This window comes from Fonticella tunisiensis (assembly GCF_004364155.1).
GTDB classification, from domain to species: domain Bacteria; phylum Bacillota; class Clostridia; order Clostridiales; family Caloramatoraceae; genus Fonticella; species Fonticella tunisiensis.
In genome coordinates this window covers 1-57,055 of sequence record NZ_SOAZ01000014.1, presented here as the reverse complement: position 1 = coordinate 57,055, position 57,055 = coordinate 1, and the positions used below count along the sequence as shown (strand labels likewise).

Here is a 57,055-nt window from a genome sequence, read left to right as displayed (position 1 = left end):
TCTTCTATTCCTTTTCTTCCAGAATCAATATGTGTATTAGCCTCATATATAATTTTGATGTCCTGCTTTTCAAGGGCTGTTACTATAAGTTTAAACCCCTCACAGGCTTCAACAGCCTCTGTTTCAATTTATATAACCATAGAAAGCTCTATGTTTACATAATTCAACAGATCCTCCTTCACCTTATCCTTACCACACCCCAACAGAAAAAAGACTAATACCGCTAATAACGTTAAAAATTTAATCTTCAATACATCAATCTACTTTACTATATAATATTTAGAATATTTAAAAATGACCTTTAGAACTAAATCATATTTTAAATAATTTTTCTTTACACACCTTTCCATCATATACTAAGCCTGCTTTTCAAATACTAATAAAAAGGAGGGATAGCATGGCTAAAAATAGGGCAAAGGAAAAACATATGGCTCTTCCCATAGAAAGGCATACAACTGCAGCATGGGCCAACACAAAAAAGATGAAACCAGTTTCGCAGGTAACAATTCCTGACGAAGTAGACGTAATGAATGCCAAGGAGTACGTTGACACAAATCAAAAATAGGAAATCCCCGGCCGGGGATTTCCTATTTTTAATAGTTCATTTCAGCTAATCTTCTATAAGTATCATATCTTTCTCTAGCATGCTTTTCAGCAGCCTCAAATAGCTCTTCTGCCGCATCCGGGAAGACCTTGGCAAGTGAAGTATACCTTATTTCGCTTTCAATAAATTCTCTGAATGGTTTTGTTGGCGGCTTGGAATCAAGGATAAAGGGATTCTTCCCCTGTTCCTTAAGAAGCGGGTTATACCTGTAAAGATGCCAGTATCCACATTCTACAGCCTTCTTTTCTTGTGCTACACTTGTTCCCATGCCTGTCTTTATTCCATGACTTATACATGGTGCATATGCTATTATAAGGGATGGTCCAGGATAGCTCTCTGCCTCAACTATAGTTTTTATGGTGTGATTCATATTGGCTCCTAATGATATCTGAGCGACATAAACATATCCATAACTCATAGCCATAAGGCCCAGATCCTTCTTTCTCACCCTTTTGCCAGCTGCAGCAAACTTCGCAACAGCAGCGGTTGGCGTTGATTTCGAAGATTGGCCTCCGGTATTTGAATAGACCTCTGTATCCATTACAAACAGGTTTACGTCCTCTCCTGTTGCAAGAACATGGTCAACACCGCCATATCCTATATCGTAGGCCCATCCATCTCCTCCTATTATCCAATGGGACCTCTTAACAAGGAAGTCCTTCTTTTCCATGATCTCTTCAAGGACCCTATTTCCCTTGTAGTTTTCATTTTTCATTATTTCTATTATTTTATCTGAAATAGCCCTTGAAGCTTCTCCATCATTCATCTTGTTTATCCATTCGTTAAATGCATCCTTAAGGGCATCGCTAATTGGCAAATGTATGGCTTCCTTCATCAGCTCCAAAAGCCTTGCCCTTATCTGCTTTACTGCAAGATGCATTCCAAAGCCAAACTCTGCATTATCTTCAAAGAGGGAATTAGCCCATGCAGGCCCCCTTCCAAATCTATCTGTTGTATAGGCAGTCGACGGTGCACTTGCTCCCCATATGGATGAACATCCGGTTGCATTTGCAATCATCATTCTATCACCAAAAAGCTGAGTTAAAAGCCTTATATACGCCGTCTCTCCGCATCCCGGACATGCACCATGGAACTCAAGGAGGGGCTGCTTAAACTGGCTGCCTTTAAGTGTCTTTGGATCCATAAGGTTATCCCTTATTGGAAGGGTCATTGCATATTCCCAATTTTCTGCCTGTTCCCCTATTTGTTCATCGGCTGGCTTCATAATAAGCGCCTTGCCAGGTGCAGGGCAGACATCTGCACAGTTTCCGCATCCCGTACAATCCAGGGGGCTTATTTGAATTCTAAATAAGTAATCCTCAAGCCCCTTTCCCATGGCTTTCTTACCTACAAAGGTTTTAGAAGGTGCATTTTCAACCTCTTCAGGTTTTAAAAACATTGCCCTTATAACTGCATGGGGACATACATATGCACACTGGTTGCACTGAATGCACTTATCAACCTGCCATTCAGGAACTGTAACGGCTATGCCTCTCTTTTCATATTTAGTCGTTCCTGCTGGATATGTTCCATCTTCCATGCCGTTAAAGGCACTAACCGGAAGTTCATCTCCTTCATGCCTTGCCATTGGTCTTTGAATTTTCTTAACAAATTCAGGTTCATCCTTAACAGGCATATTTTCAAGGTTATCTTCGGCATTCATCCAGGATGTTGGAACGTTTACCCTTTTGATGGATTCAATTCCTCTGTCCACAGCCTCCTTATTCATTTGAACTATCTTGTCGCCCTTCCTGCCGTATGTCTTTTCAATTGATTCTTTAAGGTATTTTACTGCATCTTCAACAGGAATAACATTAGCAAGCTTGAAGAAAGCTGCCTGCATTATCATATTTATTCTTCCACCAAGGCCTATTTCCCGGGCAATAGAAATGGCATCGATAATATAAAAATTAATATTATTTTGAGCGATATATCTCTTTAAGGAAGCCGGCAGCTTGGTATCGAGCTCTTCTTCACTCCAAGGGCAGTTAAGAACAAATGTACCATTTTTCTTAAGGCCTTTCAAAAGGTCAAAATGGTATACATATGATGGATTATGGCAGGCAATATAATCTGCGCTGAATACAAGGTATGGCGATTTAATTGGCTTTTTGCCGAACCTGAGGTGCGACACCGTTGACCCTCCTGACTTCTTGCTGTCGTATGAGAAATACGCCTGGGCATAAAGATCGGTATTATCTCCAATTATTTTAATGGCGCTTTTATTGGCTCCAACTGTACCGTCGGAACCCAGCCCCCAGAATTTACAGCTTATAGTACCCTCAGGTGTGGTTTCAATTATTTCCTCCTCAGGCAGCGATGTGTTTGTTACATCATCCACTATTCCTATTGTAAATCTATCCTTTGGTTTATCCTGCTTTAAATTCTTAAATACGGCAAGTATCTGTGATGGAGTTGTATCCTTTGAACCAAGTCCATACCTTCCACCAACTATAAGTGGTTTGTTCTCTTTGTTATAGAAAAGTTTTACGATATCCTGATAGAGAGGTTCTCCAAGTGAACCCGGTTCCTTGGTTCTATCAAGGACTGCTATTTTTTTAACTGAATCTGGAAATACATTAAAGAAGTATTTTTCACAAAATGGCCTGTAAAGGTGTACCTTTATTCTTCCAACCCTTTCTCCCTTTGCAGCTAAGTAATCAATAACCTCATCTATGGTATCACACACAGAGCCCATTGCTATGATTATGTATTCTGCATTCTCATCACCGTAGTAGTCAAAGGGGTGATACTCACGACCTGTTAGCTTTTTAATTTCCGCCATATAACTTTCAACTATATCTGGAATTTTATCATAGAATTTGTTCGCTGCTTCTCTTCCCTGGAAGTAAACATCGGGATTTTGTGACGTTCCCCTTATAACAGGATGTTCAGGATTTAGGGCTCTTTCTCTAAACTCCTTAATTGCATTATAATCAACTATCTTTGCAATATCATCATAGTCTATGGTTTCTATCTTCTGATATTCATGGGAAGTCCTGAAACCATCAAAGAAATGAAGAAATGGAACCCTTCCTTTTATTGCACTGAGGTGAGCAACAAAGGCTAAATCCATAACCTCCTGAACGCTTGAAGACGCTAGAATTGCAAAACCAGTCTGCCTTGTCGCCATAACGTCCTGATGATCACCGAAAATTGAAAGTGCATGGGTTGCAATCGACCTGGCACTCACGTGAAATACCGCAGGTAAAAGCTCCCCGGCCATTTTGTACATGTTGGGTATCATTAGCAAAAGTCCCTGCGAAGCAGTATAAGTTGTGGTGAGTGCACCTGCCTGAAGTGATCCGTGCACCGCACCGGCAGCTCCTGCCTCAGACTGCATCTCAACAACCCTTACAGGCTGTCCGAATATGTTTGTCTTTCCATGGGCAGCCCACTCATCAACTCCCTCAGCCATTGGCGTTGATGGAGTTATAGGATATATTGCCGCAACCTCTGTAAGTGCATAGGATGCATATGCAGCGGCCTGGTTACCGTCCATAGTTTTCATAGCTTTAGCCATAATAAACCCTCCTGATCTTATATTCTAACTCTTATTTATTATTTGCCATTACTTCATTATCATGCATTGGAGGGCTTTAAAATGAAAAACTTCGGGAAATTCCCGAAGTCTTATTTACCACAGCATTTTTTGTACTTTTTCCCGCTTCCACAGGGACACGGGTCGTTTCTTCCTATTTTATTTTCATTAACAACTATTTTTGATCTATTGAATTCCTTCTTTATCTCTTTCCTTCTCTCTTCAGTTAATATATTGTCCCACTGAGGAAGGTTAAAAAGCCAGCTTGCCTTAGCTTCAAGCATATTGTAATATAATTTTTCAAAATCTATCTCCATATTTAAATCCGAATTCTCATCAAGGCTTTCAAGATCAATCGCAGATACAAGGCTTGTGTTTATACCATAAACAAATCCAGTAAAGTTAACCACGTCCATGCCAAACTTTTCTGCAAGTTCCTTAACAGTTCCATTTAGAATGTTAACCCTGTTTTCAAGTATGTACTCATAGATGTTCTGCTCTTTAGTTAAATAATCCTTCCAGAACCTATCATATTCATCCTTTGTTCTTTCCTTAGATGCTAGTTCTTCCCATTCTTTAAGTAAGCTCATATCCATTTCTCCTTTATTTTTTATGTACACCATGGAATTATATCATATTTTTCTTTGTGTTACATCCTAAATTTTTAAATTATAAGCAAAGCTGGCAGTGACTCTATAAGGAAAATAACACCAAAGAAGAATTATATTGTAAAATATTTTCTCATAAAAACTCTTGCATTTCCCCCCTTTTTTTAACTATACTTTAAAAGTAACACCAAAATACAAAGGAGAGTTTTTATGTTCTACAGGGAGGCACTAAGGGGAATAAATAAAGGAGGATTTTGGAATATGCTAGTAATAGACGGAGTTGTAGGAGTTGGTAAAACAACATTGATGAAAATCATGGAGGAGCGCGGTTACATACCCTTTGAAGAGCCTGTATATAACAATCCAATACTTGAAAAATTCTATTATGATAGAGTAAGATACAGCTTCCCTCTTCAAATATTTTTTCTAAATAAAAGGTTTAAACATATAAAAGAAGCTTCTCTAGTACATAACGCAGTAATGGACAGAAGTATATATGGAGACGTAATATTTGCTAAGATGCTTCAGCAGTCAGGAGAAATGAGTAGGGAAGAGTTTGATTTATATCTTGAGCTTTTTGAAAATATGATAGAACACTGCAAGCCTCCAAAGCTTATGGTATACCTTGAAATATCTGTAGATGAGGCTATGAAAAGAATTCAAAAAAGAGGCAGGGAATATGAAAAGGTAGTTGAAAGAGAATACTGGGAGCGATTAAACGCAAACTACAGAGAATATTTTGATCAGTATTCAATATCTCCTATTCTTAAAATCAATGTTGATAACATAGATTTTGAAAACAACCATGATGACAGGGAGTACGTTATAGGCCTCATAGAAAACAAATTGAGAGAACTCGAGGATGCTGTTTAAATTATAATAGGCAAGAACCCCACGGGCTTTAATGGAAAACCCGTGGGATTTTTTTCTTAGCTCATAACATCATCCAGTGCATCATGCAGCTCATCCTTAACCTCAACCATACTGCCAAGATCAAGGGATGGATTTTTAAAATGCCCGCCCATGCTGCTTATAATATCCCTGACCCTTTTCTCTTCATTTGAGTCGGTTTCAACTACAACCTTACAGTTTATGTCCGTTATTTCTTCAAAGCCCCCCATACCGCTTACCATGGGGCTTGCTGCTGCAATGGGCGAAACATCCTCTTCCGAAACTCCCCCAGACCTTAAAACGAGGTTAGAAAGGCTTGGTGAATTAGTGCTGCCGGGCAAATTAGTTTGAAGGTTTCTTTCATTTATATTGTCATCATTAAGATCAACATATGCATTTTTAAATCCCTCACTATTTAATTTTTTAACCGCTTCATTTGCGTTCTTTATGTTTCTGAAAAATCCTTCGACTTTCATATTATTCCTCCAGATAAAGATAACTTTCTATTTGAAATATAGTCCTGCACTTTTGTATTATTCAGTATTGTTTTTAGCCCATTCGTATTATTTATTCGAATAAGATAACACCATCCAAGCTGTAAAAATCTATTTATTTCCAGTCAAATAATAATCTACCAGATTATATATTTTCTCATTCAAATTTTCTAACATATCTTCACCGAGGGATTCGTTAAATCCCTGTCTATAACCAAGGACATAGGCATCGCTGTCATCTAAATCCAAAACTTCTCTGCTATTATTTTTTAAATATTCATCTGCATAGTCTAAAATACTCGATGATGTTGTTGGCGATTCCTTTTGGGGCATTACACCTTTCTTTATAAGCCCTTCTACCCTTTCTTCCGCTGCATCATATATATTATATCCACAATTAAATCCATGCAGATATCCTGTTTTGAAGAGTTCAATTGTTTCCATATTTGCAAATTCTTCATTATATTTATCAAAATTTTCTCTTGCAGCACTTTCCACTTTATTTAATATCCTTTCTCGCATTTCATGTTGTCCCATTCAAATCTTCCTTTCCGGTTACTTCGTAATCTATTTTAAACATTCAATATTATATTTATGAATTATATCGATTATAATATAAAGCATGGTTTATCGGCTTTTATCATTTAAGTTCCCTTTCAATGTTATTTTTAATGTCCATCATAAATATCTTGCCATAGTAGGGCTCATCGTCAGTTTGGGATTTAACTCCATAAAATAGAAATCCATTCTGGCCTTCAAGCATATAGGTAAAGTAATTGGAAGTAAGTTCTCCTTTGTCTGTGCCATCTTTTTTCATATTGTATAGCTTTCCAAACTCAATCCCATCAATATAATACAGTTTATCTCCATATAGCTTAAAGTCCTTTACATCCTTTGCAAGAACGGTCCTTTTTCCACTTTCAATATGAAGGCTGTAAAGTTCACCGGTACCACTTTCATTGTATTTTATATAGTAAAGCAATCCATCACTTATAACCATATTTCCAGTGTCGTAATCTGGTCCTTCGCATATGAGCTCATCGTCTATAAGCCTTACTTTGTCTTTTCCATCAGAGGTAATGCTGTAAAGGTTGTGATTTTTATAATTGATGTAATAGATTCTATCTCTATAGAGCTGAAATGAATAAACAGGATCATCTATGAGCTTTATTTCTTTTCCATATTCAAGGTCAACCTTGGCTATTCCATCGGGTCCCCATTTATAAAGGATATTACCATATATCTTAGATGAATATGAAAAGTTTAATACTGTATTTCTCTCTCCAGCACCAAGCTCAACTTCCTTTCCCGTTTCGTCTATTTTGTGAATGCCCATATATTCATCATAATAATAAAGGCTGCCCTTCCATTTAAAAAAGCCTTCAAAGCTCGTTCTCATTTTATCTTCACTTACTTTAATCATATCCTTCCCGTCGGTTCTAACCCTATAGAGTTTCTCACCCTTTGATGAATTTATAAAATAAATCCACCCACCATGAAGCAGTATTCCGTTATAATCAGCTTTATCCTCTGAAAGCTTTATCCTTTTCCCGTTCCCTGAGATTTTATAGATTTTAAAATCATAGGGGCTTACATAATATACATAATTACCTTCTACCTGATAAAGCCCTGGATAGGAAAGGCTTTTATCCAGCCCGAAGGCTTCATCCTTTGTATTTTCATCTTCTTTTTCATCCCACGTTTCTAAAGAATTATTTTCATCCGTATATCTGTATATTTCATCGTTTGTTAAGCTGTTTAAATATGGGCTCAAAGCTATTTTATTCCCCTTAGCTGAACTTTCAGCTGATTGGGCTGCAGCTTTGCTTATAAAATTCCTTTGAAATATAAGTACGCCGCATGAAATCCCTATTAGAAAAACAACAAATGCTGCAATTATTCCAGCCCTTATTTCCGGTAATTTTGATAAGCCTTTTTTTCTTCTCATTATTTTCATTTTATCCCCCCACGTTTATTCTTTATTAATATTATGGACAAGTATTTTATCAATTATTCATATCGTTTATATTTTCTTTGCAGAAATTACATAAAACTATCGAATACATTGCACAGCGGGAGAATATTTTGTTATTTATATCACAGCATAGACAGAGTTTTTATATTATACTAATAGTAAATGTACCTATTAGCAAACCTACAAAGGAGATTTTTATGAACATCAGTAAAAAAATTCTTAAACTTATACTCTTCCTATTTATATTGATTTTTTCAGGCTGCAGCGGGAGTTCAGCAAAACTGAACCGAGCCTCTAAAATTCCATCTGGTAAGGAAATAACATTTTTTGTTGCAACGGATATTCACTATTTGTCCAAAAGTTTGACCGATGATGGAGAGGCCTTTCAAAAATATATTTCCAGCGGCGATGGCAAACAGCTTGATTATATCGATGAGATAATGAGTGCCTTCGCAAATGATATTAAAAAAAAACCTGATATTCTGATAATTAGTGGTGATTTAACGAACAATGGGGAGAGAAAAAATCATCTTGAGCTTGCTGAAAAGCTAAAAAATATTGAGAAATCTGGAATTTCTGTTTTTGTAATTCCTGGAAATCACGATATACTAAACCCCTGGGGGAGAAGCTTTAAGGGCAGTAATCAGTATAAGGAAGATTATATTAACGATAAGGATTTTTCCAAAATTTATGGTGCTTTTGGTTATAATGAAGCACTATCGAGGGATATGAACAGTTTAAGCTATCTGGCGGACCCCTCAAAGGACATATGGTTATTGATGCTTGATACCTGCAAATATGAAAATAATGAAATTCTAGGCTTTCCACAGCCAGATGGAGAATTAAAACCAGGAACACTGGAATGGATAAAAAATGTACAAGCTTAGCACGTAAAAATAATGCACAAATTATAACAGTTATGCATCACAATTTAATTGCTCACAGCAATATGCAACAAGCCTGACGAAGAACAATTCTGAAAACACAAAGCTGCATATTCCAATTCAGAAAATGGTAACCAATAAGTAAAACCTCTGCCATCATGCAATAAACTGGCTGGCACAGAAGCCAGCCCCCTACAAATCTTGTGTGCATAAATAATAAGTTATTTCATGTACTCAGGCTTTCTTTCTTTAAAGTACACAGGTTTTAGATTGCACCTTTCAGCCATTTCAAATGCATCCTTAATATTTCTTCCAACATAGCTTTTTATGTGGGCATCGGAGCCTGTGGTTACTGTTCTTCCTCCAAGTTCATAAAATCTTTTATATATTGTTTCAAGATTTTTTACTGCCTTTTCATTTTCGAACCTTCTTGTGTTAATCTCAAGTGAAATTCCTCTATGAGCCGCAAGTCTGAGGACTTCATCGATGTAATCCGCAAATTCCTTGTAGTACATTTCTGTATCCCCATACCTTGCATATCTGGTTATATAATCGATATGCCCGAGGCTGTCTATGAAATCGTGCTCTTTTAGACATTCAAGCATATACTCAAGATAACGGGTATAGGCCTCATGCTTAGTCTTTCCCTTATAAAATTCATCCCCAAATAAATCCATATTATCAACGAGGTGGACTGAACCTAATACAAAGTCAAAGGGATACTTTTCTGTAAGGGCTCTGTTTTCCTCAACACAATTAGTTTTAAGTCCTAATTCTACACCAAGCAGAAGTTTATCATTTCTATACTTTGAGTATTCATTAAAATACGCATACTTATCAAATATAAACTTTTCCGGAACAGGATAATCTATATCCATATGCTCAGTTATTACAAGTCCAATATTAAGTTCCTCAGCTTTTTTCAAAGCCTCTGTTATTACCATCATTGAATCCGTAGAAAATCTTGTATGCAAATGGCTGTCAAACATATATTTTTCCTCCTCTCAATTATTTTTATACTCAAGTCTTCCACCTGCAAAGATCATTTCAACCTCAACATCCTTTATTCTATCAGGCTCTGTTTGGAATATGTCCTCAGGAAAGAACAATAAAATCCATAAAATCGCCCCTTTCGATTTATGGATATTATAATCTACATTGAAAAATTTCACAAGCAATTGTTATGTAAGTATTTCCCATCAATAAAAAATATGGTAAAATAAAAAAAATATATAATGGAGGGATAGCATGAATTTAAACATAAGACCGATTATGATGCAAGATGCTTCATTTATAAATGAAATTAGAAGAATGGATGGAGTAAGGGAAAACATGCTTGGGATTATAAGCGAGAGAATAACAAGAACAGAAGCTTTTATAAACGGGCTTACAGATAACGATCACGTTTTAGTTGCAGAGATTGAAGAGGAAGGTCAAAAGAAGGTTGTAGGGATAATCGGGCTTCACATAAATAAAAATTTAAGAACGAGGCATTCAGCATCGCTAGGAATTGCAGTACACAGGGATTATCAGGGAAAGGGCATAGGAAAAGCACTATTTCAAAAAATATTGGACCTTGCAGACAATTGGCTAATGCTTGTTAGAGTTGAACTTGGTGTATTCGTAGACAATGAAAGGGCAATAAACCTTTATAAATCAATGGGCTTTGAAATTGAAGGGAGAAAGAAGTATGCAGCAATAAGAAATGGAGAATATGTAGATGAATATATAATGGCAAGATATAGGTTAAAATACTGGAGATAATAATTTAAAGTTTCGTGAACTCCCTCTTCCTCTGTTCTTGAACTAGCTCTGCATGAAACAAAATTTACCACAAGATTATGAAAAAAGTTTCAATAATAATCTAAACTTAAGCTAACTTGTTGTGCTACTCTGAAAAGTTCATTGGAATAAAAGTAGAAAGCATGTACAGACCGGCGCTGCGATAAAAAATATATTTCATTCACCAGTACGCTTGCGCACAGAGATTCTAAAGCTCAGGACAGCTGACAAGCCAAGTAAGCTTTTAAAACTCGCTTAGCTCAAACACCACGAACTCTACTAAGGCTTCTCAGCTGCCCACTCGCTAAGAACCTCTAGTTGCTCGCTAAAATAGTTCGTTTTATATATTTTTTTATCACAGCGTCGGTCTGTATATATTTTCTGGTTTTATTCCAATGAACTTTTCAGAGTAGCACAACGCGTTAATTTATCTCTCATTTAATAATTATACAAGATTTCAAATATCATTATATTCCATGAGGATTTTATGCTCCCTCATTTAAGAATTTATACTGGGACATATAGAGGTTATAATACGCTCCCCTCAAATTTATAAGCTCCTCATGAGTTCCTTCTTCAACTATTCTCCCACCGTCTATGACCATAATTCTATCCGCATCCCTTATAGTTGACAATCTATGGGCGATTACAAAGGAGGTTCTTCCAAACAAAAGCTTTTTTATTCCCTTTTGTACAAGCCTTTCCGTAAAGGTATCTATATTTGAAGTTGCCTCATCAAGTATTAATATTCTTGGATTTGCAAGGAGTGCCCTTGCAAAGGATATTAGCTGCCTCTGGCCAACGGAAAGCCTTGACCCCCTCTCGTTGACTACCGTATTATATCCATTTTCAAGCTTCATTATAAACTCATGGGCATTAACCGCCTTTGCCGCTGCAATAACCTCCTCGTCTGTGGCATCCAGCTTTCCATATCTTATATTTTCCATTATGGTTGTTGAAAACAGAAAGGTATCCTGCAGCATTATTCCCATTTGAGACCTTAAAGACTCGATTTCAACGTCCTTAACGTTCTTTCCATCTATCAAAACTTCTCCCTTCTGGGCGTCGTAGAATCTGCTTATTAAATTTACAATGGTTGTTTTTCCTGCCCCTGTAGGTCCAACAAGGGCAATGGTTTCACCTGGCTTCACCTTAAAATTTACGTTATCAAGTACAACTGTGCCATCCTCATATCCAAAGGTTACATTCTTGAATTCTACGCTGCCTTTTATTCTGGGCATTTTAACAGCGTCATGGATACTTACAATATCCGGTGGAATGTCAAGTATTTCAAATATTCTTTCCGCTGCTGCAAAGTTTGTTATAAGGGTATTGTAGAAATTGCTTATATTAAATATTGGCCTCCAGAACATTCCTATATATCCGATGAAAGCCACTATAGTTCCTACCGTCACCCTTCCTGCACCGTACAGCTTAACGCTATACCAAAAAACTATTATCGTTCCTATTCCAGAGGATATTTCAACAATTGGCCAGAAAAGATCATTTAGCCTTACCGCACTTACAAAGGCATCCATCATTTCCTTCACAAGTTTTAAGAAGGATTTTGAAGTCCTTTTTTCAGCTGTAAAGGACTGTATTACCTTTATTCCTGAAAAGTCCTCATGGGTATAGGCGTTGGTGTTTGACCTTTTCTGCCTGTAAGCTTGCCATCTCCTTCTGCTTACAACCTCTATTGTAAACATGCTTGCTGCGAGAAGGGGCAGTATGCTTATTGCTGCAATTGCAAGCTTAAAATTCATTGAAAACATAACAACTGCAACGCAAATTAGCGTTAAAAGCTCCGGAATAAAGCTTGTTACGCTGTTTGTGAAAAGGTCCTGCAGGGAATTTACATCTCCTATAACCCTGGCCAGAATCTTTCCTGCAGGCCTGCTGTCAAAGAAGGAGAAGGAAAGCTTTTGAATATGAGAGTAAAGCTCCTGCCTGATTTTTAAAAGAATATTGTTTGTAACCGACGACATAAGTCTTATCCTCTTCCTTGAGGCAAACATTGCGAGTAAATTAAGCAGAGTCATAAACACTCCTATCTTCATAAGCCCGTTTATATTTTTGGCGCCTATATAATCGTCAATGGCAATCTTTAAGAGGTAAGGATTTAAAATATTGCAGGCCATAACATATATCATTAGAAGTATTACAACTAAAACCTTCATTTTATATTCCTTAAGATAGGTTAATAGCCTCTTAATTATCTCAAAGTTTGACCTCCTTTTTAAATCCTCGTCCTGCTTTACTGTATTTCGAGCCATTATATCACCTCCTGCTGAATATTCTCAAAATCTTTGAATTGTTCACAGTAAACCTCGTAATATCTTCCTCTCAAGTTTAAAAGCTCCTGATGGGTTCCCCTCTCAACGATCTCTCCATTTTCAAGAAAAATGATTTCGTCGGCATTTTTAACTGCCGATATTCTGTGTGCAATTATGAAAGTTGTTGCCTTTCTTTGCCTGTTATTTAAATTTTTTAATAACTGATATTCTGTCTCCATATCCAGGGCGGAGGTCGCATCATCAAGTATGAGTATACTTGCATCCTTTATAAGTGCCCTTGCAATTGATATCCTCTGCTTTTGTCCTCCTGAAAGCCCGATTCCCCTTTCTCCGATTACTGTATCATAACCATCTTCAAGCTCTTCTATAAATTCATGGGCACATGCCTCCCTGCATGCCTCCTTTATTTCCTCAAAGGTTGCGTTTTCCTTTCCAAGTCTTACGTTTTCGGCAATGCTCTCAGAAAAAAGAAATACATCCTGGGAAACTAATGATATTGAATTCCTCAGGGTTTCAAGATGGATATCCCTAACGTCGCAACCATCAACTAAAACCCTTCCTTCGCATACGTCATAGTACCTTCCAATGAGATTTATTAAAGAAGTTTTACCTGAACCTGTTGTACCCATAATGGCAATTGTATTACCAGCTTTTGCACTCAGGTTTATATTCTTTAATACATATTCCTCTCCGTATTTGAATGAAACGTTTTCGAAAACCACATTCCCCTGTATCTTTTCAGGTACTACAGGGTTATCGCTGTCTTTAATTTCAGGGACGATGCTCATTATATTTTCAATTTTCTTCGCTGATGCACTGGCCTGTGCAATAAGATTTGTAAGCCATCCTATCATTCTCATGGGCCATATTAGCATCCATATATATCCGTTAAATGAGACAAGCTCACCTATCGACATACTTCCTCCGGCTACAAAAAGGCCCCCAGCCGATATGACCATTACAACGCACAGGTTGCTTATAAACTCTATTGCTGGAAAAAACTTTCCCCATACGTTGGCCTGCTTCATGTTTAAATTGTAATTGGTCTTATTAAGCTCTAAAAATTTGAGTATCTCATGCTTTTCCCTTGCAAAGGCTTTGACAAGCCTTACTCCGGCAATATTCTCCTGGGCCGTGGTGTTTAAGACGGCAACATGATCGCTTATATCCTCATATGCCTTTCCAATTTTCTTTTCAAGCCTCATGGCTAGAATTGCAAGAAACGGCATTGTAATTAAACTTACAAGTGCAAGTTTCCAGTTCATAGAGAAAAGTATTGCAAATGCTGTTATAAAATATATGGTGTTTTCGATTGCAAGCCCTATTCCAAATCCAACTGCCCTCCATACGTTATCAACATCCTCGCCTATCCTTGACATGAGCTCTCCCGTGTTCATTCTGTCAAAATAGCTAAAGGGCAAGCTTTGAATGTGATTAAATATATCCCTCTTAAGCTCTATACTTACCCTTGTAGATAAATAATCAAAGGTAAACTCTCTGATATATCCTAAAATAGTTCTTGAAAAGGTAATGATCCCTATTCCTAAAAGCACTTTTCCCAAAAGCTCAAATTCCTCTTTCTTTAATACCCTGTCTATCATGATCCCAATAAGGTAAGGGTTAAACATATCCAGTGCAATGCTAATAATCATTGAAGCAAATGGTATAACAACAAAAATTCTGTACTTTTTAACATACCTTAGCACATTTTTCATATTAGGTCCCCCTTTAATTGAAAATAAAAAACCATGGTTTCCCATGGCCGCACAAACGAAAATGATTATACATATAGAATCATAATAGGGAATATAAAAAGGCCATGGGACGACAGCCCATGACCATGATTTCAAAATCATTTCATACTAAATATATTATTTGAGGTAGGGCTATCGTAAATAAAGCTTGAAACAGCTGTATTAATTTTTAACATAAAAGTATCGCTAAAATTAGGCATAAAGGTTCCAATTAAAATTGCGTCAACAGCTGAAACTCTTAACTTAATCATTTTTCCTACCTCCTTTTAAAAAATTTATTGACATTACTATTTAATATTACTCCTTTTTTTCCCATATGTCAATGTTTTTTACTATTTTTTATTTTTGTACCAATAATTTCAATAGTGACATTTTGTTTGTAAAATTATAGTCTTTACAACTACATTTCATCAATCTGCCTTGTTGACAAAAATATATGAGTATAATTAAAAGTCCATAGTAAAAAATATAATTGTAAATTAATTTAGGAGGTGCCGTATATGACTGAAATCAATCAAAGCATAGGCTGTAACGTTACAGAATGCAAATACCATGCAAAGAGTGATGAATACTGTTCACTTCCACATATAAAGGTGGTTCATCATCATCATCCTGCAAAGACAGTTGAATGTACTGACTGTGGAAGCTTTGAACCAGACCCAAATTATGTAAAATAAAACACCCGAGCTTCAGATTATTCGTCTGAAGCTTTGTTATCTTTCTTTCTATATAAAAAGAACAATAGCTATTCCTTTTGCTTAGCACCCCTTATTTTTTCCAATCTTTCAGCGAGCCTTCTCTCTCTTTTTCTTACCTCTTCAATATAATCATCAATATCTCCATTGAAGGTGAGAGTCTCCCCAAAGTATATCCTTTCAAGTGCTTCCCTGGATTTATTTATAATGCAGCTTTTGTTGTGTTTTTCTCCGCAGTTTAAACACCCCTCCACTGCAGCTATTATTGCAGCTCTTATTTTATCTCTGTTAAAATTTTTTATTCTGTGTTCAGGCAGCAGGAGCTTATCCTGAGGCACTCTGTAATCGCCGGTCTTCTCTGCGTTTTCAAGCAAATCTTTTGTATATCCTATCAAACATTTATTTCTGTCACAGTCGCCACAAACTTCCTTTCCGGGACAAACATCATTTATACAGGCTTTAAGCCTGTGTGTATTTATATAAAGTGATGATGCAACCTGCTTTAATGGTGTGGTTTTTCTTTCCTTTATGCTTTGAACAATTGGCTTTGCAAAAAGATATGAAGTAATGGCTAAAATTATAAAGAAAATAGCTATATTTAAAGGCGTTAAATAACTTGATGGAAGGTTTTCAAACAGCTTTAAAATACCGAAGAACATAAAAACTGCTGCCGATAAAAATTTAATTGCATATTCAGGTATCCTCTCCCCAAGTTTACTTCCAAGGAATATTCCTATTTCGCTGGTTGCAAGCATACCTGAAACGGTACCCATAAGTATGAAAAGTGGATAGGCTGCATCGGTTGAAAGAGTTATAGCAGTCAGTTGCGTTTTATCTCCCAGTTCTCCTATGAAAAAAGATGTTGCTACAGTAAGTATTGGTCCAAGGTTCTTTTTCGATTCTTCTTCCTCCTCTTCATCACTTTTGAGTGTCCACAGTCCAAATAGTATAAAAGATACCGCTGCAATGAGTTGTATTGTATTTACTGGTATAATGTTTGATAAATACACACCAAGTGCAATGGCCAGACCATGGTTTAAAGCTGAACCGATAAGTACTCCAATCAGCACCTCTGAAACCCTGTACCTTGTTGCAAATGTCATTGCAAGTATTTGGGTTTTATCCCCCATTTCGGCCATGAAAATAAAGAAAAAAGCCTTGAATAATTCCTTAAACATTACCTTTCCTCTCCTTATACCATTTAACAATATTAAAAGGAGCAAAGCTTCCAGCTTAACAAAGCCAAAGAAGGCCATGTCAAGCTAAAAGTCTCGCTCCTTAAAACTCTTAAGTGAATAGGACCAGGTTTTAACCAGTGTGTTGATCCTATACATGGACAATGTCCATAGCTACTCCCTTTTAACTTACCAGTAAGTTTATTATACTAAAAAAAACAGGCAAATAACAAGTATAATTCCTTATTGCTAGAAAATTATAATTCCCTCGGCCTGTATTTTAATGTTCTAAAAAGCTCGTCCAGTTCCTTCTTTGTGAGATTTCTCCATCTGCCCATTTTGAGATCTCCAAGTTTTATATTCATAATGCGTATGCGCTGAAGCCTTCTGACCTTGTACCCGAAAGATTTACACATTTTTCTTATCTGGCGGTTTTTGCCCTCGGTTAGGATTATCCTGAATACATGGGAACCCACAGGACTTACCTTACATTTTTTAGTTACATAGTCATCAATTTTAACACCGTTTGCCATTCCCTTTAAGAACTCTTTAGTAATTGGTTTATCGACGGTTACAATGTATTCCTTCTCGTGGTTGTATTCTGATCTTAATATTCTGTTCACTATATCACCATCGTTTGTAAGGAGTATAAGTCCATCGGAGTCCTTGTCAAGACGTCCTATGGGGAATATCCTTTCTGGATGACCTACAAAATCTATAATGTTACCTTCAACATGACGTTCTGTGGTACATGTAATTCCAACTGGTTTATTTAGTGCAATATATATATGCTTTTTCTTCCTGTTTAAGGGCATGCCGTTTACCAGAACTTCATCCCCTCCCTTAACGTCATCTCCAAGCACAGCAACTCTTCCGTTTATAGTGACCTTTCCATCTTCAATGAGTTTATCTGCTTCCCTTCTTGAACAAAATCCCGTTTCGCTTATGTACTTATTTATTCTCATAATATCACCCCCTCAGTCATACTCGCTATCCATATTTTAACCTTATTATACCTTTTTAGCCTGCTTACTTATTTTTATGTAGTAAAATAGAGATATCGAATACAGCCGGTATCTCCTGATAATTATACCAGAGCGATTTCCCTTTAACAAAGATTTGGTTTCAAATTTCCTTTAAATATACAGGCGATGGATTAGGCGACAGAACTACAAAACAGGACATGTCCCTTTGCCCTGTATTTGTAATGCTGAAAACCTCGTTTCCAGTACAATAAATAACATCTCCCTCGGAAACCTTGTGGACCGCGCCGTCAACGGTCATTTCGCCCTCTCCGGTAATGACAAGCACAATAAGATCGCTGTCCTCATGATTATGAGGAGGGACTCCCTGTCCCGGCCTGAAATTTAAAACAAAGTTAAGTATCCTTTTCTCATTGTATAAAATTCTTTTTGTCAGCGTATTGTCCATATAAACCATTTTATCAGACAATTTTTCTATCCTCATACGTTTCCTCCTTAAATTCAACTTTTCCATCAATTAGTTTTACTCTAAAATCAACTTTTAATTATATAATTCTGTATAAACGTTTCAATTTATTTTTTCATTGTACAGGTGGTCCTATATCCATTATTACTGCTAATATAATTTGATTTCAATCAAATTATAAATTGACCTCAATCATCGTTTTAATACATCGTTCAATTTATAATTTAATCATGAAATAAAACGAAGGGGAGATGTAAAATGGCTAATAAAATAATGATCGCAGAAAATTCTTACTGGGTGGGAAAAGTTGATGATAGAAAGGTTCCATTCCACAGGCTTATTCTTGAGAAGGGAACAACATATAATTCATACCTTCTCTACACCGAAAAGCCAACTGTTATAGATACAGTTGACATCATGTATGGTGCTGAGTTTGTTAAAAACCTTCAGGAAATAATCGAACTGGATAAAATTCAATATATAGTTATTAATCACGTTGAACCTGATCATGCAGGCGGACTTCCTGCACTTGTCAATAAAGCAAAGAATGCAACAATCGTAACAACTGAAAAGGGAAAAGAGCTTTTAATTGGAATGTTCAAGCTTCAGGACAAAAAATTCCTTGTTATAAAAGATGGTGACACCCTGGACATTGGCGGAAAGACACTCAAGTTCTTTGAAACACCATACCTCCATACTGAAGAGACAATGATAACCTACTGCATTGAAGATAAGATACTTTATCCATGTGACCTTTTCAGTACACACGTAGCAACCTATGAGCTTTTTGACGACCTTGCCAGTGAGGATATAACAGAAGACTTTGCAGGATACTACAAGCTTATTATGCACCCGCACAGGCCCTATGTAAGGGATATGATAGAAAAGATAAAGGATATTGAAATAAATATGATTGCACCATCCCACGGCTATGTTTTAAGATCCAATGCCAAGAAGTATATTGCCCTCTATGATGAAATGAGCCAGAAGGTAAGTACAGACAAAAAAGCTCTAATACTATTCAGTTCCATGACAGGAAACACAGCAAAAATTGCACAGTATATTTCACAGGGACTAAATGATATGGGAGTTGAAACCAACGTTATTAATACCAAAAATGCAGACCTTGAATCCATATTATCCCTTGCTGAGAAATCAGACGCCATAATCGTTGGAAGCTCTACAAAGTATGCTGACATGATCGGCAACATCGAAGATACGTTAAAAGAAATATTAAAGCTTGACCTTAGAGGCAAAATTGGTGCAGCCTTTGGTTCCTTTGGCTGGAGCGGCGAAGCAGTCGAAATTCTCAACGACTATATAAGAAACAGCAGCATGACACTTTTAGACACATCATTCCTCGTTAAAACAACTGGAGATGAAAGCATTAAACTTCCTTTAAGAATTAGATTCAGCCCTGATGAAAATACAAAGAATATATGCATAAGGGCTGGAAGAGTAATTGGAGAAGTATTAATCAAACAATAATTTTAATCTCCCATTGTGTTCCCTACGGAGCCAATGGTTTACATATTTTTATAAGAAGCCGGCACAATAGACTGGCAAATATATGTTATTTAGGAGGTTATAGTATGGACAAGATACAGAAATTGATATCCGTTCTTGAAAGGTTAAACAACGGTGAACCTAGTGAAGCAGTAAGGAAGGAAGCCATGGAGCTTGTACAGAGTGTAAATCCCCTTGAGCTGTCCCTTGCGGAGCAAAAGCTTATAGAAAATGGACTTCACCCTGAGGACTTAAGAAATCTATGTAACGTTCATATGGAGGTTCTTAAGGATGAGCTTTCAGGCTTAAAGTCACAGGTTGAAAAAGGACATGTTCTTGATACATTTATATTAGAACATGATGAAATTTTAAAACTTTTAACAAAGATCGATGAAATAAATAGCAGAATCCAAAAATTGGAAAAATTTGACGAAAATAACTCCGATTTTAAAGCACTTCTTGAAACCGCTGAACTTATTATCGCTGCAGAAAACCATCACCAGAGGGAGGAACGCGTTCTCTTCCCCGAAATGGAAAAGAGAAACGTTACAGGCCCAACACGAATTATGAGAATGGAACACGAAGATTTAAGGGCTAAAAAGCGTAAAATCAGGGATCTTGCCCTCAAAGTTTCTGAAATGGACTTTGCGGAATTTAAAAAGGAAGTTGATTCCTCCGTCAAATACGTTGTATTTAATTTAAGGGATCACATTTTTAAGGAAAACCACATACTCTATCCAACTGCTATAAATATAATAAAGGATAATAATGTATGGGACAAGATGAAGGAAGAATGCGATAAAATTGGATACTGTCCCTTCACGCCAGGGGTATAAATAAGGAGGGCTTAAATCTGACCCTCCTACAACATTTCTTCAAGCCTTTCCACGTCTTTTATAACAATTTTTTTATTGCCAACAAGCTCAATTATTCCAGCATCCTGCATACTTGTCAGCTTTCTACTTATAGTTTCCCTTGTGATACCTATATAATTTGCCATTTCTTCTCTGCTTAATGGAGTGTTAATTTCAATGCCTTCACTGGTCTTCCTGCCAAAATCCTTTGCAAAATTAATCAAAAGCCCGGCAAGCCTTGCCTCAACATCCTTGGTACTCAAGGTTTGAACGAGTTTTTCAAGTCCCACAACTCTATCATGAATATGTTCAAGCATCTTAATTGGAATTTCAGGATTGACCCTTATAATCCTGTCAAAATTATCCTTAGTAAGTATACATACATCTACATCCTGCAATGCCTCGGCATTGAACTCATACTTCCCTCTCTTGAGAAGGCTTAAGTCACCGATAAAATCTCCTTCAGAGAGTATATACAGTATCTGCTCCTTTCCTTCCTTTGTGTATTTATATATTTTAATCTTTCCCTTATTTATTATAAAAAGCTTATCCGACACATCTCCTTCAAAAAATAGAATCTGACCTTTTTTATATTTTCTCCTTTTAATCATGCTTATAACTTCTTTTATGTGTTTATCATCAAGCATAGAGAATATAGAAACCTTTCTTGCACAGTATTTTCCTGTGCATCCTTCACAGGTATATGTCTCACATCCATTTGTGCAGCTCATGATGTCCCTCCCTCCCAATCGCAAGGATACTTTTAAAAATGTTCAGCTCTATGATAAAACCTTTACGTATTAAAATATCATAATTTCATTATTAAATGAATGATTTCAGTCACAAATTTGTCAAAATGCCTGTAGATACAGACTATATTAGCGTTTCTATATGATCAAGATGCCTCTTTACATTATCAAAGGTATCCAGCTTTTTTGCCTCTTCTATTGAAAACCATCCAATTTGATGATTTTCCAAATTTATAATCTCATCACATTTTGCCCGTGCAAGATAAACAAAATCCTCATGATAATGATCACCAAGATCTTCAAGTTGCACAAGTATGGGATGGGGAAGAATCCTTGCCTTCTCATCATTTTTGTCATTGATATCCTTTGTGTTATAGATAAACTCAATCTCAAGCCCTGTCTCTTCCTCAACTTCCCTTATTGCAGCTTCATGAATAAGCTCATTGTCTTCAACATGCCCTCCTGGAGGAAGCCATGAGCAAAGCTTTTTATGAAGCAGCAGCAAAACTTTATTATCCTTGTTTAGTATGTATACAGCCACAGCCCTGTCAAATTTCATATATTTCTTCCTTCCCTTTCACTAAACTCTCATTTCATATATGGCATCAGCGTTTTAACCTATATAACTTTTCATTAATATTGTTAGTATAACAAAATATACTATAACAATTGAAGCTTTAATAATGGATTTTTTCATTGTTGTACCTCCATATATAAAATCATCCTTTATTATAGACGTTATACTACTCTGAAAAGTTTCATAAAAAATCCACCTGAGGTGGATTTCGAAGGTAGATTTTTTTTTACATAATAGTAACCGGAGTACCCACAGGCACTAGATTAAAAAGTTCGATTACATCCCTGTTATACATTCTTATGCATCCATGTGAAACAAACTTGCCAATGGATGATGGATCATTGGTACCGTGTATTCCAAAACCCCTTTTACTAAGCCCCATCCACCTGGCTCCAAAGGGTCCCCCCGGATTTACCTGCTTATTTATTATCCTAAAGGTACCCATGGGGCTTGGTGTCAGCATTTTCCCAACTGCAATGGGGTATGTTTTATAAACCCTGCCGTTTTTGTAGAGGGTAAGCCTCCTGGTCTTTGTGTTAACAAAAATTTTCCACACCGGCCTTGCAAACCTGCACATATTCCCATAAGGACATATAAACATTATGATCCCCCTAAAAATATTTTCATAGTATAATATTTTATAATACTATGAATGGTTACAGAGGAAAACGTGCTTAATAATTAATGGATGCGTAATATCCTGCTACATATCCCGACGACCATGCCCACTGCAGGTTATATCCTCCGCAGTCTCCATCTATATCGAGTATCTCCCCTGCAAGGTAAAATCCCGGGACCAGCTTCGACTCCATTGTTACCGGGTTTACATCCTCAACGTCTATTCCACCCGCTGTGACTTGAGCTTCTGTCCATGACTGGGTACCTGTAATCTTGAATCTCCATCGCTTTAAGATGTTCACAATGCTTTTTATCTCCTTAGGCATAACCTCTCTGCAGGGTTTGTGCATATCTGCAATATCAGCTTCCTTAATAACAGCCGGAATAAGCCTTTTATTTAAAAGGCCTACAAAGCTAAAATCAAGGGGCTTATTTGGCCTGTAGTCCAGCCTTCTTCTTATCAAGTCAAATACTTCCTTATCACCGGCATCAGGAAATATATCAACCTCAATCCAGGGGCTGTTGCCTTCTGAAAGCTGCTCTGAAGCTTTCCTGCTAAGTTGAAATATCGGAGGTCCTGAAATTCCATATGCAGTAAACAATATTTCTCCCATTTCCTCCCTTAAAACCTTATCTCTGACTCCCAGGGCAGCTTTTCCTTGAAATTTTACACCGTTTATTCCCTTAAGATGTGGAGAATCAAGCCTGAGCTGTACAAGTGCCGGGAAGGTTTCTACCATTCTGTGGCCTAAATCCAGTGCAAGCTTATAGCCGCTCCCGTTTGATCCGAGGTTTGGTGCAGCCCTTCCACCCGCTGTCAAAATTACCTTATCCCCTTTAATTATTTCATTGTTTTTAGTATGGACATTAAATCCCTTTTTAGTGGGCTGTATTCTAACAACCTCAGCGTCACATATCTCCTCTACCCCGAGTTCCTCAAGCTCATACCTTAAAACATCAAGGACACTTGATGCCTGATCTGAATAAGGGTATACCTTCCCATCCCTTTCTTCTTTACATGCTACCCCAAGCTCTTCAAAGAAATCTATTGTCTGTTCGACTGAAAACTGTTCAAGGGCATCCTTTATAAACCAAGGATTTTTTCCATGATACCTATCTACGTTTGCATAAACATTTGTCAGGTTGCATCTTCCATTTCCCGTCGCAAGTATTTTCTTTCCTACACGATTCATACGCTCGATTATCTTAACCTCCGAACCGTTCCTCGCAGCCGCAATGGCCGCAACAAGCCCTGCAGCTCCTCCGCCAATTACAAGAATTTGATTTCTATCCATATCAAAACTCCTTTACAAAGTTTGACTTCCAGCATTTTTATTATTATACCAAACCTCTAATATAGTATAAAGACGATCAATAAAACTGCTCAAAAAACCCTGTAATCGAAAATTCGATTACAGGGTTTTTTTATTTTTTCCTGAACTCCTTATAAGTGAAGTCAGTGCTGCAAAACATGCTATAAGCGAACCTATTATATAGGTTAAATGCATCGCTCCTGTAAAGGACTGCACCCTTAATGCTTCACCTGTTACTCCCAATCTTCCAAGCTCTACGTTTAAAGCGTTTAAACGGTTTGTGAAAACTGCACCTGATACTGCAACACCAAGCACCATTCCCATGTTCCTCATGGTTGCGAGCATTCCCGAAGCAATTCCTCTCCAGTTACCCGGAACGCTTCCCATTATTACGCTGTTATTTGGTGTCTGGAATAGCCCTACTCCTATACCTGTAGTTATAAGAGCCAGGGATATCTGAAGCCTTGGTGAGTTTATACCAAGCTTGCTAAGCTGCCATATTCCAAAGGCCGCAATGCCCATACCAACTGCGCTTAATATCCTGCTATCCGTTCTGTCTGATAAAATTCCGCTTATTGGCGCAAGAATCATTGTTGTAATAGGCATGGGTATCATAAAAAGCCCTGCCTCAGACGCAGGCAGCCCCCTAAGCTGCTGAAGATAAAAGGGCATTAAAAACACTACGGTATACTGCGCCATATAGTTTAACATGGCTGAAATGTTGCTCATGGAAAACTGACGGTTTCTAAAGAGCTTAAGGTTTATCATAGGATATTCTGTTGTTTTTTCTATAAAGATGAAAAGTATAAGGAAAATAAACCCTGCTGCAAGAAGGGTAGGTATATACCATACCCCCCATCCAATTCTCTCAACAAGGCTTAGGGGCAACAATATGCATATCAGCGCAATGAAAATTACAAATGCTCCCATTATATCAAATGGCTGCCTTATAATATCCTTTCTTCCGGGTATAACTTTAATCCCCCAGAGTATTCCTATGATACCGACTGGAAGGTTTATATAAAATATACTTGACCAGTCGAAGTTTGAAACCAAAAAACCTCCAAGTACAGGCCCTGCAGTAAGGGCAACGGATACTGCAACCGCATTGACTCCAAGTGCTTTGCCTCTATCCTTGGGATGAGATATGTCTGTGATTATTGCCGGTCCCATAGACATAAGCATTCCAGCTCCAAGGGCCTGAACTGCCCTTGCTACTATCAAAAATCCAATGGTTGGCGATAGTCCACAAAGTACTGAACCTATGGTAAATATTATAAATCCTGATATGTATATTCTTTTGTGACCGTACATATCCCCCATTCTGCCGTATGTAAGCAGAAGGCTGCTTATTATCAATAGATAGGACATAACCACCCATTGAACGGCAGCCAAAGGCGCGTTAAAATATTTAGTTATATTTGGAAGGGCTATGTTTACAACGCTTGAATCCAGCGCTCCCATGAAAGTACCTATGGCAACGGCTATAAGTATCTGTATTCTTCTACCTCTGGTGATGGTCTCGTATAGTGGAACCCTATTATTCATATCCTTGTTTTCTTCCATTTTTACCTCCTAAAACTTTATCATTAGAATTATACACAGTATATGGTTGAAGAAACTAGATATCCTGAACCACGTTTTTAACCCACTTTTTAGATATAATTCAGTGTATTGGTTCCAAGTGAAATTGCACTTACAATCATAGGAACAAATGCCTGCCTTACACTTCTTGAGGCAAAGCTGAAGGAGAAGCTAATTGCTGTAATTGTATAGCTTAAGGATACAATCCTTAGGTATTTGACTCCAGTATCTATAACTTCCGGGTCAGCCGAGAAAATCCCCATTATAAACTCAGGAAGGAAAAACCCTCCTATTGTAAACAGTATACTAATAATTCCACCTGAAATGATCGATATTCCAAGAACCCTTCTGATATTTTTAATGTCTTCCTTCCCCCAGAACTGGGATATAAAAATGGAAAGTCCGCTGTTTGTTCCGAACAATAAAAGCGTAAATAAAAAGAAATACTGGTTTGCAAGGCCAACCGCTGCAATCTCCGTCTTTCCAAGCTGCCCAATCATTATCGTATCCACCATATTTAATGATGAGGATATGAGGTTCTGCAGGGCAATTGGAAGAGCAATGGACAGCATTGCTGTATAAAAGCTTCTATTCTTAAATAGTTTATGCCTCATCAATTCTCTCCTTTTGTGGTTTTATTAAAGCCTATGCCTGGTAACAGCATCAGCTAAAAAACTTTAACATTTTCTAATATATTATAACATTTTGGAAGGCATATAACAAATTAACATATATTTTGGTTTCATAAATCTATAATAGTATACTCATTATCAAGTAAATTAACATAGAGAAGCTTGTTCCTCAGAATTGTCCCTCTGCCAGTTAATAACTTTACAACTTCGCTTACTTCGATGGATGCAGCCAAAGCAGGAGTGAAGGATGGGTTTCCCAGGGTATTAACCTTTGATGTTGCTTTCCCGTATATCCTCTGGAAAGTTCTATCCCCGGGAAATATGGTTGAAACCTGTGCATACCATCCTTCGATGGCACCGTGGACAAGCGGGATTGATAGTTTTTCACATGCATCCGCCAGCAATTTCCTCCCTTCCAAGTTGTCAAGGGCATCCACCACCACATCATTTCCATTTATAATTTTTTCAGCATTTTCCTTTGTAAGTTTCTCTTCTATGGCTTTAACTGTAACAAAGGGATTTACAAGCATCATCCTTTTTTTAGCCTTTTGTGCCTTACTCTTCCCGATGGATTCATCGTCGGAAAGTATCTGCCTGTTAAGATTGGTTTTGTCAAAAACGTCACCATCAACGGCGGTTATGTAACCTATCCCAAGCCTTCCAAGCATCTCTATTACATATCCACCAATCCCCCCGCAGCCGACAACGCACACCCTGCAATTTTTTATCCTTTCATTTTCTTCCACAGTTAAAGTTCCTATGTTTCTTTGATATCTTTCCATGATTCATCTCTACCTCTCCCTAACAACCTCAATTTTATCTCCAGGTTTTATCCACCCTGCCTCAAGTACCCTTGTGAATATCCCTTCCCTTGGCATTATACAGTCGCCAACCAGAGTCCTGATTTGACATCCCACATGGCATTCCTTGCCTATCTGGGTAACCTCCATAAGGGTTTCGCCTATTTTAAGCTTTGTTCCAACAGGAAGTTTAAAAAGATCTATTCCCTCTGTTGTTATGTTCTCTGCAAACTTTCCTGTGCAAAAGCCATCGATTCCAAGGGACTTCATCTTATCAATACTCTCCTTGCCAAGAAGGCTTACCTGCCTGTGCCATTTTCCTGCATGGGCATCACCAACAAGCCCATGCTCAACTTCGAAATACCCCTTTTCAATTGGATGCTTTATAACACCCTTCTTTTCACTTATATTAACAGATAATACCCTTGCCATATTAACCCTTCCTTTCAAAAACACCTGATTTGCCTCCCCTTTTTCTAAGGAGCATTACATCGGATATAATCATTTCCCTGTCAACGGCCTTGCACATATCATAGACAGTCAAGGCCGCAACCGATACCGCAGTCATAGCTTCCATTTCAACGCCCGTCTGCCCCGTATTTTTAACTGTAGCCGTTATATCAATGCAGCACATCTCAAAATTCATTTTAAAGATTAAATCGCACCCTGATATAAAAATGGGATGGCACATGGGAATTATATGGGATGTGTTTTTAGCCCCCATAATTCCTGCTACCTGGGCAACGGATAAAACATCCCCCTTTTTTATTGTTCCCTCCCTTATCCTTTCAAGGGTTTCTCTTTTCATATAAACCCTTGAAAATGCAACAGCTTCCCTTAGCGTTTCCTCCTTTGTGCTTACGTCTACCATTCTAGCCCTTCCCTCTTCATTTATGTGAGTTAATTCCATATTATCCCCCTATCTGATACATATCCTTTAGGCTCCTGCTAATTCCTTCCCTCTCGAGATGGTGTTCTCCTGGTTTATTAAATATGGATTTTTTAATATTGGCCAAAAGGCCGATCTCATTATGAATATGGTTTTTAATATTTATTTCATCCATCGAATGTAAGCAGGGCTTTATAGTGCCCGAGGCCGTTAGCCTTATTCTGTTACAGGTGTTGCAGAACTTACAGCTAAGCGGGCTTATAAACCCAACTGTTCCCTTTGAATTTTTAAGCTTATAAAGTGAGGCTGTTCCTCTAATATCTGCCTGAAGCGGTATTAGTTCAGGAAAGCATTTTAATATTTCTTCCGACGGAATATGGCCTTCTTTAAAATATCTTCTTCCTTCGCCAATAGGCATAAGTTCAATAAACCTCACCTCCACAGGTATTTCCTTTGTAAGATTAATAAAGTCCTCTATTTCATCATCGTTTATTCCTTTTATAACAACGGTATTTAGCTTTACGGGGCTTAGCCCGATGCGAATACAGCTTTCAATTGCTTCAAATACCCTTCCTATATCTCCTCCCCTTGTAATTTTTCTATATCTGTCTTCTCTTAAAGTATCAAGGCTTATGTTAACCCTCTTAAGCCCTGCCCTTTTTAGTTCTTTTGTCGTGTCAGAAAGGAGGATTCCGTTTGTAGTAATTGTAATATCCTCAATTCCAGGTATTTTTGATGTTTCATAAATTAGCCCTTCTATTCCTTTTAATATAAGGGGTTCTCCTCCCGTATATCTTATTTTTTTTATACCAAGGGTTGAAAAGGCTTTTACAATTTTTAAGATATCCTCAAACCTTAATATATCATCATGATGAACTTTTCTTACCCCTTCCTCAGGCATGCAGTATATACACCTTAAGTTGCATCTATCCGTTAGTGAAACCCTGAGATAGTCTATATTCCTTCCAAAACTGTCTAACATGGAATCCCCCCTATATTAAAACAATTTTCCCTATATGGGAATAGTCATAACCTCCAAGCCTGTCAAGCTCCTTTTTAAACTCGTCGCTTGTTATTACTTTTATAAAGTTTTTAATCATTTCCGTTTCCAGATATTCTAATGGGACGGCTATATCATATTCCTCACTTCCTATGGGAATAAACTCAAGCCCCATCATAGCTGCAGCAGAATATATTCCAATACCCACATCCGCGTCTCCCGCTTCAACCGCTGCTGCAACCCCAAGATGGGTAAACTCCTCCCTGTCATAGCCATTTATAGCTTCAGGCATTATCCCCTTCTTTTTTATAATGTAGTCCATCAATAACCTTGTACCCGAGCCCCTCTGTCGATTTACAAATCTAGCCCTTTTCTCCACAATATCTTCCATTGCCTTTATATTTAATGGATTACCCTTCTTCACCATAAGCCCCTGTATTCTTTTAACACATTTTATTAGAGCCATTTTTCTATTTGGAAGATACTTTTTTAAATAGGATACGTTGTACAAGCCGCTTTCCATATCAAGGAGATGAATTGGTGCCATATGTGTTTCTCCATTTCTTAATGCCATAATCCCTCCCATACTTCCAACGTGGGCCGATGACAAATACATGTCTCTGTTTTCGCTATGAAGAAGGTTTCCTGCGATATCCATGATGGGATCGTGGCTTCCTATGCATACTATTGTATTTTTTATGTCCCCTTCATCCTTTAAAAGCTTAACTTCAACCTCTGTTCCAGCTTCTATTCCCTCTGTATTCTGGGGTATTTCAAGTATTCCATCTGCCTGGACAAGAGACATTGTAGCCCCTGCCCCCCGGCTCAAGGGCGCTGCTATAAGCTTGCGTCCCACGTATCCAAGCTTAACTCTCACAAACTCCAGGTATTTAAGGGATGACATAATACGCCTCGATGTCACTGCCCTTACCCTTTTAGCCTCCTCTGGTTTTAATCTCTGATACATATATATAAGCCTCTTTACTATAAACTCCATAATTACATAGGCTGACACAGGGTATCCTGGTATGCCAATGACAGGTTTTCCTTTAATATGCCCCAGTATAACGGGCTTTCCGGGTTTTATGGAAACGCCGTGAACAAAAACCTCACCGAGCTCTTCTATAACCCTTGAGGAAAAATCCTCCCGTCCTGCCGATGAACCTGCATTTATAAGTATGATGTCGCACTCCTCCCAGGCCCTTAGGACAGTGCTTTTTATGTCTTCATAAACATCCTTTTGGATGTCATATCTTTTTGCCTTTCCTCCCCACTCCTCTATCTGGGCTGAAAACACCCTTGAGTTAAACTCTATTATGTCTCCGGCCTTTAGGCTGCCTCCCGGCTCAACAAGCTCCGTTCCCGTTGGGATTATCCCAACTTCGGGCCTTTTATAAACCTTTAAATCATTTACTCCACCCGCCATCAAAGCCCCTATATCAACGGGTCTTATTTTATGATTTGCAGGAAGTATGAGCTGGTTTTCAACTATGTCCTCACCTATTGGCCTTATGTTTTGATAGGAAGAAGCGCTTTTATATATGGCTACATGGGTTTCATCAATCCTTATAAGGTCCTCAACCATTATTACGCAGTCATACTCAGAGGGTATTGGGTCCCCGGTATCGACTATAATATAATCCCTTCCCTCCTCAAGTATTATGTGATTTTTCTCTGAGGCTCCCCTGGTTTTACTGCTCAGCGTTGCTATTCCATCCATAGAGGAGGAATTGTAATGAGGTGATGAAATCTTAGCATACAATGCTTCAGCCGTAACCCTTCCCCAAGCTTCCCAAGTTTTAACTATTTCAGTCCGGGGATTTATATTCTGAATCCCTTTAAAAAATATATCAATTGCATCATCAAACTCGTGATTTGAAAGGTACATCCTCTGTTCCATTCCTATTCCTCCTTAGAGTTTATATACCATAACCCTTTCCCCTTCCTTTATTCCTTCAAGGTTTTTGCTGAGCCTTATATATCCCCATGCCTTAGAAAAGGCTGAAATTATACCTGACTTTGAAAGAATCGGGGCAGCAGTTAAATTACCGTTCACGAATTTAAGATTTACAGGAAGAAATTCCTCCCTTCCCTTAGCCTTGTGATAGTTTATCGTAAAGGTACAGGGCATGGGATAAACCTCTTCCCTTTTTCCATAAACTCTGTCTATGCAATGCTTAACTATTGTTTTAAAAACAACAGCACATGCCAGAGGATGCCCAGGAAGTCCAAATATAATTTTTTCTCCTGCTTTGCCAATCAATGTAGGTTTACCTGGTTTTATAGCTATTCCATGAACTAATATCTTCGAGTTTTCAAGGGACTTAATGACTTCAAGCGTTTGATCCTTCTTTCCAACGGAGCTTCCACCTGAAATTAATACCATGTCACATTCCTCCCATGCCCTTGCTATAACTTTCTTCATGCTATTGAAGCTATCCCTGTGGATTCCATATATTGCGGGCTTCCCCCCTGACTCTTCTATGAGTGTGCTTAAGAGATAGGTGTTTACATCTCTTACCTGTCCTTTAAGTGGAGTAGTTGACGGCTCCACTATTTCATCTCCGGTTGAGATAATTCCACACCTAATTTTTTTACAAACCTCAACTTCTATTATGCCGAGGCTTGCAAGAACACCAGCTTCATATGGCCTTATAGTTGTTCCCTTTTTTATAACAACTTCCCCCTCTGCAGTATCATCCTTTTCCTCTACCACGTTTTCTCCAGGATAGGGTGGCTTGTTTACAAGTACTGTATTTTCATCGAGTTTTTCAGTATATTCAATCATTACAACACAATCGGCTTCATCGGGTATCATTCCTCCAGTTGGAACATATACGCAATCGCCGGGAGAATCTAGATTAGTCCTGCACTCTTCTCCCATTTTCACCTCGCCTTTGATTTCAAAAATTCCAGGAATTGATTCGCTTGCCCCAGCCGCATCCTTTGATTTTAATGCATAACCATCCACAGCGGATCTTCTAAACCCGGGCACATTTTCCTCAGCTATGATGTCTCTGTATAATACCCTTCCCAAAGCCTCCAAAAGGGGTATTTTTTCCGGTTCAGGCTCCATTTTGAAGTTATCGTCTATTATTTTTTTTACCTCGTCTACATCTACCACCTTAAAAAGCTCCATAAGACCCCCTCCTCAAAATTTTAGAACATAAGTTCCAAGGAAAGTTAATCCTTTCTGGCACATTCACTTGCTTCTCCAAGAAGTATCTCCACCCCATGGAAAATAGCAGGCATAATAGCCTCGAGGTTTTCAACAGCCCCCCTGGGGCTTCCAGGAAGGTTTATTATAAGGGTTTCTTCCCTAATTCCTGCAATACCCCTTGAAAGCATTGCCTTTGGGGTGATTTCAAGTGACTTCGCCCTCATTGCTTCACCTATCCCAGGAACATACTTTTCAATCACTCTTCTGGTTGCCTCAGGAGTTACATCCCTCTTAGAAAAGCCTGTCCCCCCGTTTGTCAATACAAGGTTTACCCTCAGGCCGTCGCAAAGATAAATAAGCTCCTTCTCTATCTCATCCATCTCATCGGGTAAAATTTTATAATACTCAACCTCATATCCCCTTCCTTCAAGAAGCTTCATTATGGCAGGGCCTGTACCATCTATCCTCTCTCCCCTTGAGCTACTGTCGCTTATTGTTAATATTGCTGTTCTTATCATGGCTGTTCTCCTCCATTTCTTCGGTGACTGTCACCAGAAAATCTATAAATTCATAATTTTTCTCAGAGCGCTGCTTTTTGGGCAGCTAAATACCTTGTATGCACTGCCCATTTCAATTATCTTACCCCTATCCAAAAATATCACATCATCTGCAAGCCTTTTTGCCTGGAAAATATCATGGGTGACTATAACCACGCTTCTTTTCCCACCTGCCATAGACTTTATAAGCCTTTCCGCCTGAAGGGTACTTTCCATATCCATGCTTGCAGTTGGCTCATCCAAAAGCGTCAGCTCCGTTTCAATCACGGCGGTTCTTAAAAGTGCTGTTTTCGCACCTTCTCCACCTGAAAGCTTTTTAGCATTTTTATAAAGAAGGTGATCAATGCTAAAGAAACTCAAGTATTCATAAAATCTTTTGTCCATCATTTTTTTATTTTCATTTCTGAACTTAAGCCCTGATATAATATTATCCATAACTGATTTGTCAAAAAGATAGGGTTTTTGAACCATCATGGATATTGCTTTTCTGCTGTTTTCAATACCTTCCCTGCCGTTATAAAGAATTTTTCCCTCATCATAATCTATCAACCCTGCAATACATTCCAGCAGGGTACTTTTGCCGCTCCCATTAAGGCCCAGAACTGCATAAACTTTTCCTTCCTCTATGTCAAGCCTTTCAATATCAAGTACAACTCTGTTGTTGTATCTTTTTATAAGGTTTTCTATGTTTACCCTCAAGTTTCATCGCCTCCCTGAAACCTGTGGAGCATGTAATTAACTAAAAAGGATATTCCAAGTAGTATAAACCCTATTACAGCAGCCTCCCTGAAATTACCCTTGCCTGTTTCAAGGGCAATATATGTCGTCATAACCCTTGTATAACCCTTTATATTCCCTCCAACCATCATTACAGCCCCCACTTCTGATATGGCCCTTCCAAAGGCTACAGTAATAATAGTTAAAATTTGAACCCTTCCCTCCCGTATTATGGTTAAAATTATATTTTTTCCCTCCGCACCAAGTGAAAGGCAGGTTTTTCTAATCTCTAATGCGATTTTAGAAAAATGGGATACTGTAAGTCCAAATACTATTGGAAGTATAAGAAGTGTCTGGGCTATAATCATTGCTGCAGGAGTAAAGAGAAGCTCAAGCATTCCAAATGGTCCGCTTCTTGAAAGCATAACATATACTATAAGGCCCATAAGAACCGGTGGAAGGCTCATAAGTGTATCTGTAATCCTCATTATCCCTGTTTTACCTTTAAAGTTTTTAATTGATGCAGGTATACCAATGAATATTCCAACAATAGATGCTATGCAGGTCGAAGATAAGGATACAGTAAGGGACATCGCTATTACAGGATTGATGTCCTTAAATACTTCCTTCATGCTTTCAATAAATAACATTTGTATCACCTATTTTTTAGCATTTGGAATAAATAGAGGCTCTCCATATTTATCCTTGCCAAAATTTTTAATAAGCCCCTGAGCCTTATCTGATAGAATCCAATCTATAAATTTCTGCGCTCCATCATCGTTAATTTTATGTTTTTCAGGATTAACCTTTATTACGCCATACTGGTTATACAGCTTCTCGTTTTTCTCACATACTATTACGAGGTTAAGCTTGTCCTTCATAGATAAATATGTTGCCCTGTCAGTTAGTGTATATGCTCTTTTTTCGTCGGCCATTTGAAGAACTGCACCCATTCCCTTTCCTGCAGATATGTACCAGGTGCCATTTGGAGTAATCTTTGAACCTGCCCATAATTCTTTTTCCTTAACATGGGTTCCCGATTCATCTCCCCTTGATATAAATGTGGATTTGGTATCTGAAATAAGCTTTAATGCAAGGGTTGGGTCGTTGTAAGCCTTCTCCTTAACCCCTGCTGCATCTTCCCTTGGACCTACTATTATAAAATCGTTATACATTACGTCAAAGCGCTTAACTCCATAACCTTGCTTAACGAATTCTTCCTCCTTGGCCTTTGCATGGACCAGAAGGCAGTCAGCATCCCCTCTTTTACCAATCTCCATTGCTTCTCCCGTTCCCCTTGGAACCACTTTAACATGAATTCCAGTATCCTTCTCAAATTGCGGAATAAGATAATCCAAAAGCCCAGAGTCATATGTGCTGGTTGTAGTCGCAAGTGTAATGGTTTTTGACGACCCTGTGCAGTTCACTAAAACGAACATTAAAGCAATTAAAAGGATGGCATGTGACAATTTCCTCATAAAAAAACTCCCTTCATATTTTTAGATATGAAAGGAGAATGCTCTAAACCATTCTCCTTTCCAAACACGGGAGGCCCACCCGTTTCCAGATGAACCCATCGGCTTGATTTTCATTGCAGAGGCTTTAGAAAATCAAGCTCGGAGATCTAATATATTGTTTAGTGAAATTCTCTTATTCTTATATATATAATCAACATGTGAATTTTATGACTTAAACTACAAAATAAGTTCCGAAGGTTTATTTTACAAGAGCTTCTGTAAACATGACAGGAGATTTATCATGTAAAGTAATTGTTGATGGATTAAAAAAAAATTGTGAGCTGACGTTTTTACGTCAGCTCACATTCAATTTATATATCCAAAATTTCTTGCTGTTAAATAAAATTTACTCGCTTTTTCTTTATCTCCTTTTATCTCATAAATCCTTCCTATATAGTAATATATTTCTCCACAGGCAGGATCAATTGAAAGGGCCTTTTTAAGACAGGAAAGGGCTTCTTCCTCTTTATTTTCTAAAATAAATTCCCTTCCTTTTTTTACAAGACCAGCAATATCATTGCTCTTATTCTCAAGAGAATAAAACTCCTGAAGAAGGTTCTTTATTTTATCAGCAGTAAATGGCTTTTGAAGATATGCAACCGCCCCCAGTTTTGTACATTCAACCGCATTTTTTATTGTTCCAAAGGCTGTCATTATAACAACCGGTACATTTACTCCCTCTGCCCTTATCCTTCTTAAAATCTCCGTACCGCTTACTTCCGGCAATTTTATATCTAAAAATGCGATATCAAATTTTTCCTTTTCAAGCAATTCAAGGGCTTCACGTCCGTTACTTGCAGTTATGACAGTAAAATCATTAACTTCAAGACATGTTGTTAAAAGCATTCTAATATTTTTAGTATCATCTACCACAAGAGCTTTTTTCATATATTTCCCCCTAAACTCTCTTCAGTTTTATTGAGTGGAAGTGTAAAAATAAAATTGCTTCCTGCGTTTAACTTGCTCTCACACCATATTTCCCCTTGATGTGCTTCTATTATCTCTTTAGCTATCGCTAGTCCGAGTCCGCTTCCACTTCTTTCAAAGTGAGGATCATCAAGTTGAGTAAATTTATCAAATATCTTTTTTCTATATTCTTCAGGTATTCCTGCTCCTGTATCCTTGACAGAAACGTATATCCGGTTCTGTCTTGCATAGGCATTTATTGAAATTTCTCCTCCCTCTCCAGTTGCTTTAAGAGCGTTGGATATCAAATTGTTTATTACCCAGGTGATTTTTTCAAAGTCAGCTACAACCTGTGGAAGGTTTTCCGTAACTTTATAGTAAAGGTTTATATTCTTATCCTCGGCCTGGGCATAAAAACCCTTTATACTGTTAAGAATGACATCCTCTATTGAGCATTTTTCAAATTTAAATATAGATTTATCCGATTCAATCTTTGAAAGATCAATAAGGTTATTTACCAGGGATGACAGCCTTTCACCATCCTCCTTAATTGCATTAATGATCTCCTTCTGCTTTTCATTTAGTTCTCCCAAGCTTTCATCCTCAACAAGGCTTGTGCCTATTAGTATAGAAGTTAATGGAGTTTTGAATTCATGGGATATGGTTGATATAAGATCAGTTTTCATCTTTTCAAGCTGCTTTAGATTGGTTACGTCCTGAAACAGCACAACAACACCATTAATATTTGAATTACCATCTCGAACCGCCGTTACAATTACATTGAAGTAGTATTCCTTATTATTGGATTTAAAATACATTATCTTTTGTTTATGCTCATCTTCATTTGAAGCAAGCATGCTTGAAACATGATCAAACAGGTTTCCATCCCTGATCGCCTCAAGTAAATGTCTGTTTATAACCTTATCCTCAACCAGATTGAACACGTCCTCGCAGGCTTTATTTAAAAGCACTATTCTATAGCTTGTATCGAGTACAATGAGAGGGTCTGAAATACTTTTAACTATGGCTAATGATTTGTTTTTCTCATTAAGAAGTTTTCCCAGGGTGCTCTGCTCAAACTCCTGAAGCCTTCGTGTCATGTTGTTAAACTCCTGGGCAAGTTCGCCTATTTCATCCTTTGACATCACAGGGGCCTGCTTGTCTAAATTCCCTTCCCTTACAGATTTCATTGTTTCAGTCAATAAAACTATTGGTTTGAAGAATTTATTTATAAAATATATAGATACTAAAAATCCACCTATTAAAGCTCCTGCAGACATAATTAAGACAATTTTTAAAGAACTCTGCGAATCCCTTGCAGCCTCATCTTTACTGGTAAGCATTGCCCTTTCATTTAAAAGCGAGAGGTTTTTAAGCTCATCCTTTATACTATTTTGGAGGGGCAATATTTTTTCGTTATAAAACTTTACAGCGCTTTCTATGCCCTCATTATTTCTTATCTCTTGAAGGTTTGAGAAAAGTTTTACATATTCTACATAGTACTCATTTATCCTTTCATTATGTTCCTTTTCTCCAACCTCTGTTATATTGTTATACTCTATACTGAACCATTTGTAAAAGCTGTTAGTGTCTTTGTGGAAAGAATCTATAGCCTTTTCCTTGTCTTCATAAATATAATTTAAAATATCAACATTCTGGTTTTGAACTATTTCAAGCATATTGTTTACTGCATTTATACTCTTATAGTTGTTAACCATAAGACCGTCTATGGATTTAGTTATATCATAAAGCTTAAAAGTAGCAGTAATGCCCACCACAGCTATAAGAAGCACAAGGCACATATATACAAAAGTTATCTTATTTTTTAGCGTTTTAAGCATTTAACTCACCCCTTTCCCCTACATAAACATTTTAATATATCAGCCTTAATTTATAAAGTCAATTGATTATACTTATAATAAATCTTCAAAAGACACAGTACTTCTGTGAAAAATAAAGATAATCCATTTACATTGAATTTAATAAACATGATATTTTTTGAACAGAAATTTTAGTGAGCTTTATAAGTATGTCATACCGGTACTATAATTTAATAAAGAAACTTTGAAACATCGAGCATTTATCTTAGCTCGTATACAAAAGAGTTTAAATCAGTAAAACCATTACCATTGGAGTTTTACTGATTATTTATTTAATTATTAAAAATAACTTTTATGGGGAGATGAAACAATGCTTAATCAATATTGTGATGCTGGAAACAGCGTCATAATAAATTATCTGAGCAATAACTTTGATGATAAATCTGGACTTGAAAAGCTCAATGCTATTTATAACGAGGTTAAAAATTCAATATACTATGACAGCACAGCGCCAATTCAAAGAGCCTCTGAAACCCTTGTAATGGGAAGAGGAAACAACTTTGATAAAAATGTGCTTTTGCATACTCTGCTTAAAACCAGCGGTTTTAACTGTAAACTCTTATATAAATTTATAATTGACCGTACTGAAAGATTAGCAGGCATAGGTAGAAAGGAAGCACCATGGTTCTATGTTGAAATAGAATTTTTTAGTAAGAAGCTTTATCTCGACGCCAGCTTTGACAGGGAATTCCTTAGAATATCCGGTGTTGAGGATAGGAGCAGACCCTATGATTTTGCGCCTGAAAACTACTTTATAGATGATAAGAGGATTTTTGAAAGCACATTAAGTAAAACTGCTGAGTTTAGCGACAACATTATACGCATTATGAGTAAAGGCAGATATCACACTAAGTTATTTGGAAGCAGGAGGAGCAGCTATGTATAGTGCAATTATAGGGAAAAGCGAATACACTGAAATGATAATAAATTTACTTGAAAGCAAAGGTAAAAGCATAATGTTTTTAGGTTCTAAAGAAGATATTGAAAATTTTAAACATCGCAAAATTATCAAAACTGAAATCGACATTAAAAATGTTGCCCTTGTTAAAAGCATGGTTGAAACCCATTTAGTGGATAGCATATTTGTAGTAACGAATGATGACAGGCTCAATATGATGCTTGCAGAGGGATTGAAAAATCACAAAGATCTTTATGTTGTGTTTAAGGACGAAAAAATGCTTCAGATAGCAGACGGGGCATATAAGGTGATTTGCCTGGGGCACATTATAAGGGAGCTTATTGAAAGGGAGGTAGTATAAATGCTTGCACTTGTAGTCGGAGATAGGCTAAGAAGTCAGCTCATTCTTGACAGCCTTATAGATAAAGGTATTGGCGTTTCCTATATAGATAAGCAGGAAGAAATAAATGAAAAAATTCTTAAAGATCACGGAATTGAGCGTGCCAAGTACCTTCTGGCACTTACAAACAGCGATGAAACGAACCTTTTTTTATGTAAGATGGCCAAAAAAGTTTATGGAGTAAGTAAGACTGTAGCCCTTGTAAACAACATTGATAATCTTGAGTTTATGGAGAAGCAGGATATCGACTTCGCTATTTGCGCAAATCTTCTCTTAAAAGACAGTATAGAAGATTTCTTCTTTAAGGAGGAAGCTAAATGTATGTAATAATTGTTGGATGTGGAGGACTTGGAAGCACACTTGCTATGGAACTTTCAGATGAAGGACATGACGTTGCAGTAATAGATAATGATGATGAAAATTTAGACAGGCTTGGAAGCGGTTTCAATGGTCACAGAATAAGGGGTATTGAATATGATACCGATATATTGCTGGAAGCCGGAATTGATAAGGCGGATTTTTTCCTCGCATTAACCTACGATGATAACATTAACCTTACTGCTTCACAAATTGCAAAGAACATCTTCAACGTTTCAGGGGTTATTGCCAGGGTTTGCGAGCCTCAGAAGAAATTCATATATGAAAAGCTTGGAATTGAAACTATAACTCCTACAGAGCTTGGAGTTAATATCATAAAAACGCGAATTACAAATGCCAGAGTTAGCACCTTATTTATATTAAGCAGCAGCCTTGAGATTATAGAAACAGACATTCCAAAGGCAAAGCTTAAAACAGTAAAGGATTTTGAAGATGAATTTAATTGTATAGTGTCGGCTGTTTTAAGGGGCGATACCTACAAAATACCCGATAGTGGACAGCTGCTTCAGCCAAGGGATAAGATTATTTGTACAATAGATAGTACGAACAAAGAAAGGCTTATAGCTTCTCTATCAAAGGAGTTGTTAATATGAAAGCAATAGTTGTGGGCGGAGGGAAGGTTGGTTATTACCTTCTAAAAACCTTAAACCAAAAGGGATATGATGTAACATTAATAGAAAGGAATAAAAAAATATGCGATAAGACTGCCGAAGAAATTGACGCAAATATCATATGCGGTGATGGCACCAATCCAGAAGTTCTTTATGATGCTGATATTGAAAAAACCGAAGTCGTTGCCGCTGTTACAGGCAAGGATGAAGAAAATCTTGTTATTTGCCAGATTGCAAAGGTAAATTTTAACGTAGCTAAAACCATCGCAAGAATAAACAATCCTAAAAACAGAACCATATTCAAGGCTCTTGGAGTTGATAGGACGGTTTGCAGCACAGAGGTTATTGCTAATCTAATTGAAGGCGAACTAAACAGCAGCATGCTCAGGCCAATTCAAACACTTGATAGAGGAGAAATGATTCTCGCAGAGGCCAGCATTTTAAGAAAGAGCCCCTGGTGCAGCAAAATAATAAGCTCCCTCGATCTTCCCGAGGAATGCCTTATAGTTTCAATCCTGCGAAATGATAAAATTATCTTTCCAAAGGGGAATGTGGAAATTAAAGAAGGAGACAGGGTTCTTATAGTAACGAGCGTTAATATGAAAGATGAAGTAGAAAGATGCATAATGGGGGAATAGGATTATGTTAAGCGCTAAAAAGATTATAAAGGGCGTATTCTTGGAAATGTCCTTCGTTTTGATATTTGTGGTAATGCTTTTTGTCATGAACCTTGTACTTTCGAGGTGATTAATGAATATGGAAAATAAACAAAACTATGATATTAAAATTATAAGCTATTACACTGGTTTTATAATATTATGGACATCACTTCTTATGCTGATACCTATAATTGTTTCTATACTTTTTAAGGAGTGGGGCGCATTAGCTGACTTTATAATAAGCATCAATATAGCTTTAAGCACTGGGCTTATACTAATAATGTTTGGAAAAAAATCCCTGGGCAAAGTAAGATTTCAATGGAAACATGGGCTTATAGTCGCTTCCCTGTCATGGATTTTGCTTATGTTTCTTTGTGCAATTCCCTACAGGCTGAGCGGCCATGCTCTTTCTTTTTTGGATGCAGCCTTTGATGTTATGAGTGGATTTACCACAACGGGGCTTGTTCTTACCCAGGATTTAGAACACCTGTCCCTCAGCCTCAACACCTGGAGGCATATATTAACCTTTGTTGGCGGTCAGGGAATGGTCGTTCTTGCACTGTCGTTCCTTATGCGAGATACAGCAGGCGCTTATAAGATGTATGTAGGAGAAGGTAAGGACATTGAGCTTGTTCCAAACGTTAAAGGGACAGCCAGAATAATATGGGCAATAAGCATGTCCTATCTTGCAGTTGGTACACTGCTGATGTGGATAAACGGAATGATGATAGGGTTAAAGCCAGTATCTGCATTCTTTCATGGGCTTTTTATCTTTATGTCAGCATGGAGTACTGGAGGATTTGCCCCTATGTCGCAGAACATTCTTTACTATCACAGTATGTCCTATGAAATACTAACCATAATATTCTTTATAATAGGTTCCTTTAACTTCGGACTTCACTACGCTGTATGGCAGGGAAATAAAAAGGAAATAGTAAAAAACATCGAAATCCAAAGTTTTTTCATTACAGCAACCTTAACCTCGTTCTTTATAGCCCTTGGGCTTTCAAAACTTAACGTATATACCGATGCTGTATCAATTTTTAGGAAAGGTATATATCATTTGTTATCAGCTCATACAACAACAGGTTTTGCAAGCCTCTATGCAAGGCAGTTTGCTCTTGAATGGGGGGATTTTGCAGTTATAATGTTAATAATTGCAATGCTGATTGGTGGTTCTGCATGCTCAACAGCTGGAGGATTTAAAGGACTCAGAGTAGGAATTGTATTTAAAGGAATAATTGCAGACATTAAAAAGCTTTTAAGCTCTGAGAGAAGAGTAAGGGTGTTTAAATTCCACCACATTAAGGATTTAATACTTGATGATGGAGTTGTTAAAAGCACATCTCTTATTATAATTTGCTATGTTGTTCTTTTTTCAATTGGAACGGTAATTGGTTCATACTATGGCTATCCATTATTAAGCTCGGCTTTTGAAGCTGCTTCAGTTACCGGAAACGTTGGACTTTCAATTGGAGTTACATCGCCTTCAATGCCTTCTCTTATGAAGTTGTTTTATATAATAGCAATGTTCCTTGGCAGGCTTGAATTTATTTCCGTATTTGCTTTAGTAGGCTTCTTGTTTGGAGGTATTAAAAAAATATGTTCAAGGCGTTAAAAATAAATATCCTTCTTCTTTTTATAGTTTTCTTTTCTCTTCTTACATCCTTCACAGTCAGGGCTGATGAGGTTTCAAACTTTAGCGACTTTGTCGAAAAGGCTGCAGTCTATAATGGCAAAGAAGTCACAATAAGAGGTGAAGCCATTGGCGAGGCGATGAAAAGAGGAGATTATGGATGGGTTAATATAAGCGATGGAAGTCTTCCCATGGGAGTATGGATGAAATGGGAGGATGCAAAAAAGATTAAAACCTTTGGAGATTATAAGCACAAAGGAGATATCGTTGAGGTTACCGGAATATTTAATAAAAGTTGTTTGGAACATGGAGGTGACATGGATATCCATGCCAGTAATGTTAAAATTGTAGACCCGGGAAAAGTTCAACTTAAACCTGTAAGCCGCATTAAGATAGTAGTTGGCGCTTCCCTTACCCTTGTAACCCTTCTTATTGGTTCCATATATTTTAAACACAATAAGTAATCTAAAATTCCCCCTGCAGGACTAAACTGCCGGGGGATACTTTGTGGAATATGCCAAGTATCTTACTTTTCACTGCCACTTTACATCCTCATTGATAATCTTTTCCTTTCCAATATAGACGCAATACCTAAAATATTTTTGAATTTGCTCCGGCAGGGAGGTTATATCATTTTATATCAAACTCTATGCTATAAAGTGATTTAAGCTGCTGTGCCTGTTACATGGCTTATTTAACTTTGCTCCTCGCCTAATGCTTTAATTTCTAAAGCATCATTTACACCTAAAAGTTCCGCCCACTTGTTTATTTCTATTGGGATTATACAGCGGGCTTGCAATAAAAAGCCCCAATATTGCAAAGGAAATTATTAATATTTTATAAAACGAGAATACTCTCCCTAAATATTCCTGCAGGGTATTATTCTGAACTATGGTCCTTGAATAACTTCTCCGGATATTTTGAATCAAACCTAAAAGAATTAGTATAATAAAAGCTATATGTATATCTGAATATTATGGCTATATAATAGATGGAGATTATTTTGCGCTTATCCTGAACCAATCCTATTTCCATTTCATAGTATATATAGATGTAATATTTCCAATCATTCAGTAAGGGAGGATTATAATGTACTACCTAATGGACATGAGGGGACATGATCAAAAGAAGATGACCTGTCCTATGTTTATGCCATCGCATCATATACCTTCCGGCATGAATATGCCTATGGAAAATCCAATGCACAGCAATATGTATATGGCACAATCCCCCCAGCAACTATTAGACTTGCTTTTTGAAGCAATGAAGGACGAATTGCATGACAGGGCAAAATATGAGATGATGATGGATATGACAAGCAGCGACAAATGTAAAAAGCAAATTGAATTTGCCTACGAGGATGAAGGAAAGCATTATAAAATGTTCCAGCATATTTATCATCATCTCACCGGAAAGCCTATCGAAGTATCTGTTCCAAAGGTTGAAAGATACGATTCAATTAAAGAAGCAATTGAAACCAGTATAGACGGCGAACTGGAAGCCGTTGAGATGTACAGAAAAATATATGCCATGCTTCCGAGCAGAATGCTGAGGGATATGTTATATGAAATTATAACGGATGAACAGGAACATGCTACAAGGTTTGTTTATCTTTGCGGCTGCGTTAAATGCTAGAACATAATCATCTGGTACCAATTTAATAATATTTGTTATACAAAACCGCTGGAAATAACTTACCTTCCAGCGGTTTTGTTTTAAAAAATATTATTTTACAGTAGTTGTAAATAATTCCATACTGAAGTATATTATAAAGTGTATTAACATATCAAGGAATTTATCAAGAGTGGATAGCTATGAATTTTAAAAAACTGTCGGCCATGTTTCTATGCATAGCGATTTTATTTTCTCTATCAAGCTGCAGTGAAATTATACGTCCCGGTAAAGAATATCGCGAGACAAAGGAAGTTGAGCTCCAGGAAGCTGAAAAAGCTGATATTAACCTTAGGATGGGAGCTGGTAAGCTTTCAATAGATGGCAGTACGAAGAACATCAACCATCTATAAAAAATGCTAATCTTCGAAATAATCGTTATGAATGGAATTTTAAATTAAACAACAAATTGCCAATTAATATTTATATCGAATTTGGTGCCGGAGAGGAAAATCTTAACCTTTCAAATTTAAATTTAAGAGATGTAAACTTAAAGATGGGGGCAGGAGATGTAAAAATGGATATGTCCGGCAATTACAGTGAAAGCTTTAATGTTAATATTGCCGGCGGCGTTGGCAGAACTACCCTCTATCTTCCAAAGGATATAGGAGTAAATGTAAGAATTCAAAAGGGCATCGGGAAATTAAACGCCGATGGTTTTATTATAAAGGGAAGCAGTTATGTAAATGAGGCCTATGGCAAATCTAATATTACAATTAATGTTGACATAAAGGCAGGTATTGGCGAATTTATCCTTATACTAAAGTAAGTTTTAGCAGTATTTGAATCTATTGGCTCAAATACTGCCTTTGTCATTCCCCATAGTAGTGTTTGGAATTTTTAACATCGTAACCCGAGGGCTTCTGGAATATTCTGAGACCAAATTCAGGGACCACCGATAATATGTGTTCAATAATATCAGATTGGACAGCTTCATAACTCTCCCATGAGGTTTCCGCTGAAAAGGCATATATTTCAAGTGGAATTCCACTCTCTACTGGCATAAGAGGTCTTACCATAAGTGTCATATCCTGTCTTATACCAGGATGATTTTTAAGAAAAGATGTTATATAAACCCTAAAAAGCCCAAGGTTTGTCATTAACCTGAAATCCTCAACGTTATCCTCTGGGGAAGCCTTCATTTCAGATTTTTCCATCTCAGTAGCCTTTATTTCAATATGCTCCTTTAAGTATTTTATACCTTTTAATTTTTCAAGCATTTCATCGCTGCAAAATCTAACGCTTGTAATATCAATGTATATTGATCTTTTTATAAGCCTTCCTCCTGCTTCCTGCATTCCTCTCCAATTTTTAAAGGACTCGGAAATAAGCGCATATGTAGGTATTGTTGTTATGGATTTATCCCAGTTTTGTATCTTGATAATATGTAACGTTATATCTACAACTGTACCATTTGCTTCATACCGTGGAGCCTCAATCCAATCTCCAATCCTGACCATATCCGTTGCTGATATCTGAAGACTTGCCACAAGTCCCATAAAGGTTTCTTTAAAAATAATAAGAAGTGCAGCTGCCATTGCTCCAACTCCACTTAGAAGTATCCAGGGAGATTTATCGATCAAAATGCCTGTGGCTATTACAATTCCAACTATAAATAAAACTACCTTAAAAATCTGGATATAACCTTTTATAGGACGTGATTTCGATATTTCATATGTCCTGTATATATTATCCATTGCATCGAGCAGTGCACTAAAAAACATTAGCCCTATAATTATCATATAGGCAATCGAGATGCGTTCAACCCATATTCTAAGTCCTGTAAAGGCAGAGGCAAACTTATAGAGTATAAGGGCAGGAGGAATATGGTGAAGCCTCTCAAAAACCTTTTTTTCAAGAAGTATATCATCCCATATATTCCTGCTTTTCTTTATATAAAAAGGAAGCACTACGATAATTATTCGTTTTGATATTAATGCGGTAATGAAACTGCATAATATGGCACCAGCTAAAACCATCCCATTTGCAATATAATAGGAAAGTTCTGAACCGGTGCCAATACTTATTAACCAGTTGTTTAAATATTCTACCATACCTTCCTCCAGAATGCTGATATATTATTTTATATTAATATATTTCCCTGAAGAAGGTATATCCATCCGGCATTTATACTTTTTAATGCTCATCTGCTTTTAATCCATAAGCCTTATACCGAGGGCTTTATAAAATTCCCCATTTATATCATGTGTTAAACTCAGGTGATTATCAACCCTAAACTTAATTACATATCTCTTCATTCCCTCTCCATAAATGCCATCTACAGCATATGGATAATATCCCCTATTCTTCATTATTTTTTGAACCTCATAAACATCTGCCCCACTGCATCCGGGCTTAATCACCCTAAACCCGTTTCCAAATGGTCCATAGGGACCACCGTATATAACTACAGTTGTCCCGTATCCTACAAACTTTGACAACTCTTCAACATCTTTGTTGAACATCCTTATGCATCCATGTGATACTGCATATCCTATTGATCCTGGCCTGTTCGTTCCGTGTATTCCGTACGTACCCCATGGTACATTTAACCCAAGCCACTCTCCTCCAAATCCCTTTCCCCAGTCCCCCTTACTTATAATCTTCCAGGTCCCAAGGGGTGATGGAGTTGACGATTTCCCACTTGCGATTGGATACGACTTTACAGATTTCCCCGTTGAAATATCTATAAGATATAGCTTGGATTCTGTTATATCAATAAAGATACTATACCTATTTTTATTTATCATTGAAATTCTGCTTGATGTACTATATCCCTCAAATGCTGTATAACAAAGATAAACGAGTATAAAAGTTAAAATAGCTACTATTAGAATGAATATAATCTTTTTCAATTGGTACACTCCCGGCATAGCGATACAGTATAATTTTATGATGCAGCACTTAAAAATCATGCTAAGTTTATAAATAAACTCTTATATACAATAATGCAGTTCCTGTTTATGAGCATCAGCATCATTTTCCTATTATCCATTCAATATTTCATGTGGTGCCTTTTATTGCTAAAGCATCTGCTGAATGATACAATATTACTGATCGTAAAACATGGCAAAAATATAATGGACTAGAAAGGTTGTTAATATGTTTAAGCTAATTGTAACTGTAATAATAGGTCTCATTGGTGGTTTTACAGCTTTACGCCTGAAAGTGCCAGCAGGCGCAATGGTAGGAGCTATGTTATCGGTGGCACTATTTAATGTAATAACAGGTAATGCTTACCTTCCCGAGGATGTAAGAATAGTTACTCAAATAGCGGCTGGTGCGTTTATTGGAGCTGGAATTACATATAAGGACATTCTAGATCTTAGATTAATGATAAAGCCGGCAGTTTTGATGGTATCCAGCATGATAATCCTTGATCTCCTTATGGGATACATAATGTATAAAATTACGTCAATCGATTTAATTACATCTCTCTTTGCCAGCGCGCCAGGTGGAATTGTTGATATGTCCCTGATTAGCAGCGATTTGGGAGCAGATTCTTCAAAAGTGGCAATACTGCAGATGGTCAGACTAATGAGTGTTATGATTCTCTTTCCTTCGCTTATGAAGTTCATTTCATCACATCTAACCGCCTGGAAAAATGGCAACGGAAGCAAGAAGGAGGCCTGCAGCGATCTTCTCAGTGCCTCTTCCGAAGTTGATGAAACTGTTAACCTTAAATATACAACAAAAGAAAAGTATGTAAATCTTGCTCTTACAATGTTAGTCGCTCTTGCCGCTGGCTTGCTTGGATACAAGATTAAAATTCCAGCAGGAGCCATGACCTTTTCTATGATAGCGGTAGGTATTTTGAGCATATTTTTTAAAATAGGATATATGTCAGTAAATATCAGAAGGATAACCCAGGTATTTGCAGGAATACTTATAGGAGAGAGAATGACATTTGCAGATTTAATATCCCTTAAAAGCGTTATTCTTCCAGCTTTCATACTTTTAATCGGTATTATTGTCGTGAACCTGTGTATCGGTCTTTTAATAAGCAAAGTCAGTGGACTGGAACTTATTACTTCACTTCTGGCAAGTGCACCGGGAGGTGTATCTGACATGGCCCTAATAGCAAGGGATCTTGGTGGTGATGCCCCAAAAGTTGCCATATTGCAGCTTGCAAGATATATTTGCGTAATAGCACTTTTCCCGATAATAATTAAGTACGTAAGCTCTTGGTTATAGTCATTTTACTTCCTCAACGTAAAAAACTCCAGGATATTGACTCATATATAATATCCTGGAGATATGACATATTTGCGATTTACTTTAATTATTCAGTTTATGCCATCATGTAGGTTATTTGATCGGATAAGTTTATATTTCTTGTATCCCATTTCCTCGGACTGCATCCAGTGCTTTCAAATGGTAACCCTGTACCTTCTACAAATTTGAAAAATTTATCGTCATACCATGGAGGTGTCCATGCTCCTGATCTGCAGATATGGATTGTAGATATCTCTACATTATCAGGAAGAGTATCCCACGTAGAATATTTCACGTTAAAGGCATTATTGATTTGCTTGAAATCCTCTGGATTTTCCACAGTAAATGGGCTGTAAATAATATTAACCTTATAAATAACTCTATCTTTTAAAAGTTTACCAAGCCAGTTTGCACAGTTTATCTCAAAATTCAAGGAAGGAAGCCCATTATATCCTAAATCAGCATGGGCATCGAATAAATAGACATTAGTACAGCCATTGTCTTTGGCTATATTATAGGATAGGGCATGGGAATCGGATACATAAACCTTTGTGTTGTTGCTCAAACGAAATTTGTTTCTGACTTTATCCCAGAAATCTTCTACTTCCGGGGATAACTGAAATGACTCCTGTATATCTCGCCCCTGCTGTTTGAATTGAAAATACCGTTTATACCATATACTGTTGACATTTTTGCTGTTTTCAATATACGAACCCCAGTTTTCCTTTTTTGTATAAATGAAATAATCCCAGTCAACGCTTAAGAGGCACCTGTCCATAAAATCACCTCCATAGTTTCGATGCTCTTTCTTCTGTTGTGAAAGAGACCATAATCATTTTAAATTTAAGACCAGAATTTACGCTCCACAGCCATTTACTTTTAAACTGCTTCATCCAGCTCTTTTGCTTCAGTAACTACGGCAATAATCTCATCAGGATCGTTTTCAATTTTTATTTTTGATCCTAAACTTATATCCTTTATATAAATCTTATCTCCAGATTTCTTATTTTCTACATTTACGCTTATAACCCCTGGTATATCAGCAGCCCGTCCCGTAACTTCCACCTCTGGTATGAATATTTGAAGCAATTCCTTTCTCTCTTGCAGCCTATCCTGTCCATTAAATGCAACGGGAACCTTCAGCTTTACGATGTCATTTTCATTTACAATTTGCAATTCTATATGAAGTATATTTCCAGTAAGTGGATCTTTTTGAATTTCCTTTATAACACATTGCTTGATTTCTTCCTCTATTTTGACGCCTATTTTCCCATTCTTATTGCAACCTCTTAATAGTCTTTTCAACTTTTCAGCCTCAAACTTTACACTTTTAGAAGATATACCTTTACCATAAATGACACCTGGTACAAATCCATCTTTCCTTGCCCTATTCGGCTTTTCGGTTCTTTCTATGGCTCTTATAACTGCATCACTCATATTATCTATTCCTCCTTCCATTGATTAAAAAATCTATGAAATAAGGAATATATAATATTTATGATATTCTCGCTATATTATTTTATGCTGCAATACTTCTCCATGATCAAGCTGGATATGCAGTAGGATATAATACTCTCTGCTCCCTGGTTGAAATTGACTCCATTACTTGTAATACCGTCATAACAACCGCCTGTTTCAGAATCCACAAGTGAAATCCCTTTAGAGTTATATCCTTCATACCATTTATAACACTTTCTTGCTTTTCTAAGATAGGTTTTATCCCCTGTAACCTCATAAGCCTCAAGATAAGTAAGTATCATTTCACAGGCCTCAACTGGCTGTTCGTCAAACTCAGCAGCTTCCTTTCCTTTCTCAAGCCATCCTTTACAGCCTATGGGCTTGAAGTATCCATCCCTAAAGGTCTTCTCTTCCAAAAACTTCAGACTCTTCAGCCCTATCTCCTTATACCTTATCTCTCCTGTGACCCTATATCCTATGAGCATCGACCAGGGCAATACAGCATTGCAGTAGGTAATAACGTCTTCAAACCAATGCCAGTTTTCATCTTTAAAACGATCATATTGATCGGCAAGTAATCTGGACAATTGACTTATTTGGTACTTGGCTTCTTCGGTTTCAAGATGTCCAAGTCCAATAATGGAGTAGGCTTTTGCTCTTGGAAAGTTGAGATTCTCACAGTTTGGAATAGCCCTTTTCAAAAGATATCCTGCGGTACGCCTTACATTTAGTGGCACATGCTCACTGGATGCCGTAAATCCCAGTGCCCATAAACAGCGCCCAAAACAATCCTCAGAACCCCTCTCTTCAAGGAATCTCCTGTCGTATCCCATGAAGTTTTTAAACCAACCATCCTCATTCTGGGCATTCATAAGAAAAGCAATGTATCGATATATTAGTCTCTCATACCTCTTTACGGGGTATCTTTCAAAAAGTAGTACCGACATAATCAATGCCCTTGCATTATCGTCGGTAGTATAGCCCTTAGTTGGGTCAGGAACCCCGTATTTTGCATGCTGGAACATTCCTGTGTCGTCAGTCATGCGGAAAATGTGGTCGTCTTTCCATCTATGCAGGCAGCAGATCATTATATTACCAGGGCCTCCCCTTTTAGATAATCCTCCAGAGACGTAATGAATAACTTTGCATACTGTTTGGCCACATTTCCCCACATCATTGTCCTTCCAAGGCTTAGAGTTTTCTGTTCCATTTTCTTTTTCTCCTCTGGATGTTCCAGCACATAATTAATGCATTCTGCAAGGGATTTTGAATCATTAAACTCTGCAAGCAACCCCCTGCCCTCTGAGAGCATTTCTATTGCGTAGCTGTAAGGAGTGGATACAATCACCCTGCCGTATCCGACGGCGTAAGCTAATGTTCCACTCACCGCTTGATCCTTTCCCAGGTATGGTGTCATGTAAATATCAGAAAGCTGTAAGTAATGGATAATTTCCTCTTTAGATAGATATTTATTAACAAACCAAACATTTTCTTCAATACCCAGACTTCTTACCATCCTCTCAAGCTTTTCTCTGTAGCTTTCACCCGATTCCTTTTTGACGCAAGGATGTGTCTGTCCGAGAATGAGATATAGCACATCTTTATGTTTCTTTGCTACCTCAGAAATAGCCTCAATCCCATATTCAATGCCCTTTCCCGGATTGATGAGCCCAAAGGTACTGATTACTTTGCGGCCTTTAATGCCGTGTTTTTCCTTGAGCTTCTCCCTTGATTCCATTACCCTGAAAGGCACACCGTGGTGAATTACCTCAATCTTATCTGGAGCTATTTCATAAACACTCGTTAAAATGTTAACAGTGTTCTTCGCCATCGTAACAACTTTCTTGCTTCTCTGTCCGAGTGCTTTGAGGATTTCCCTTTGCTTCCCAGAAGGCTTTGGAAGCACAGTATGCAGTGTAGTAACAATTGGAATTTGCAGATTGTTTATAAAATCCAGCAGGTATTCTCCGCACTCCCCTCCGAAGATCCCATATTCATGTTCAATGACCAGCAGCTCAATATCTGTGTCGTTGAGTTTTTTAGCAGCCTCAATATAGCTTTCCCTGTCGTGCTGTTTAATTTCCATGATTACCCTGTCATCATACTCATAATCTCCGTTGCTAACCGCAATAATCTTAGGTCTATTAATAAGCTTGATTTTATCCAGCTCATTCACAAGGTCCTGCGTAAACGTAGCTAATCCACACTCCCTTGGTGGATAGGTGCTTAAAAAAGCAATATTTCTCATTCGATTTGAAACCATGTTTGCTCACTCCTTCCTTTGTAGTACCATCTTTCTTTACTTAAATGGCCATTTGCAGGCAATAATCTTCAGTAAATACCGTATTGTAATAATCATTATTTCGCTCAATGCTGCAGTCTGATGCAATAATGGTGCCAAAAAGTCTTGCACCATTTCCTACTACAACATTATCCCAGAGCACGCTTCCTATTATTTTGCTGCCCTTACCTATCCGTGCATTATTGCCAATAACCGTGTTCGGTCCTATTGTTGCATAGGCTTCAATCTCTACATTTTCACCTATATATACCGGTCCTAATATTCTTACTGTACTATGTATGGTTGCATTCTTCACCCTATATACATCCTTGTCGGAAAAGTCAATATCTGAAATTTTACATTTTCCAGAAAAGATATCCCTGTGAGCCTGCAAATACTTTTCAGGTGTTCCGATGTCCATCCAATAGGAACCGCTTTTATATACTGCAATTTTATATCCCTTCTGCAGCAGAAGCGGGAATACTTCCCTTTCAACCGATACCACCCGGCCTGAAGGTATCTCCTTTAAAACCTCCGGTTCAAATACATACACTCCTGCATTTATGTAATTGGAGGTAATTTCATGGGGTTGCGGCTTTTCCTTAAAGGATATCGCATATCCATTTTCATCATATTCAATAACTCCGTACATAGATGGATTATTTACCTGAGTAATCGCAATAGTAACGTCTGCTGATTTTGACTTATGATATTGGATAAGTTCTTTGAAGTTAATGTTGCTTAAAATATCCGAGTTGAAGATAAGAAATGTGTCATCATAAAAACTTTCGGTATTTTTAATAGCTCCTCCTGTACCAAGAGGAATATCTTCACACACATAGTGTATCTTCAATCCATGTCTGTCTCCATCGCCAAAGTATCTTTCAATATACTGAGGTTTGTAACAGGTGCTCAAAACCATTTCACTTATACCACAATCTTTAAGGTTTACCATATTTCTCTCCAGGAGAGGTTTTCCCATAATTGGAACCATAGGTTTTGGTAACTTATTGGTCAAAGGTCTTAGCCTTGTACCCATACCTCCTGCTAAAAATAATGCCTTCACAGTCTCATCCCTCCTTAAAGACTTTTTTGTTTATGGCTAAAAGACTAAACATTTTACAACAGCCAAGCTATACCAGCCTGCTAAACAGAAAAGGGTGATAAAATTCATAATATATTAGCCTTAGCCTTTCTGTCTTTCACTCAAAGCAATTACACTTTATTATCAAATGATCTAACTACAGAATTAAAAACTGAATTTGCTAGGTAGGGCCTGTCTTTGACTGTTAGAATTGGATCGTTAACATGTCTTCTGAAAAGCTCTTTATATGTATTATCATTGCTTTTTAATCCTGTTTCAAAATGATACATATATAAAAAGCCTCCTTTCACCAATGATTAATGTTATACATTAAATATCGGCGGAAGCTCGTTTATGCATCTGTTAGCACTCACGTAAATTGAGTGCTAACAATTTAAATTTTATCAATCATTCCTTTAATGTCAATTAAGACCAACAATAATTTTCCATGATATTTTGTTGTTATTTTAAAATATTTTTTTTAAATCAACCATTGCTTCGAAAATCGCTTTATATCTAGTTATTACAAAACTATTTTGTTTGCTTGGTATTAGGGGAACAATTATTACAAAATCTGCTCCACCCATGAAAATACCTCCTTTGATTTATATCAAAAAGTAAAATAGGCGGGAAACTCTTAAAAGAGTTTCCCGCCCTGGAAACCATCCAACCTTACTATTTCTCATACAGCTCCAAGGGCAGTTTATCAGGATCACTAAAAAAAGTGAACCTTTTACCTGTAACTTCGTCGATTCTTATTGGTTCAACCTCTATTCCCCTGCTTTTAAGCTCCTTAACAGCCTCTTCAATATTATCCACCTCAAAGGCAAGGTGCCTGAGTCCCCTTGCCTCTGGCCTGCTTACTCTTTTAGGGGGATCCGGAAATGAGAAAAGTTCAATTTGATATTCTCCTCCTACGGCAAGGTCGAGCTTATATGAATCCCTTTCCTTTCTATATGTTTCATTTATCACCTTAAAGCCAAGTACATTAACATAAAAGTCCTTTGATTTTTCATAATCCGAGCAAATTATAGCCACGTGATGTATCTTTTTTAGCTTCATATATTTTTCCTCACAGTACTTTTTATTACTTTAAATTTATCTCAATATCAAATTTCAACTCTTTTCCAGGGTCTAAACTATACACCTTTCCGTTCTTTGCTGTTATATCGATGCTGTCATAGAAGCCGTTAGTCGGTTCCAGTGCGCAGTTGTAGTCGCCTCTAAATCCTCCTTCCGTTACCCAAAAGCCAATATATGGAAGTTTTTCCTTATCAAATTTAACTGAATAGGTTATGTCCTTATGCGGGTAATATGCACCGCATCTTCCCTCTCTCACTTTTCCATTTACATAATACTTTTCAGAATGATTTGCTTCCCTGCCTAAAACTCTGTCAAGCCTGTAGTCCCTTCCATCAAGGTCCTTTGTAACGGGATAGGAATGAACCTTATTAACCTCCCCAAGTCTGCTGCTTTCATGAACGTTTATAACTTCTGAAGTTCCCTCTGGAAAAATAAGTTCCATATCCTCATGGCAGTTTATAAGACAGTGCATAGCCCAGATACACGGAAATGCATCTTTCCCTGTATTTATTATTTCATATTTGAGAAGAAGCCTGTCTCCATCAAGCTCTAAAACCTTTTTATACTCATAGGGTAAAATAGCACTCTTAAACCAAAGGTAAGCCCTGTTGTCCTCTATTTTATAATTAAAGGAAGATGTCCATACCTCACCATGGTCAGGGTATAAAACTTTTTTGCCATCATACATAACTCTGCAGGCATCTATTGTCGGAAAGGCGTCATCAAAGCCTGATGCATCGTAGTTCTCAAAGGCTGCATAAAGTTCAGGCCTTCTATATATTTTTTCCTTGTTTTGAAAAAGCAGCTCAAAATCCTTCCCTTTATGATAGATGGATGCTATTTTCCCTCCAATATCAGGGAGAACTACAACTTTTAAAACCTCGCTCTCTAATATTAAAGCCTTCTCCCCTTTAAATATACTTTCTAAAATCATGGCTATTACCCCCGAGGATTACTTATCATATCCATTAGGATGGTTTTTATGCCAGTTCCATGCTGTTTCTATTATAACCTCTAAATCGTTGTATTTTGGTTTCCAGCCAAGTTCCTTAATTGCTTTTTCGGAAGAAGCTATAAGCACTGCAGGGTCCCCTGCCCTTCTTGGAGCAACTTCAGCCTTAATTTCCCTTCCTGTGACTCTCCTTGCAGCCTCAATAACTTCCTTTACCGAAAATCCCATTCCATTTCCTAAATTATATATTTTGCTTTCTCCGCCATTTCTGAGCCTGTCAAGGGCAAGAAGGTGTGCATTTGCAAGGTCTGTTACATGAATGTAATCCCTTATACAAGTTCCATCCTCTGTTGGATAATCGTCACCAAAAATCATTATCTTATCCCTCTGTCCAAGGGCTACCTGAAGTATTATTGGAATGAGGTGTGTTTCAGGTTTATGATCTTCCCCTATTTTTCCGCTTATATGGGCACCTGCGACGTTGAAATATCTAAGGGCTGTATATTTAATTCCATATGCAACTTCGCACCACTTGAGCACCTTTTCAACCATTAGTTTAGATTCACCATATGGGTTTGTTGGAAGAGTCCTGTCATCCTCAAGTATTGGAATATTTTCCACCTCTCCATATGTAGCAGCAGTAGATGAAAATACGATATACTTAACATCGTGTTTGCTCATAGCCTGAAGAAGGCTTATTACTGAGCCTACGTTGTTTTCAAAATACTTTAAGGGGTTTGTCATACTCTCCCCCACCAGGGAATCAGCAGCAAAATCTATTACTGACTCTATATCATTTTCTGTAAATATTTTATCAAGAAGCTCCTTATCCCTTAAATCTCCTTTATAAAGCTTGCCTCCTAGAACAGCAGCTTCATGGCCCTTTTGAAAATTGTCAAGTACAACAACCTCTTCTCCCTTTTCAAGAAGCTCAGCCACCATGTGGCTTCCTATATATCCTGCTCCTCCGCAAACTAATACAGCCATTTTAAATCCTCCCGTATTAATATTTTATTTCCCTTGCCCCTTCACCAACTTCAGCAATATACATAGTTGGTTTGTAACCGATTTTCTTTTCATAGTTTTCGGTTACAACATTGATGAAATCATCTACTTTATCTTCCTCCACAATACTTACGGTGCATCCTCCAAAACCAGCCCCTGTCATCCTTGAACCAAGCACAAAATCAAGCTTTAAAGCTTCCTCAACAAGGGTGTCAAGCTCTATTCCTGTTACTTCATAATCATCTTTCAATGATTCATGTGAACCTGTCATAAGCTTTCCAAAGGCAGCAAGGTCATTGTTCTTTAGGGCATCGATTGCATCTAAAACCCTTTTATCCTCTGAAATTACGTGCCTCGCCCTTTTCCTTAAAACCTCATAAGGTATTAAGCTCTCATACTTTTCAAAGTCTTCCATTGTAATCTGTCCCAAGTTTTCTACATCAAGCTTTTTCTGCAGATATGAAAGTGCCTCTTCACATTCCCTTCTTCTTTCATTGTACTTTGAATCCTGAAGACCCCTTCTTTTATTTGTATTAGATATAACAAGCTTATATCCCTTCATTTCAAGTGGAACATATTTATACTCAAGGGTATCGCACTTTAAAAATATAGCTGACTTTTCCTTTCCCATGCCAACCGCAAACTGATCCATAATTCCGCAGTTTACCCCACAGAATATGTCTTCAGCCCTCTGACAAAGTTTTACAAGCTCTATTCTATCAATATTCAAATTAAAAACTTCATTTACTGCCACTGCCGTTACAAGTTCAATGGATGCTGATGATGAAAGACCAGCACCGTTTGGTATGTTGCCTTCAAATACAACTTCAAACCCATTAAAATTATACCCCTCATTCTGGAGCATTTTCAATACTCCCTTTGGATAATTTGCCCAGTCATGTTTCCTTTGATATCTTATATCGTTAAGGTCTGCCTCTACCCTAAGTTCAAAGTTTGTTGAGGCAAAGCATACTTTACTGTCATCCCTTAAGCGTATTGCTGCAAAGGTTCCAAAGTCGAGTGCACAGGGAAAAACGTATCCTCCATTATAGTCCGTATGCTCCCCTATAAGGTTAACACGTCCCGGTGCAAAGAAAATCCTTATTTCCTTTCCGTTATCTCCATACAGCTCCTTTAATCTTTTAATTGTAACTGTTTTCATCTTAATCCCCCCAAAATTATTTTTAATTAGTCTCTTGCAAAACCTTGAAAGGCTTAATTTTCAAGGCTCTGCATTCATCTATATGCAGGATATCCCCCAACATTTATCGAATTATATATGTACCACCAAACACAATTCATAAATGGAGGGATACCCT

General features: G+C 37.4%; 62 protein-coding genes and 1 riboswitch. Of the genes, 18 read left to right on the top strand and 44 right to left on the bottom strand.

The genetic code is table 11. From position 1 onward, the window contains the following. Positions 1–397 precede the first annotated feature (397 nt). On the top strand, positions 398–565 hold the full coding sequence (locus EDD71_RS09370; RefSeq protein WP_133628477.1) for a CDIF630_02480 family spore surface protein: 168 nt from the start codon (positions 398–400) through the stop codon (positions 563–565). 28 nt (positions 566–593) lie between these two features. Here EDD71_RS09370 and nifJ read toward each other — a convergent pair whose 3' ends face one another. Next, positions 594–4,127 carry a pyruvate:ferredoxin (flavodoxin) oxidoreductase gene (gene nifJ / locus EDD71_RS09365; RefSeq protein WP_133628476.1) on the bottom strand — a complete coding sequence of 1,178 codons (3,534 nt, stop codon included), beginning with the start codon at positions 4,125–4,127 and terminating at the stop codon, positions 594–596. A gap of 110 nt (positions 4,128–4,237) precedes the next feature. Beyond that, entirely contained in the window at positions 4,238–4,735 is a 498-nt protein-coding gene (locus tag EDD71_RS09360; RefSeq protein ID WP_133628475.1) for an SEC-C metal-binding domain-containing protein, read from the bottom strand. A gap of 228 nt (positions 4,736–4,963) precedes the next feature. On the opposite strand from EDD71_RS09360, the gene EDD71_RS09355 reads away from it, so the two are divergent. Then, positions 4,964–5,626: a deoxynucleoside kinase gene (locus EDD71_RS09355; protein ID WP_243116434.1), complete on the top strand. Its 663-nt coding sequence runs from the start codon at positions 4,964–4,966 to the stop codon at positions 5,624–5,626. Between the two features lie 56 nt (positions 5,627–5,682). Here the strand turns inward: EDD71_RS09355 and EDD71_RS09350 are convergent, their stop codons facing one another. The 3 genes from EDD71_RS09350 to EDD71_RS09340 all read right to left on the bottom strand — a co-directional run bounded on the left by EDD71_RS09350 (position 5,683) and on the right by EDD71_RS09340 (position 8,095). Next, complete coding sequence (locus tag EDD71_RS09350; RefSeq protein ID WP_133628474.1) at positions 5,683–6,120, bottom strand: hypothetical protein; 438 nt, start codon at positions 6,118–6,120, stop codon at positions 5,683–5,685. Positions 6,121–6,249: 129 nt separating this feature from the next. Beyond that, a complete protein-coding gene (locus EDD71_RS09345; RefSeq protein ID WP_133628473.1) occupies positions 6,250–6,675 on the bottom strand; it encodes a hypothetical protein in 426 nt (141 codons plus the stop codon). Positions 6,676–6,778: 103 nt separating this feature from the next. Next, a complete protein-coding gene (locus EDD71_RS09340) occupies positions 6,779–8,095 on the bottom strand; it encodes a DUF5050 domain-containing protein (RefSeq protein WP_133628472.1) in 1,317 nt (438 codons plus the stop codon). Between the two features lie 215 nt (positions 8,096–8,310). Here EDD71_RS09340 and EDD71_RS09335 point away from each other — a divergent pair, with 215 nt between their 5' ends. Then, positions 8,311–9,000 carry a metallophosphoesterase family protein gene (locus tag EDD71_RS09335; protein WP_133628471.1) on the top strand — a complete coding sequence of 230 codons (690 nt, stop codon included), beginning with the start codon at positions 8,311–8,313 and terminating at the stop codon, positions 8,998–9,000. 218 nt (positions 9,001–9,218) lie between these two features. Here EDD71_RS09335 and EDD71_RS09330 read toward each other — a convergent pair whose 3' ends face one another. Then, positions 9,219–9,986 (bottom strand): histidinol phosphate phosphatase, encoded by a 768-nt coding sequence (locus EDD71_RS09330; RefSeq protein ID WP_133628470.1) that lies wholly within the window; start codon positions 9,984–9,986, stop codon positions 9,219–9,221. Positions 9,987–10,001: 15 nt separating this feature from the next. After that, the gene (locus EDD71_RS15360) at positions 10,002–10,169 is read right to left on the bottom strand and encodes a hypothetical protein (protein WP_166636427.1); all 168 of its coding nucleotides are present in this window, start codon (positions 10,167–10,169) and stop codon (positions 10,002–10,004) included. Between the two features lie 76 nt (positions 10,170–10,245). Between EDD71_RS15360 and EDD71_RS09325 the strand changes: the two genes are divergently transcribed. Next, positions 10,246–10,761: a GNAT family N-acetyltransferase gene (locus tag EDD71_RS09325; protein WP_133628469.1), complete on the top strand. Its 516-nt coding sequence runs from the start codon at positions 10,246–10,248 to the stop codon at positions 10,759–10,761. Between the two features lie 503 nt (positions 10,762–11,264). Here the strand turns inward: EDD71_RS09325 and EDD71_RS09320 are convergent. The 3 genes from EDD71_RS09320 to EDD71_RS15355 all read right to left on the bottom strand — a co-directional run bounded on the left by EDD71_RS09320 (position 11,265) and on the right by EDD71_RS15355 (position 15,078). Continuing rightward, positions 11,265–13,052: an ABC transporter ATP-binding protein gene (locus EDD71_RS09320; RefSeq protein ID WP_133628468.1), complete on the bottom strand. Its 1,788-nt coding sequence runs from the start codon at positions 13,050–13,052 to the stop codon at positions 11,265–11,267. After that, the gene (locus EDD71_RS09315; protein WP_133628467.1) at positions 13,052–14,788 is read right to left on the bottom strand and encodes an ABC transporter ATP-binding protein; all 1,737 of its coding nucleotides are present in this window, start codon (positions 14,786–14,788) and stop codon (positions 13,052–13,054) included. Before EDD71_RS09315 ends, EDD71_RS09320 begins: the two co-directional genes overlap by 1 nt. Before the next feature lie 137 nt (positions 14,789–14,925). After that, positions 14,926–15,078 carry a hypothetical protein gene (locus EDD71_RS15355; RefSeq protein WP_166636426.1) on the bottom strand — a complete coding sequence of 51 codons (153 nt, stop codon included), beginning with the start codon at positions 15,076–15,078 and terminating at the stop codon, positions 14,926–14,928. A gap of 249 nt (positions 15,079–15,327) precedes the next feature. Between EDD71_RS15355 and EDD71_RS09310 the strand changes: the two genes are divergently transcribed. Beyond that, complete coding sequence (locus EDD71_RS09310; RefSeq protein WP_133628466.1) at positions 15,328–15,504, top strand: DUF1540 domain-containing protein; 177 nt, start codon at positions 15,328–15,330, stop codon at positions 15,502–15,504. Positions 15,505–15,572: 68 nt separating this feature from the next. Here EDD71_RS09310 and EDD71_RS09305 read toward each other — a convergent pair whose 3' ends face one another. The 3 genes from EDD71_RS09305 to EDD71_RS09295 all read right to left on the bottom strand — a co-directional run bounded on the left by EDD71_RS09305 (position 15,573) and on the right by EDD71_RS09295 (position 18,164). After that, positions 15,573–16,700: a TMEM165/GDT1 family protein gene (locus EDD71_RS09305; RefSeq protein WP_166636425.1), complete on the bottom strand. Its 1,128-nt coding sequence runs from the start codon at positions 16,698–16,700 to the stop codon at positions 15,573–15,575. A 254-nt stretch (positions 16,701–16,954) separates the two neighbouring features. Then, on the bottom strand, positions 16,955–17,662 hold the full coding sequence (gene rluF / locus EDD71_RS09300) for a 23S rRNA pseudouridine(2604) synthase RluF (RefSeq protein ID WP_133628464.1): 708 nt from the start codon (positions 17,660–17,662) through the stop codon (positions 16,955–16,957). Positions 17,663–17,822: 160 nt separating this feature from the next. Further along, positions 17,823–18,164: a cupin domain-containing protein gene (locus EDD71_RS09295; RefSeq protein ID WP_133628463.1), complete on the bottom strand. Its 342-nt coding sequence runs from the start codon at positions 18,162–18,164 to the stop codon at positions 17,823–17,825. Between the two features lie 240 nt (positions 18,165–18,404). On the opposite strand from EDD71_RS09295, the gene EDD71_RS09290 reads away from it, so the two are divergent. Then, positions 18,405–19,634, top strand: coding sequence for an FprA family A-type flavoprotein (locus tag EDD71_RS09290; protein WP_133628462.1), 1,230 nt, complete (start codon positions 18,405–18,407; stop codon positions 19,632–19,634). A gap of 104 nt (positions 19,635–19,738) precedes the next feature. Beyond that, positions 19,739–20,488, top strand: coding sequence for a DUF438 domain-containing protein (locus EDD71_RS09285; protein ID WP_133628461.1), 750 nt, complete (start codon positions 19,739–19,741; stop codon positions 20,486–20,488). Positions 20,489–20,514: 26 nt separating this feature from the next. Here EDD71_RS09285 and EDD71_RS09280 read toward each other — a convergent pair whose 3' ends face one another. The 18 genes from EDD71_RS09280 to EDD71_RS09195 form a co-directional block, all read right to left on the bottom strand. Further along, positions 20,515–21,237: a Crp/Fnr family transcriptional regulator gene (locus EDD71_RS09280; protein ID WP_243116433.1), complete on the bottom strand. Its 723-nt coding sequence runs from the start codon at positions 21,235–21,237 to the stop codon at positions 20,515–20,517. Positions 21,238–21,379: 142 nt separating this feature from the next. Then, the gene (locus tag EDD71_RS09275; protein WP_133628460.1) at positions 21,380–21,814 is read right to left on the bottom strand and encodes an NUDIX domain-containing protein; all 435 of its coding nucleotides are present in this window, start codon (positions 21,812–21,814) and stop codon (positions 21,380–21,382) included. Between the two features lie 244 nt (positions 21,815–22,058). After that, positions 22,059–22,433, bottom strand: coding sequence for a L,D-transpeptidase (locus EDD71_RS09270; protein WP_133628459.1), 375 nt, complete (start codon positions 22,431–22,433; stop codon positions 22,059–22,061). A gap of 73 nt (positions 22,434–22,506) precedes the next feature. Then, a complete protein-coding gene (locus EDD71_RS09265; RefSeq protein WP_133628458.1) occupies positions 22,507–23,745 on the bottom strand; it encodes a BaiN/RdsA family NAD(P)/FAD-dependent oxidoreductase in 1,239 nt (412 codons plus the stop codon). Positions 23,746–23,862: 117 nt separating this feature from the next. Beyond that, positions 23,863–25,329, bottom strand: a complete 1,467-nt coding sequence (locus EDD71_RS09260) for an MFS transporter (protein WP_133628457.1) — start codon at positions 25,327–25,329, stop codon at positions 23,863–23,865. A gap of 89 nt (positions 25,330–25,418) precedes the next feature. Beyond that, positions 25,419–25,961: an MATE family efflux transporter gene (locus tag EDD71_RS09255; RefSeq protein WP_133628456.1), complete on the bottom strand. Its 543-nt coding sequence runs from the start codon at positions 25,959–25,961 to the stop codon at positions 25,419–25,421. A 128-nt stretch (positions 25,962–26,089) separates the two neighbouring features. Beyond that, positions 26,090–26,761 (bottom strand): HesA/MoeB/ThiF family protein, encoded by a 672-nt coding sequence (locus EDD71_RS09250; protein ID WP_133628455.1) that lies wholly within the window; start codon positions 26,759–26,761, stop codon positions 26,090–26,092. A 9-nt stretch (positions 26,762–26,770) separates the two neighbouring features. Then, positions 26,771–27,211: an MOSC domain-containing protein gene (locus EDD71_RS09245; RefSeq protein ID WP_133628454.1), complete on the bottom strand. Its 441-nt coding sequence runs from the start codon at positions 27,209–27,211 to the stop codon at positions 26,771–26,773. A gap of 1 nt (position 27,212) precedes the next feature. Then, on the bottom strand, positions 27,213–27,689 hold the full coding sequence (gene moaC / locus EDD71_RS09240) for a cyclic pyranopterin monophosphate synthase MoaC (RefSeq protein WP_133628453.1): 477 nt from the start codon (positions 27,687–27,689) through the stop codon (positions 27,213–27,215). 1 nt (position 27,690) lies between these two features. After that, complete coding sequence (gene moaA, locus EDD71_RS09235) at positions 27,691–28,650, bottom strand: GTP 3',8-cyclase MoaA (protein ID WP_133628452.1); 960 nt, start codon at positions 28,648–28,650, stop codon at positions 27,691–27,693. A gap of 10 nt (positions 28,651–28,660) precedes the next feature. Then, positions 28,661–30,568 carry a molybdopterin biosynthesis protein gene (locus EDD71_RS09230; protein WP_133628451.1) on the bottom strand — a complete coding sequence of 636 codons (1,908 nt, stop codon included), beginning with the start codon at positions 30,566–30,568 and terminating at the stop codon, positions 28,661–28,663. A 12-nt stretch (positions 30,569–30,580) separates the two neighbouring features. After that, positions 30,581–31,807, bottom strand: a complete 1,227-nt coding sequence (locus EDD71_RS09225; RefSeq protein ID WP_133628450.1) for a molybdopterin molybdotransferase MoeA — start codon at positions 31,805–31,807, stop codon at positions 30,581–30,583. Positions 31,808–31,851: 44 nt separating this feature from the next. After that, positions 31,852–32,346: a MogA/MoaB family molybdenum cofactor biosynthesis protein gene (locus EDD71_RS09220; protein ID WP_133628449.1), complete on the bottom strand. Its 495-nt coding sequence runs from the start codon at positions 32,344–32,346 to the stop codon at positions 31,852–31,854. 42 nt (positions 32,347–32,388) lie between these two features. Further along, positions 32,389–33,084 (bottom strand): ATP-binding cassette domain-containing protein, encoded by a 696-nt coding sequence (locus EDD71_RS09215; RefSeq protein ID WP_133628448.1) that lies wholly within the window; start codon positions 33,082–33,084, stop codon positions 32,389–32,391. Then, positions 33,081–33,734, bottom strand: coding sequence for an ABC transporter permease (locus EDD71_RS09210; RefSeq protein WP_133628498.1), 654 nt, complete (start codon positions 33,732–33,734; stop codon positions 33,081–33,083). Before EDD71_RS09210 ends, EDD71_RS09215 begins: the two co-directional genes overlap by 4 nt. A 27-nt stretch (positions 33,735–33,761) precedes the next feature. After that, the gene (locus tag EDD71_RS09205; protein ID WP_133628447.1) at positions 33,762–34,580 is read right to left on the bottom strand and encodes an ABC transporter substrate-binding protein; all 819 of its coding nucleotides are present in this window, start codon (positions 34,578–34,580) and stop codon (positions 33,762–33,764) included. 37 nt (positions 34,581–34,617) lie between these two features. Then, a riboswitch (molybdenum cofactor riboswitch) is annotated at positions 34,618–34,736 on the bottom strand. A gap of 189 nt (positions 34,737–34,925) precedes the next feature. Beyond that, complete coding sequence (locus tag EDD71_RS09200) at positions 34,926–35,507, bottom strand: response regulator (protein WP_133628446.1); 582 nt, start codon at positions 35,505–35,507, stop codon at positions 34,926–34,928. After that, positions 35,504–37,366, bottom strand: a complete 1,863-nt coding sequence (locus EDD71_RS09195) for a sensor histidine kinase (protein WP_133628445.1) — start codon at positions 37,364–37,366, stop codon at positions 35,504–35,506. The genes EDD71_RS09200 and EDD71_RS09195 overlap by 4 nt, the downstream gene beginning before the upstream one ends. A 349-nt stretch (positions 37,367–37,715) precedes the next feature. Here EDD71_RS09195 and EDD71_RS09190 point away from each other — a divergent pair, with 349 nt between their 5' ends. From EDD71_RS09190 to EDD71_RS09160, 7 genes are all read left to right on the top strand, one after another. Further along, positions 37,716–38,291, top strand: coding sequence for a transglutaminase domain-containing protein (locus tag EDD71_RS09190; RefSeq protein ID WP_133628444.1), 576 nt, complete (start codon positions 37,716–37,718; stop codon positions 38,289–38,291). Then, positions 38,284–38,664: a hypothetical protein gene (locus EDD71_RS09185; protein WP_133628443.1), complete on the top strand. Its 381-nt coding sequence runs from the start codon at positions 38,284–38,286 to the stop codon at positions 38,662–38,664. Before EDD71_RS09190 ends, EDD71_RS09185 begins: the two co-directional genes overlap by 8 nt. Next, positions 38,665–39,030 carry an NAD-binding protein gene (locus EDD71_RS09180; protein WP_133628442.1) on the top strand — a complete coding sequence of 122 codons (366 nt, stop codon included), beginning with the start codon at positions 38,665–38,667 and terminating at the stop codon, positions 39,028–39,030. After that, positions 39,021–39,674: a potassium channel family protein gene (locus EDD71_RS09175; RefSeq protein WP_133628441.1), complete on the top strand. Its 654-nt coding sequence runs from the start codon at positions 39,021–39,023 to the stop codon at positions 39,672–39,674. Before EDD71_RS09180 ends, EDD71_RS09175 begins: the two co-directional genes overlap by 10 nt. Beyond that, on the top strand, positions 39,671–40,330 hold the full coding sequence (locus tag EDD71_RS09170; protein ID WP_133628440.1) for a potassium channel family protein: 660 nt from the start codon (positions 39,671–39,673) through the stop codon (positions 40,328–40,330). The genes EDD71_RS09175 and EDD71_RS09170 overlap by 4 nt, the downstream gene beginning before the upstream one ends. A 118-nt stretch (positions 40,331–40,448) precedes the next feature. After that, the gene (locus EDD71_RS09165) at positions 40,449–41,969 is read left to right on the top strand and encodes a TrkH family potassium uptake protein (RefSeq protein ID WP_243116432.1); all 1,521 of its coding nucleotides are present in this window, start codon (positions 40,449–40,451) and stop codon (positions 41,967–41,969) included. After that, positions 41,954–42,451, top strand: a complete 498-nt coding sequence (locus EDD71_RS09160; protein ID WP_133628438.1) for a DNA-binding protein — start codon at positions 41,954–41,956, stop codon at positions 42,449–42,451. Before EDD71_RS09165 ends, EDD71_RS09160 begins: the two co-directional genes overlap by 16 nt. Positions 42,452–42,520: 69 nt before the next feature. Here EDD71_RS09160 and EDD71_RS16125 read toward each other — a convergent pair whose 3' ends face one another. Continuing rightward, complete coding sequence (locus tag EDD71_RS16125) at positions 42,521–42,607, bottom strand: hypothetical protein (RefSeq protein WP_423244817.1); 87 nt, start codon at positions 42,605–42,607, stop codon at positions 42,521–42,523. A gap of 469 nt (positions 42,608–43,076) precedes the next feature. On the opposite strand from EDD71_RS16125, the gene EDD71_RS09155 reads away from it, so the two are divergent. The 3 genes from EDD71_RS09155 (at position 43,077) to EDD71_RS09145 (ending at position 44,427) form a co-directional block, all read left to right on the top strand. Further along, a complete protein-coding gene (locus tag EDD71_RS09155) occupies positions 43,077–43,622 on the top strand; it encodes a ferritin-like domain-containing protein (protein ID WP_133628437.1) in 546 nt (181 codons plus the stop codon). Between the two features lie 179 nt (positions 43,623–43,801). Continuing rightward, a complete protein-coding gene (locus EDD71_RS09150) occupies positions 43,802–44,011 on the top strand; it encodes a hypothetical protein (protein WP_133628436.1) in 210 nt (69 codons plus the stop codon). 56 nt (positions 44,012–44,067) lie between these two features. Continuing rightward, entirely contained in the window at positions 44,068–44,427 is a 360-nt protein-coding gene (locus EDD71_RS09145; protein WP_166636424.1) for a LiaF domain-containing protein, read from the top strand. A 43-nt stretch (positions 44,428–44,470) separates the two neighbouring features. Here EDD71_RS09145 and EDD71_RS09140 read toward each other — a convergent pair whose 3' ends face one another. Next, positions 44,471–45,712, bottom strand: coding sequence for a mechanosensitive ion channel family protein (locus EDD71_RS09140; protein WP_133628434.1), 1,242 nt, complete (start codon positions 45,710–45,712; stop codon positions 44,471–44,473). Positions 45,713–45,811: 99 nt separating this feature from the next. Beyond that, complete coding sequence (locus tag EDD71_RS09135) at positions 45,812–46,522, bottom strand: L,D-transpeptidase family protein (RefSeq protein WP_166636428.1); 711 nt, start codon at positions 46,520–46,522, stop codon at positions 45,812–45,814. Between the two features lie 238 nt (positions 46,523–46,760). On the opposite strand from EDD71_RS09135, the gene EDD71_RS09130 reads away from it, so the two are divergent. Next, positions 46,761–47,852 carry an AbrB family transcriptional regulator gene (locus tag EDD71_RS09130; RefSeq protein ID WP_133628432.1) on the top strand — a complete coding sequence of 364 codons (1,092 nt, stop codon included), beginning with the start codon at positions 46,761–46,763 and terminating at the stop codon, positions 47,850–47,852. Between the two features lie 97 nt (positions 47,853–47,949). Here the strand turns inward: EDD71_RS09130 and EDD71_RS09125 are convergent, their stop codons facing one another. The 10 genes from EDD71_RS09125 to EDD71_RS09085 form a co-directional block, all read right to left on the bottom strand. Further along, positions 47,950–48,651, bottom strand: a complete 702-nt coding sequence (locus tag EDD71_RS09125; RefSeq protein WP_133628431.1) for an arginase — start codon at positions 48,649–48,651, stop codon at positions 47,950–47,952. A gap of 101 nt (positions 48,652–48,752) precedes the next feature. Then, on the bottom strand, positions 48,753–49,310 hold the full coding sequence (locus EDD71_RS09120) for a 50S ribosomal protein L25 (RefSeq protein ID WP_133628430.1): 558 nt from the start codon (positions 49,308–49,310) through the stop codon (positions 48,753–48,755). 77 nt (positions 49,311–49,387) lie between these two features. Then, positions 49,388–50,419, bottom strand: a complete 1,032-nt coding sequence (locus EDD71_RS09115) for a glycosyltransferase (protein WP_133628429.1) — start codon at positions 50,417–50,419, stop codon at positions 49,388–49,390. Continuing rightward, positions 50,419–51,594: a glycosyltransferase family 4 protein gene (locus EDD71_RS09110; protein WP_133628428.1), complete on the bottom strand. Its 1,176-nt coding sequence runs from the start codon at positions 51,592–51,594 to the stop codon at positions 50,419–50,421. The genes EDD71_RS09115 and EDD71_RS09110 overlap by 1 nt, the downstream gene beginning before the upstream one ends. 40 nt (positions 51,595–51,634) lie before the next feature. Then, positions 51,635–52,678 carry a nucleotidyltransferase family protein gene (locus EDD71_RS09105; protein ID WP_133628427.1) on the bottom strand — a complete coding sequence of 348 codons (1,044 nt, stop codon included), beginning with the start codon at positions 52,676–52,678 and terminating at the stop codon, positions 51,635–51,637. Positions 52,679–52,827: 149 nt separating this feature from the next. Continuing rightward, the gene (locus tag EDD71_RS15350) at positions 52,828–52,986 is read right to left on the bottom strand and encodes a hypothetical protein (protein ID WP_166636423.1); all 159 of its coding nucleotides are present in this window, start codon (positions 52,984–52,986) and stop codon (positions 52,828–52,830) included. Positions 52,987–53,371: 385 nt separating this feature from the next. After that, on the bottom strand, positions 53,372–53,758 hold the full coding sequence (gene gloA2 / locus EDD71_RS09100; protein WP_133628426.1) for an SMU1112c/YaeR family gloxylase I-like metalloprotein: 387 nt from the start codon (positions 53,756–53,758) through the stop codon (positions 53,372–53,374). A gap of 25 nt (positions 53,759–53,783) precedes the next feature. Continuing rightward, on the bottom strand, positions 53,784–54,713 hold the full coding sequence (locus EDD71_RS09095; RefSeq protein ID WP_133628425.1) for a DUF5107 domain-containing protein: 930 nt from the start codon (positions 54,711–54,713) through the stop codon (positions 53,784–53,786). An 18-nt stretch (positions 54,714–54,731) separates the two neighbouring features. Continuing rightward, positions 54,732–55,718 carry a UDP-glucose 4-epimerase GalE gene (gene galE / locus EDD71_RS09090; RefSeq protein WP_133628424.1) on the bottom strand — a complete coding sequence of 329 codons (987 nt, stop codon included), beginning with the start codon at positions 55,716–55,718 and terminating at the stop codon, positions 54,732–54,734. 16 nt (positions 55,719–55,734) lie between these two features. Next, a complete protein-coding gene (locus EDD71_RS09085; RefSeq protein ID WP_133628423.1) occupies positions 55,735–56,898 on the bottom strand; it encodes a galactokinase in 1,164 nt (387 codons plus the stop codon). Between the last annotated feature and the right edge of the window lie 157 nt (positions 56,899–57,055).

What these genes read in the sequence shown, in the direction of transcription:
- EDD71_RS09370 (WP_133628477.1), top strand. Translation starts at nt 398, where the DNA reads ATGGCTAAAAATAGGGCAAAGGAAAAACATATGGCTCTTCCCATAGAA.
- nifJ (WP_133628476.1), bottom strand. Translation starts at nt 4,127, where the DNA reads ATGGCTAAAGCTATGAAAACTATGGACGGTAACCAGGCCGCTGCATAT.
- EDD71_RS09360 (WP_133628475.1), bottom strand. Translation starts at nt 4,735, where the DNA reads ATGAGCTTACTTAAAGAATGGGAAGAACTAGCATCTAAGGAAAGAACA.
- EDD71_RS09355 (WP_243116434.1), top strand. Translation starts at nt 4,964, where the DNA reads ATGTTCTACAGGGAGGCACTAAGGGGAATAAATAAAGGAGGATTTTGG.
- EDD71_RS09350 (WP_133628474.1), bottom strand. Translation starts at nt 6,120, where the DNA reads ATGAAAGTCGAAGGATTTTTCAGAAACATAAAGAACGCAAATGAAGCG.
- EDD71_RS09345 (WP_133628473.1), bottom strand. Translation starts at nt 6,675, where the DNA reads ATGGGACAACATGAAATGCGAGAAAGGATATTAAATAAAGTGGAAAGT.
- EDD71_RS09340 (WP_133628472.1), bottom strand. Translation starts at nt 8,095, where the DNA reads ATGAAAATAATGAGAAGAAAAAAAGGCTTATCAAAATTACCGGAAATA.
- EDD71_RS09335 (WP_133628471.1), top strand. Translation starts at nt 8,311, where the DNA reads ATGAACATCAGTAAAAAAATTCTTAAACTTATACTCTTCCTATTTATA.
- EDD71_RS09330 (WP_133628470.1), bottom strand. Translation starts at nt 9,986, where the DNA reads ATGTTTGACAGCCATTTGCATACAAGATTTTCTACGGATTCAATGATG.
- EDD71_RS09325 (WP_133628469.1), top strand. Translation starts at nt 10,246, where the DNA reads ATGAATTTAAACATAAGACCGATTATGATGCAAGATGCTTCATTTATA.
- EDD71_RS09320 (WP_133628468.1), bottom strand. Translation starts at nt 13,052, where the DNA reads ATGGCTCGAAATACAGTAAAGCAGGACGAGGATTTAAAAAGGAGGTCA.
- EDD71_RS09315 (WP_133628467.1), bottom strand. Translation starts at nt 14,788, where the DNA reads ATGAAAAATGTGCTAAGGTATGTTAAAAAGTACAGAATTTTTGTTGTT.
- EDD71_RS15355 (WP_166636426.1), bottom strand. Translation starts at nt 15,078, where the DNA reads ATGATTAAGTTAAGAGTTTCAGCTGTTGACGCAATTTTAATTGGAACC.
- EDD71_RS09310 (WP_133628466.1), top strand. Translation starts at nt 15,328, where the DNA reads ATGACTGAAATCAATCAAAGCATAGGCTGTAACGTTACAGAATGCAAA.
- EDD71_RS09305 (WP_166636425.1), bottom strand. Translation starts at nt 16,700, where the DNA reads ATGTTTAAGGAATTATTCAAGGCTTTTTTCTTTATTTTCATGGCCGAA.
- rluF (WP_133628464.1), bottom strand. Translation starts at nt 17,662, where the DNA reads ATGAGAATAAATAAGTACATAAGCGAAACGGGATTTTGTTCAAGAAGG.
- EDD71_RS09295 (WP_133628463.1), bottom strand. Translation starts at nt 18,164, where the DNA reads ATGAGGATAGAAAAATTGTCTGATAAAATGGTTTATATGGACAATACG.
- EDD71_RS09290 (WP_133628462.1), top strand. Translation starts at nt 18,405, where the DNA reads ATGGCTAATAAAATAATGATCGCAGAAAATTCTTACTGGGTGGGAAAA.
- EDD71_RS09285 (WP_133628461.1), top strand. Translation starts at nt 19,739, where the DNA reads ATGGACAAGATACAGAAATTGATATCCGTTCTTGAAAGGTTAAACAAC.
- EDD71_RS09280 (WP_243116433.1), bottom strand. Translation starts at nt 21,237, where the DNA reads ATGAGCTGCACAAATGGATGTGAGACATATACCTGTGAAGGATGCACA.
- EDD71_RS09275 (WP_133628460.1), bottom strand. Translation starts at nt 21,814, where the DNA reads ATGAAATTTGACAGGGCTGTGGCTGTATACATACTAAACAAGGATAAT.
- EDD71_RS09270 (WP_133628459.1), bottom strand. Translation starts at nt 22,433, where the DNA reads ATGTTTATATGTCCTTATGGGAATATGTGCAGGTTTGCAAGGCCGGTG.
- EDD71_RS09265 (WP_133628458.1), bottom strand. Translation starts at nt 23,745, where the DNA reads ATGGATAGAAATCAAATTCTTGTAATTGGCGGAGGAGCTGCAGGGCTT.
- EDD71_RS09260 (WP_133628457.1), bottom strand. Translation starts at nt 25,329, where the DNA reads ATGGAAGAAAACAAGGATATGAATAATAGGGTTCCACTATACGAGACC.
- EDD71_RS09255 (WP_133628456.1), bottom strand. Translation starts at nt 25,961, where the DNA reads ATGAGGCATAAACTATTTAAGAATAGAAGCTTTTATACAGCAATGCTG.
- EDD71_RS09250 (WP_133628455.1), bottom strand. Translation starts at nt 26,761, where the DNA reads ATGGAAAGATATCAAAGAAACATAGGAACTTTAACTGTGGAAGAAAAT.
- EDD71_RS09245 (WP_133628454.1), bottom strand. Translation starts at nt 27,211, where the DNA reads ATGGCAAGGGTATTATCTGTTAATATAAGTGAAAAGAAGGGTGTTATA.
- moaC (WP_133628453.1), bottom strand. Translation starts at nt 27,689, where the DNA reads ATGGAATTAACTCACATAAATGAAGAGGGAAGGGCTAGAATGGTAGAC.
- moaA (WP_133628452.1), bottom strand. Translation starts at nt 28,650, where the DNA reads ATGTTAGACAGTTTTGGAAGGAATATAGACTATCTCAGGGTTTCACTA.
- EDD71_RS09230 (WP_133628451.1), bottom strand. Translation starts at nt 30,568, where the DNA reads ATGGAACAGAGGATGTACCTTTCAAATCACGAGTTTGATGATGCAATT.
- EDD71_RS09225 (WP_133628450.1), bottom strand. Translation starts at nt 31,807, where the DNA reads ATGGAGCTTTTTAAGGTGGTAGATGTAGACGAGGTAAAAAAAATAATA.
- EDD71_RS09220 (WP_133628449.1), bottom strand. Translation starts at nt 32,346, where the DNA reads ATGATAAGAACAGCAATATTAACAATAAGCGACAGTAGCTCAAGGGGA.
- EDD71_RS09210 (WP_133628498.1), bottom strand. Translation starts at nt 33,734, where the DNA reads ATGAAGGAAGTATTTAAGGACATCAATCCTGTAATAGCGATGTCCCTT.
- EDD71_RS09205 (WP_133628447.1), bottom strand. Translation starts at nt 34,580, where the DNA reads ATGAGGAAATTGTCACATGCCATCCTTTTAATTGCTTTAATGTTCGTT.
- EDD71_RS09200 (WP_133628446.1), bottom strand. Translation starts at nt 35,507, where the DNA reads ATGAAAAAAGCTCTTGTGGTAGATGATACTAAAAATATTAGAATGCTT.
- EDD71_RS09195 (WP_133628445.1), bottom strand. Translation starts at nt 37,366, where the DNA reads ATGCTTAAAACGCTAAAAAATAAGATAACTTTTGTATATATGTGCCTT.
- EDD71_RS09190 (WP_133628444.1), top strand. Translation starts at nt 37,716, where the DNA reads ATGCTTAATCAATATTGTGATGCTGGAAACAGCGTCATAATAAATTAT.
- EDD71_RS09185 (WP_133628443.1), top strand. Translation starts at nt 38,284, where the DNA reads ATGTATAGTGCAATTATAGGGAAAAGCGAATACACTGAAATGATAATA.
- EDD71_RS09180 (WP_133628442.1), top strand. Translation starts at nt 38,665, where the DNA reads ATGCTTGCACTTGTAGTCGGAGATAGGCTAAGAAGTCAGCTCATTCTT.
- EDD71_RS09175 (WP_133628441.1), top strand. Translation starts at nt 39,021, where the DNA reads ATGTATGTAATAATTGTTGGATGTGGAGGACTTGGAAGCACACTTGCT.
- EDD71_RS09170 (WP_133628440.1), top strand. Translation starts at nt 39,671, where the DNA reads ATGAAAGCAATAGTTGTGGGCGGAGGGAAGGTTGGTTATTACCTTCTA.
- EDD71_RS09165 (WP_243116432.1), top strand. Translation starts at nt 40,449, where the DNA reads ATGGAAAATAAACAAAACTATGATATTAAAATTATAAGCTATTACACT.
- EDD71_RS09160 (WP_133628438.1), top strand. Translation starts at nt 41,954, where the DNA reads ATGTTCAAGGCGTTAAAAATAAATATCCTTCTTCTTTTTATAGTTTTC.
- EDD71_RS09155 (WP_133628437.1), top strand. Translation starts at nt 43,077, where the DNA reads ATGTACTACCTAATGGACATGAGGGGACATGATCAAAAGAAGATGACC.
- EDD71_RS09150 (WP_133628436.1), top strand. Translation starts at nt 43,802, where the DNA reads ATGAATTTTAAAAAACTGTCGGCCATGTTTCTATGCATAGCGATTTTA.
- EDD71_RS09140 (WP_133628434.1), bottom strand. Translation starts at nt 45,712, where the DNA reads ATGGTAGAATATTTAAACAACTGGTTAATAAGTATTGGCACCGGTTCA.
- EDD71_RS09130 (WP_133628432.1), top strand. Translation starts at nt 46,761, where the DNA reads ATGTTTAAGCTAATTGTAACTGTAATAATAGGTCTCATTGGTGGTTTT.
- EDD71_RS09125 (WP_133628431.1), bottom strand. Translation starts at nt 48,651, where the DNA reads ATGGACAGGTGCCTCTTAAGCGTTGACTGGGATTATTTCATTTATACA.
- EDD71_RS09120 (WP_133628430.1), bottom strand. Translation starts at nt 49,310, where the DNA reads ATGAGTGATGCAGTTATAAGAGCCATAGAAAGAACCGAAAAGCCGAAT.
- EDD71_RS09115 (WP_133628429.1), bottom strand. Translation starts at nt 50,419, where the DNA reads ATGATCTGCTGCCTGCATAGATGGAAAGACGACCACATTTTCCGCATG.
- EDD71_RS09110 (WP_133628428.1), bottom strand. Translation starts at nt 51,594, where the DNA reads ATGGTTTCAAATCGAATGAGAAATATTGCTTTTTTAAGCACCTATCCA.
- EDD71_RS15350 (WP_166636423.1), bottom strand. Translation starts at nt 52,986, where the DNA reads ATGTATCATTTTGAAACAGGATTAAAAAGCAATGATAATACATATAAA.
- gloA2 (WP_133628426.1), bottom strand. Translation starts at nt 53,758, where the DNA reads ATGAAGCTAAAAAAGATACATCACGTGGCTATAATTTGCTCGGATTAT.
- EDD71_RS09095 (WP_133628425.1), bottom strand. Translation starts at nt 54,713, where the DNA reads ATGATTTTAGAAAGTATATTTAAAGGGGAGAAGGCTTTAATATTAGAG.
- galE (WP_133628424.1), bottom strand. Translation starts at nt 55,718, where the DNA reads ATGGCTGTATTAGTTTGCGGAGGAGCAGGATATATAGGAAGCCACATG.
- EDD71_RS09085 (WP_133628423.1), bottom strand. Translation starts at nt 56,898, where the DNA reads ATGAAAACAGTTACAATTAAAAGATTAAAGGAGCTGTATGGAGATAAC.